Source organism: Pseudomonas sp. FP1740 (assembly GCF_030687165.1).
In the GTDB taxonomy this organism is placed as follows: Bacteria; Pseudomonadota; Gammaproteobacteria; order Pseudomonadales; family Pseudomonadaceae; genus Aquipseudomonas.
This window is the reverse complement of the sequence record NZ_CP117461.1, coordinates 284,838-339,478: the sequence shown is the minus strand read 5'-3', so window position 1 is coordinate 339,478 and position 54,641 is coordinate 284,838. Positions and strand designations below refer to the sequence as shown.

Annotated in this window: 61 protein-coding genes, 2 tRNA genes and 1 pseudogene (2 of these 64 cut by a window edge); 30 read left to right on the top strand and 34 right to left on the bottom strand. The window is 59.0% G+C overall.

From position 1 onward, the window contains the following. Positions 1-1,443 carry the 3' portion of a serine protease gene (locus PSH69_RS01540; protein WP_305410830.1) on the top strand. The gene continues 87 nt to the left of window position 1, outside the view, so only the last 1,443 of its 1,530 coding nucleotides appear in the window; the start codon falls outside the window, past its left edge; its stop codon occupies positions 1,441-1,443. A gap of 36 nt (positions 1,444-1,479) precedes the next feature. Here PSH69_RS01540 and hisF read toward each other — a convergent pair whose 3' ends face one another. The 6 genes from hisF to PSH69_RS01510 all read right to left on the bottom strand — a co-directional run bounded on the left by hisF (position 1,480) and on the right by PSH69_RS01510 (position 6,395). Then, positions 1,480-2,250, bottom strand: a complete 771-nt coding sequence (gene hisF, locus PSH69_RS01535; RefSeq protein WP_018929212.1) for an imidazole glycerol phosphate synthase subunit HisF — start codon at positions 2,248-2,250, stop codon at positions 1,480-1,482. Between the two features lie 9 nt (positions 2,251-2,259). Further along, the gene (gene hisA / locus PSH69_RS01530) at positions 2,260-2,997 is read right to left on the bottom strand and encodes a 1-(5-phosphoribosyl)-5-[(5-phosphoribosylamino)methylideneamino]imidazole-4-carboxamide isomerase (protein WP_305410829.1); all 738 of its coding nucleotides are present in this window, start codon (positions 2,995-2,997) and stop codon (positions 2,260-2,262) included. Positions 2,998-3,039: 42 nt separating this feature from the next. Continuing rightward, a complete protein-coding gene (locus PSH69_RS01525) occupies positions 3,040-3,297 on the bottom strand; it encodes a DUF2164 domain-containing protein (protein WP_018929213.1) in 258 nt (85 codons plus the stop codon). After that, entirely contained in the window at positions 3,298-3,936 is a 639-nt protein-coding gene (hisH, locus tag PSH69_RS01520) for an imidazole glycerol phosphate synthase subunit HisH (protein WP_105340648.1), read from the bottom strand. It abuts the gene before it with no gap. Beyond that, complete coding sequence (gene hisB, locus PSH69_RS01515) at positions 3,936-4,529, bottom strand: imidazoleglycerol-phosphate dehydratase HisB (protein ID WP_007939452.1); 594 nt, start codon at positions 4,527-4,529, stop codon at positions 3,936-3,938. Before hisB ends, hisH begins: the two co-directional genes overlap by 1 nt. A 204-nt stretch (positions 4,530-4,733) precedes the next feature. Continuing rightward, positions 4,734-6,395, bottom strand: a complete 1,662-nt coding sequence (locus tag PSH69_RS01510; protein ID WP_018929215.1) for an OFA family MFS transporter — start codon at positions 6,393-6,395, stop codon at positions 4,734-4,736. 264 nt (positions 6,396-6,659) lie between these two features. On the opposite strand from PSH69_RS01510, the gene PSH69_RS01505 reads away from it, so the two are divergent. From PSH69_RS01505 to PSH69_RS01485, 5 genes are all read left to right on the top strand, one after another. Next, on the top strand, positions 6,660-7,064 hold the full coding sequence (locus tag PSH69_RS01505) for an acetyl-CoA sensor PanZ family protein (protein ID WP_305410828.1): 405 nt from the start codon (positions 6,660-6,662) through the stop codon (positions 7,062-7,064). A 77-nt stretch (positions 7,065-7,141) separates the two neighbouring features. After that, positions 7,142-9,376 carry an AsmA family protein gene (locus PSH69_RS01500; RefSeq protein WP_305410827.1) on the top strand — a complete coding sequence of 745 codons (2,235 nt, stop codon included), beginning with the start codon at positions 7,142-7,144 and terminating at the stop codon, positions 9,374-9,376. Further along, positions 9,373-10,440, top strand: a complete 1,068-nt coding sequence (gene mutY / locus PSH69_RS01495; RefSeq protein ID WP_305410826.1) for an A/G-specific adenine glycosylase — start codon at positions 9,373-9,375, stop codon at positions 10,438-10,440. Before PSH69_RS01500 ends, mutY begins: the two co-directional genes overlap by 4 nt. After that, positions 10,437-10,709, top strand: coding sequence for an oxidative damage protection protein (locus PSH69_RS01490; RefSeq protein WP_018929219.1), 273 nt, complete (start codon positions 10,437-10,439; stop codon positions 10,707-10,709). The genes mutY and PSH69_RS01490 overlap by 4 nt, the downstream gene beginning before the upstream one ends. A 103-nt stretch (positions 10,710-10,812) precedes the next feature. Next, a tRNA-Phe gene (locus PSH69_RS01485) sits at positions 10,813-10,888 on the top strand. An 84-nt stretch (positions 10,889-10,972) separates the two neighbouring features. Here the strand turns inward: PSH69_RS01485 and PSH69_RS01480 are convergent. Then, entirely contained in the window at positions 10,973-11,422 is a 450-nt protein-coding gene (locus PSH69_RS01480) for a carboxypeptidase regulatory-like domain-containing protein (RefSeq protein ID WP_305410825.1), read from the bottom strand. Positions 11,423-11,685: 263 nt separating this feature from the next. Here PSH69_RS01480 and PSH69_RS01475 point away from each other — a divergent pair. The 6 genes and pseudogenes from PSH69_RS01475 to vapC form a co-directional block, all read left to right on the top strand. Further along, positions 11,686-12,276 (top strand): annotated as a pseudogene (locus PSH69_RS01475) (DUF1016 N-terminal domain-containing protein); the annotation flags it as partial. 151 nt (positions 12,277-12,427) lie between these two features. Then, complete coding sequence (locus PSH69_RS01470) at positions 12,428-13,402, top strand: alpha/beta fold hydrolase (RefSeq protein WP_305410824.1); 975 nt, start codon at positions 12,428-12,430, stop codon at positions 13,400-13,402. A 37-nt stretch (positions 13,403-13,439) separates the two neighbouring features. Then, positions 13,440-13,856, top strand: coding sequence for a hypothetical protein (locus PSH69_RS01465; RefSeq protein ID WP_305410823.1), 417 nt, complete (start codon positions 13,440-13,442; stop codon positions 13,854-13,856). 6 nt (positions 13,857-13,862) lie between these two features. Next, positions 13,863-14,315: a hypothetical protein gene (locus PSH69_RS01460; protein WP_305410821.1), complete on the top strand. Its 453-nt coding sequence runs from the start codon at positions 13,863-13,865 to the stop codon at positions 14,313-14,315. 177 nt (positions 14,316-14,492) lie between these two features. After that, positions 14,493-14,723, top strand: a complete 231-nt coding sequence (vapB, locus tag PSH69_RS01455) for a type II toxin-antitoxin system VapB family antitoxin (protein ID WP_305410820.1) — start codon at positions 14,493-14,495, stop codon at positions 14,721-14,723. After that, entirely contained in the window at positions 14,723-15,130 is a 408-nt protein-coding gene (gene vapC / locus PSH69_RS01450; RefSeq protein WP_305410819.1) for a tRNA(fMet)-specific endonuclease VapC, read from the top strand. Before vapB ends, vapC begins: the two co-directional genes overlap by 1 nt. Positions 15,131-15,206: 76 nt before the next feature. Here the strand turns inward: vapC and gabP are convergent, their stop codons facing one another. Further along, positions 15,207-16,598 carry a GABA permease gene (gene gabP / locus PSH69_RS01445; RefSeq protein WP_305410818.1) on the bottom strand — a complete coding sequence of 464 codons (1,392 nt, stop codon included), beginning with the start codon at positions 16,596-16,598 and terminating at the stop codon, positions 15,207-15,209. A gap of 215 nt (positions 16,599-16,813) precedes the next feature. Then, the gene (locus PSH69_RS01440) at positions 16,814-17,035 is read right to left on the bottom strand and encodes a hypothetical protein (RefSeq protein WP_156043987.1); all 222 of its coding nucleotides are present in this window, start codon (positions 17,033-17,035) and stop codon (positions 16,814-16,816) included. Between the two features lie 116 nt (positions 17,036-17,151). On the opposite strand from PSH69_RS01440, the gene PSH69_RS01435 reads away from it, so the two are divergent. From PSH69_RS01435 to PSH69_RS01405, 7 genes are all read left to right on the top strand, one after another. Next, positions 17,152-17,925, top strand: a complete 774-nt coding sequence (locus PSH69_RS01435; protein ID WP_018929226.1) for an ABC transporter ATP-binding protein — start codon at positions 17,152-17,154, stop codon at positions 17,923-17,925. 13 nt (positions 17,926-17,938) lie between these two features. After that, positions 17,939-18,685 (top strand): ABC transporter substrate-binding protein, encoded by a 747-nt coding sequence (locus PSH69_RS01430; protein WP_305410817.1) that lies wholly within the window; start codon positions 17,939-17,941, stop codon positions 18,683-18,685. Between the two features lie 78 nt (positions 18,686-18,763). After that, on the top strand, positions 18,764-19,459 hold the full coding sequence (locus PSH69_RS01425) for an ABC transporter permease (protein ID WP_019651467.1): 696 nt from the start codon (positions 18,764-18,766) through the stop codon (positions 19,457-19,459). After that, positions 19,456-20,145 (top strand): ABC transporter permease, encoded by a 690-nt coding sequence (locus PSH69_RS01420; RefSeq protein WP_305410816.1) that lies wholly within the window; start codon positions 19,456-19,458, stop codon positions 20,143-20,145. Before PSH69_RS01425 ends, PSH69_RS01420 begins: the two co-directional genes overlap by 4 nt. Beyond that, positions 20,126-21,355: a methyltransferase gene (locus tag PSH69_RS01415; RefSeq protein WP_305410815.1), complete on the top strand. Its 1,230-nt coding sequence runs from the start codon at positions 20,126-20,128 to the stop codon at positions 21,353-21,355. The genes PSH69_RS01420 and PSH69_RS01415 overlap by 20 nt, the downstream gene beginning before the upstream one ends. Positions 21,356-21,698: 343 nt before the next feature. Continuing rightward, positions 21,699-22,523: an FkbM family methyltransferase gene (locus tag PSH69_RS01410; RefSeq protein ID WP_305410814.1), complete on the top strand. Its 825-nt coding sequence runs from the start codon at positions 21,699-21,701 to the stop codon at positions 22,521-22,523. A gap of 78 nt (positions 22,524-22,601) precedes the next feature. Continuing rightward, positions 22,602-22,677, top strand: a tRNA-Thr gene (locus tag PSH69_RS01405). A 139-nt stretch (positions 22,678-22,816) separates the two neighbouring features. Here the strand turns inward: PSH69_RS01405 and PSH69_RS01400 are convergent. From PSH69_RS01400 to PSH69_RS01365, 8 genes are all read right to left on the bottom strand, one after another. Then, positions 22,817-23,566, bottom strand: a complete 750-nt coding sequence (locus PSH69_RS01400; RefSeq protein WP_305412770.1) for a hydroxypyruvate isomerase family protein — start codon at positions 23,564-23,566, stop codon at positions 22,817-22,819. A gap of 175 nt (positions 23,567-23,741) precedes the next feature. Beyond that, complete coding sequence (locus PSH69_RS01395; protein ID WP_225602989.1) at positions 23,742-24,098, bottom strand: hypothetical protein; 357 nt, start codon at positions 24,096-24,098, stop codon at positions 23,742-23,744. Then, positions 24,064-24,462 carry a carboxymuconolactone decarboxylase family protein gene (locus PSH69_RS01390; protein ID WP_007939479.1) on the bottom strand — a complete coding sequence of 133 codons (399 nt, stop codon included), beginning with the start codon at positions 24,460-24,462 and terminating at the stop codon, positions 24,064-24,066. The genes PSH69_RS01395 and PSH69_RS01390 overlap by 35 nt, the downstream gene beginning before the upstream one ends. Positions 24,463-24,776: 314 nt before the next feature. Next, positions 24,777-25,487, bottom strand: coding sequence for an SDR family NAD(P)-dependent oxidoreductase (locus PSH69_RS01385; RefSeq protein ID WP_305410813.1), 711 nt, complete (start codon positions 25,485-25,487; stop codon positions 24,777-24,779). Between the two features lie 43 nt (positions 25,488-25,530). After that, on the bottom strand, positions 25,531-26,187 hold the full coding sequence (locus PSH69_RS01380) for a DsbA family oxidoreductase (protein WP_305410812.1): 657 nt from the start codon (positions 26,185-26,187) through the stop codon (positions 25,531-25,533). Then, positions 26,184-26,405, bottom strand: coding sequence for a 4-oxalocrotonate tautomerase family protein (locus PSH69_RS01375; RefSeq protein ID WP_305410811.1), 222 nt, complete (start codon positions 26,403-26,405; stop codon positions 26,184-26,186). The genes PSH69_RS01380 and PSH69_RS01375 overlap by 4 nt, the downstream gene beginning before the upstream one ends. 208 nt (positions 26,406-26,613) lie before the next feature. Then, positions 26,614-27,291 (bottom strand): RES family NAD+ phosphorylase, encoded by a 678-nt coding sequence (locus PSH69_RS01370; RefSeq protein WP_305410810.1) that lies wholly within the window; start codon positions 27,289-27,291, stop codon positions 26,614-26,616. Next, the gene (locus PSH69_RS01365) at positions 27,291-27,701 is read right to left on the bottom strand and encodes an MbcA/ParS/Xre antitoxin family protein (RefSeq protein WP_007939490.1); all 411 of its coding nucleotides are present in this window, start codon (positions 27,699-27,701) and stop codon (positions 27,291-27,293) included. Before PSH69_RS01365 ends, PSH69_RS01370 begins: the two co-directional genes overlap by 1 nt. Before the next feature lie 258 nt (positions 27,702-27,959). Between PSH69_RS01365 and PSH69_RS01360 the strand changes: the two genes are divergently transcribed. Both PSH69_RS01360 and PSH69_RS01355 read left to right on the top strand, forming a co-directional pair. Beyond that, positions 27,960-28,142 carry a hypothetical protein gene (locus PSH69_RS01360; protein ID WP_305410808.1) on the top strand — a complete coding sequence of 61 codons (183 nt, stop codon included), beginning with the start codon at positions 27,960-27,962 and terminating at the stop codon, positions 28,140-28,142. Between the two features lie 191 nt (positions 28,143-28,333). Further along, on the top strand, positions 28,334-29,260 hold the full coding sequence (locus tag PSH69_RS01355; RefSeq protein WP_305410807.1) for a LysR family transcriptional regulator: 927 nt from the start codon (positions 28,334-28,336) through the stop codon (positions 29,258-29,260). On the opposite strand, the gene PSH69_RS01350 is transcribed toward PSH69_RS01355, so the two are convergent. The 11 genes from PSH69_RS01350 to PSH69_RS01300 form a co-directional block, all read right to left on the bottom strand. After that, on the bottom strand, positions 29,177-29,494 hold the full coding sequence (locus PSH69_RS01350; protein WP_007939492.1) for an AzlD domain-containing protein: 318 nt from the start codon (positions 29,492-29,494) through the stop codon (positions 29,177-29,179). The two genes, PSH69_RS01355 and PSH69_RS01350, sit on opposite strands and share 84 nt — an antisense overlap. Then, complete coding sequence (locus PSH69_RS01345; RefSeq protein WP_018929283.1) at positions 29,473-30,189, bottom strand: AzlC family ABC transporter permease; 717 nt, start codon at positions 30,187-30,189, stop codon at positions 29,473-29,475. Before PSH69_RS01345 ends, PSH69_RS01350 begins: the two co-directional genes overlap by 22 nt. Then, positions 30,186-30,599 (bottom strand): GNAT family N-acetyltransferase, encoded by a 414-nt coding sequence (locus PSH69_RS01340; RefSeq protein WP_305412768.1) that lies wholly within the window; start codon positions 30,597-30,599, stop codon positions 30,186-30,188. The genes PSH69_RS01345 and PSH69_RS01340 overlap by 4 nt, the downstream gene beginning before the upstream one ends. Before the next feature lie 46 nt (positions 30,600-30,645). Next, positions 30,646-31,392, bottom strand: coding sequence for a 2OG-Fe dioxygenase family protein (locus PSH69_RS01335; RefSeq protein WP_086944148.1), 747 nt, complete (start codon positions 31,390-31,392; stop codon positions 30,646-30,648). Between the two features lie 230 nt (positions 31,393-31,622). Then, a complete protein-coding gene (locus PSH69_RS01330; protein WP_018929286.1) occupies positions 31,623-32,909 on the bottom strand; it encodes an OprD family porin in 1,287 nt (428 codons plus the stop codon). 237 nt (positions 32,910-33,146) lie between these two features. Further along, a complete protein-coding gene (locus PSH69_RS01325) occupies positions 33,147-33,542 on the bottom strand; it encodes a nuclear transport factor 2 family protein (RefSeq protein ID WP_305410806.1) in 396 nt (131 codons plus the stop codon). Between the two features lie 17 nt (positions 33,543-33,559). Next, on the bottom strand, positions 33,560-34,231 hold the full coding sequence (locus tag PSH69_RS01320) for a DsbA family protein (RefSeq protein WP_305410805.1): 672 nt from the start codon (positions 34,229-34,231) through the stop codon (positions 33,560-33,562). A gap of 202 nt (positions 34,232-34,433) precedes the next feature. Continuing rightward, complete coding sequence (locus PSH69_RS01315) at positions 34,434-34,646, bottom strand: hypothetical protein (protein WP_018929289.1); 213 nt, start codon at positions 34,644-34,646, stop codon at positions 34,434-34,436. Between the two features lie 245 nt (positions 34,647-34,891). Continuing rightward, positions 34,892-35,998, bottom strand: a complete 1,107-nt coding sequence (aguA, locus tag PSH69_RS01310; protein ID WP_305410804.1) for an agmatine deiminase — start codon at positions 35,996-35,998, stop codon at positions 34,892-34,894. 4 nt (positions 35,999-36,002) lie between these two features. Further along, positions 36,003-36,881 (bottom strand): N-carbamoylputrescine amidase, encoded by an 879-nt coding sequence (gene aguB, locus PSH69_RS01305; RefSeq protein WP_008068730.1) that lies wholly within the window; start codon positions 36,879-36,881, stop codon positions 36,003-36,005. A gap of 208 nt (positions 36,882-37,089) precedes the next feature. Further along, complete coding sequence (locus PSH69_RS01300; RefSeq protein ID WP_305410803.1) at positions 37,090-40,002, bottom strand: aminotransferase; 2,913 nt, start codon at positions 40,000-40,002, stop codon at positions 37,090-37,092. Positions 40,003-40,183: 181 nt separating this feature from the next. On the opposite strand from PSH69_RS01300, the gene rfbC reads away from it, so the two are divergent. The 4 genes from rfbC (at position 40,184) to PSH69_RS01280 (ending at position 44,531) form a co-directional block, all read left to right on the top strand. Then, positions 40,184-40,729: a dTDP-4-dehydrorhamnose 3,5-epimerase gene (gene rfbC, locus PSH69_RS01295; RefSeq protein WP_305410802.1), complete on the top strand. Its 546-nt coding sequence runs from the start codon at positions 40,184-40,186 to the stop codon at positions 40,727-40,729. Between the two features lie 106 nt (positions 40,730-40,835). Beyond that, entirely contained in the window at positions 40,836-42,644 is a 1,809-nt protein-coding gene (locus PSH69_RS01290) for an ATP-binding protein (RefSeq protein ID WP_305410801.1), read from the top strand. Beyond that, positions 42,641-44,035 (top strand): sigma-54 dependent transcriptional regulator, encoded by a 1,395-nt coding sequence (locus tag PSH69_RS01285; protein WP_305410800.1) that lies wholly within the window; start codon positions 42,641-42,643, stop codon positions 44,033-44,035. Before PSH69_RS01290 ends, PSH69_RS01285 begins: the two co-directional genes overlap by 4 nt. Positions 44,036-44,075: 40 nt before the next feature. Beyond that, the gene (locus tag PSH69_RS01280) at positions 44,076-44,531 is read left to right on the top strand and encodes a thioesterase domain-containing protein (protein ID WP_305410799.1); all 456 of its coding nucleotides are present in this window, start codon (positions 44,076-44,078) and stop codon (positions 44,529-44,531) included. 99 nt (positions 44,532-44,630) lie between these two features. Here the strand turns inward: PSH69_RS01280 and cysQ are convergent, their stop codons facing one another. Together cysQ and nudE are read right to left on the bottom strand one after the other, a co-directional pair. Continuing rightward, positions 44,631-45,458: a 3'(2'),5'-bisphosphate nucleotidase CysQ gene (gene cysQ / locus PSH69_RS01275; protein WP_305410798.1), complete on the bottom strand. Its 828-nt coding sequence runs from the start codon at positions 45,456-45,458 to the stop codon at positions 44,631-44,633. Positions 45,459-45,469: 11 nt separating this feature from the next. Continuing rightward, positions 45,470-46,036, bottom strand: coding sequence for an ADP compounds hydrolase NudE (gene nudE, locus PSH69_RS01270; protein WP_111453961.1), 567 nt, complete (start codon positions 46,034-46,036; stop codon positions 45,470-45,472). A 247-nt stretch (positions 46,037-46,283) separates the two neighbouring features. On the opposite strand from nudE, the gene yrfG reads away from it, so the two are divergent. Further along, the gene (yrfG, locus tag PSH69_RS01265) at positions 46,284-46,946 is read left to right on the top strand and encodes a GMP/IMP nucleotidase (protein WP_111453962.1); all 663 of its coding nucleotides are present in this window, start codon (positions 46,284-46,286) and stop codon (positions 46,944-46,946) included. Positions 46,947-47,001: 55 nt separating this feature from the next. Here the strand turns inward: yrfG and lysM are convergent, their stop codons facing one another. Further along, complete coding sequence (gene lysM / locus PSH69_RS01260) at positions 47,002-47,442, bottom strand: peptidoglycan-binding protein LysM (RefSeq protein ID WP_305410797.1); 441 nt, start codon at positions 47,440-47,442, stop codon at positions 47,002-47,004. A 138-nt stretch (positions 47,443-47,580) separates the two neighbouring features. Here lysM and PSH69_RS01255 point away from each other — a divergent pair, with 138 nt between their 5' ends. The 4 genes from PSH69_RS01255 (at position 47,581) to PSH69_RS01240 (ending at position 52,491) form a co-directional block, all read left to right on the top strand. After that, entirely contained in the window at positions 47,581-48,468 is an 888-nt protein-coding gene (locus PSH69_RS01255; protein ID WP_086944154.1) for a LysR family transcriptional regulator, read from the top strand. A gap of 94 nt (positions 48,469-48,562) precedes the next feature. Further along, entirely contained in the window at positions 48,563-49,402 is an 840-nt protein-coding gene (gene fdhD, locus PSH69_RS01250; protein WP_064615849.1) for a formate dehydrogenase accessory sulfurtransferase FdhD, read from the top strand. Further along, the gene (locus PSH69_RS01245) at positions 49,399-51,747 is read left to right on the top strand and encodes an FdhF/YdeP family oxidoreductase (RefSeq protein ID WP_138866631.1); all 2,349 of its coding nucleotides are present in this window, start codon (positions 49,399-49,401) and stop codon (positions 51,745-51,747) included. The genes fdhD and PSH69_RS01245 overlap by 4 nt, the downstream gene beginning before the upstream one ends. Before the next feature lie 249 nt (positions 51,748-51,996). Beyond that, the gene (locus PSH69_RS01240; protein ID WP_018929304.1) at positions 51,997-52,491 is read left to right on the top strand and encodes a glycine zipper domain-containing protein; all 495 of its coding nucleotides are present in this window, start codon (positions 51,997-51,999) and stop codon (positions 52,489-52,491) included. Between the two features lie 68 nt (positions 52,492-52,559). Here PSH69_RS01240 and PSH69_RS01235 read toward each other — a convergent pair whose 3' ends face one another. From PSH69_RS01235 to PSH69_RS01225, 3 genes are all read right to left on the bottom strand, one after another. Continuing rightward, on the bottom strand, positions 52,560-52,991 hold the full coding sequence (locus PSH69_RS01235) for a thioesterase family protein (protein WP_018929305.1): 432 nt from the start codon (positions 52,989-52,991) through the stop codon (positions 52,560-52,562). Between the two features lie 74 nt (positions 52,992-53,065). Continuing rightward, positions 53,066-54,292, bottom strand: a complete 1,227-nt coding sequence (locus PSH69_RS01230) for a 3-hydroxyacyl-CoA dehydrogenase (protein ID WP_305410796.1) — start codon at positions 54,290-54,292, stop codon at positions 53,066-53,068. 123 nt (positions 54,293-54,415) lie between these two features. Then, positions 54,416-54,641: the 3' end of an ATP-dependent DNA helicase RecQ gene (locus PSH69_RS01225; RefSeq protein ID WP_305410795.1), read on the bottom strand. It continues 1,703 nt past the right edge of the window; 226 of the gene's 1,929 nt are visible here — the last part of the coding sequence; its start codon lies off the right edge, out of view — the gene reads right to left on this strand; the stop codon is at positions 54,416-54,418.

Genomic DNA, 54,641 nt, shown 5'->3' with positions numbered 1-54,641 from the left:
CTGCAGAACCTGGCCCCTTCCAAAATCCTTGAAAATACCGACGGCTCCCGCGACCACTGGCAAGGTATCGGGCGCCTGGCGATCAATCACGGGAGCTGTACCGCGGCCCTTCTGGATACACGCGATGAAATCGAGTTGCCGGAAACGCCCGCTTACGTACTTACTGCGGGACACTGCATTGAATTGACCAATGGCAACATCATGACCGACAGCCCGGTCAGCGGCACCATCACATTCAATTATTTCACCGACACCTCCAAGTTCAAGGCCTATCCGCTGAAGACCACGATATGGCGGAGCATGCAAGGCGTTGATATGGCTATAGTTGAATTGGATGTCAGCCTTCAAAAGCTCATTGCGGATGGCATACAACCGTTGAAACTGGCGAGTGAGACACCAACGAATGGCACCGATGTCTTGATCGTGGGGGCACCAACAGGTTTCGACCAAATCACATTGCGCATGGCGGCTTGTACTTTGCAGCCCACCCTGGACCTTGTTGAAGGTCCATGGGTGTGGCGGAACACCTTTATGACTCGCTGCAAGGACATTCGAGGCGGCAGCTCCGGAAGCCCCGTGCTGGATCGCTATTCAAACGAGATCGTAGGGGTAGTGGGAACAGGAAATTTCGAGGTGGATGTTGTCCCATGCCGCGATCATGCGCCCTGCACGCGCGTTGGAAATGACTATGTGGCAGTACACGAAAATGTGTATGGCAACCCCACGGCGCTTCTCAACGGGTGTTTCTCACAAGGCCGTATCGCTCCAAATCCGCCATCGTCCTGCCAACTCTACCCGGCGTTTACCGTTGACGGTGGCGCAGCCGAGCTGGACAGATACAAGAGAGTTAAACAGCTCAATAATGGTTCCATAGTCATCCCGACCTGGAACTATCGATTTTCAATCAGTACTCCCTTCTACCGTCATAAAACCGTTTCCTCCGCAATGAAATGCGAGGAAACCGAAAATTACAGCGATCCAATAAGTTCAACAGATGCACAAATCAATTCTGAGATAGGTACGAAACCTGGATTCTATTTTCTATGCATTTTAGGTCTGGAATCAGCTGAACAGCACGCCTCAAGAGGCCTCTTGAAAAACGCGTTGTCTTTACCCGTAGAGATATTGGATAACACACCAACCGCGCAGGCCAACTTGTCCATTGAAAGCAACGTGTTTGTAACACTGGCGAAAGCAGAAGAGCCGTATCGGACCTACTCCATCAAGTTTGGTCCTGTAGAAACAACGGACTGTCATCAACCCGAAAAATACATTGAAAACATGACAATGGACTTCTTTATTCCGAGCGAGAAACTTCCGGGAAAGCTTTGCGTCATTGCCTACGACAAGTCGGGACAGGCGTCCGAACCGAGGATCGACTTACTGAGCCCGGTGACTGGAACTCATAAGGCTGCGTCATCCAACGCTCAAGTTGCCCCATAACATCGGCCCGGAGCGTTTTCTCCGGGCCGCGGGCCTTCATCGCATCACGATTCCGCGATGGGCCATGTAGGCCTTGGCTTCCTGAACGGTGTATTCGCCGAAGTGGAAAATACTTGCCGCCAATACCGCACTGGCGTGGCCTTCGAGAATACCGTCGGCCAAATGCTGCAGGTTGCCGACGCCACCGGAGGCGATTACCGGAATCCCCAGCGCATCGCTGATAGCGCGGGTGACACCAAGGTCGAAGCCGTTTTTCATGCCGTCCTGATCCATGCTGGTCAGCAGGATTTCGCCGGCACCGAGGCCTTCCATCTTCTTCGCCCACTCAACGGCATCGAGGCCGGTTGGTTTGCGACCACCGTGGGTGAAGATTTCCCAGCGCGGGGGTTCGCCCGGGCCGGAAACTTTCTTGGCGTCGATCGCGACGACAATGCACTGCGAGCCGAAATGCTGCGCCGCTTCGCCGACGAATTCCGGGTTGAACACTGCCGCGGTGTTGATCGAGACCTTGTCCGCGCCGGCATTCAGCAGATTGCGAATGTCCTGCACGGTGCGCACGCCGCCGCCCACGGTCAGCGGGATGAACACCTGGCTGGCCATGCGCTCAACGGTGTGCAGCGTGGTGTCGCGGCCGTCGACGCTGGCAGTGATGTCGAGAAAGGTAATCTCGTCGGCACCCTGCTCGTCGTAGCGACGGGCGATTTCCACCGGGTCGCCGGCGTCGCGAATGTTCTCGAACTTGACGCCCTTGACCACCCGGCCGTTATCCACGTCCAGGCAAGGGATGATGCGTTTGGCCAGCGCCATGGTGAGTCCTCAGCCTTTGTACGAATCGCAGAAAGCTTGCGCTTCAGCAACGTCGAGGGTGCCTTCGTAGATCGCCCGGCCGGTGATGGCGCCGATGATGCCTGGTGCCTTGGCGTCGAGCAGCGACTTGATGTCACCCAGATTGTGGATACCGCCGGATGCAATGACCGGGATCTTCGTCGCAGCAGCCAAAGCAGCGGTGTAAGAGACGTTGCAGCCCTGCATCATGCCGTCTTTGGCGATGTCGGTATAAACGATCGCGGACACGCCGTCGGCTTCGAAACGCTTGGCCAGGTCAATGACCTGCACGGTGCTGACTTCGGCCCAACCATCGGTGGCGACAAAACCGTCTTTGGCATCCAGACCGACGATCACTTTACCCGGGAACGCGCGGCAGGCTTCAGCAACGAAAGCCGGATCTTTCACGGCCTTGGTGCCGATGATCACGTAGCTCACACCCGCTTTCACGTAGTGTTCGATGGTTTCCAGGGAACGGATACCGCCGCCGATCTGAATCGGCAGGTTCGGGTAGCGCTTGGCGATGGCGGTGACCACTTCGCCGTTGACCGGCTGGCCTTCGAACGCACCGTTCAGGTCGACCAGATGCAGACGACGGCAACCGCCCTCCACCCACTTGGCAGCCATGCTCACCGGGTCATCGGAGAACACTGTGGAATCTTCCATGCGGCCCTGGCGCAGACGAACACAGGCACCGTCTTTGAGATCGATAGCGGGAATAATCAGCATCTGGCAAACCTTCAAATTCGAGTATTCAGCTTCGCTCGGAAATCAGTTTTTCTCGAGCGCCCACAGGTCGCTTTCGATGCTTTCGAACCTCTCTTTGAGGTGCGTCTGCACATCGAAAATCGCCCTGTTGTAATAGTGCGGAGCAATTTCGCGGGTAAACAGCTCAAGGATTTCAGCCGCTTCGAACGAACCCAGGTCCAGTTCGAAGCGGTCCTCCATGAAGCGCTTGATCTTGTGATTGGCCTCGCTCTCCTGCTCGGGAGTGAGGGTCAGGATCGGCGGCTTCTTCTTGGCAGCCATTTACCAGCGGCCATCCCACGCGGCGAAGTTCTGCAGCAATTGCAGGCCATGGGTATGGCTCTTCTCCGGGTGGAACTGCACGGCGAAACGCGAGCCATCGGCCAGCGCGGCGGCGAAATCGACCCCGTAATGACCGCTACCGACCACCTGCCGCGCATTGCCGGCAGCGATGTAGTAGCTGTGCACGAAGTAGAAGCGCGCCAGGTCCGGAATGTTGTGCCACAGCGGGTGAATCACCGTCTGCTTTACTTCGTTCCAGCCCATGTGCGGGACTTTCAGGTGTTCGCCGTCTTCGTGCAGATCCTTGCCGAAGAACTTCACCTGGCCTGGAAACAGGCCGATGCAATCGACGCCGTCGTTTTCTTCGCTGCGGTCGAGCAAGGCTTGCATGCCCACGCAGATGCCGAGGAACGGACGGTCCTGGCTGACTTCACGCACCAGCGAATCGAAGCCCAGGCGACGGATCTCCGCCATGCAATCGCGAATCGCGCCAACCCCGGGGAATACCACCCGGTCGGCTTCGCGAATCACATCGGCATCGCTGGTGATCAGCACCTTGCCGGCACCGACATGCTCGAGGGCCTTGGCCACCGAGTGCAGGTTGCCCATGCCGTAATCGATAACCGCGACCGTCTGCATTACAGAACGCCTTTGGTCGACGGCATCTGACCGGCCATGCGGTCATCCAGCTCCACGGCCATGCGCAGGGCGCGACCGAAAGCCTTGAACACGGTCTCGATCTGGTGATGGGTGTTGTGCCCACGCAGATTGTCGATGTGCAGGGTGACGTTGGCGTGGTTGACGAAGCCCTGGAAAAATTCCTGGAACAGGTCAACGTCGAAACCGCCGACGGTAGCGCGGGTATACGGAACATGCATCTGCAGGCCAGGACGGCCGGAGAAGTCGATCACCACACGCGACAGCGCTTCATCGAGCGGCACGTAGGCGTGGCCGTAGCGACGGATGCCTTTCTTGTCGCCGATGGCTTTGGTGAAGGCCTGACCCAGGGTGATACCGACGTCTTCCACCGTGTGGTGGTCGTCGATATGCAGGTCGCCCTTGCTGACAATATCCAGGTCGATCAGCCCGTGACGGGCGATCTGGTCCAGCATGTGCTCAAGAAAAGGCACACCGATATCAAATCGGGCCTTTCCGGTGCCATCCAGGTTGATCGAGGCTTTGATCTGGGTTTCCAGAGTGTCGCGCTCGACAGACGCCATACGTTCGGCCATCACCAGCTCCGCAAAAAATCATTGGGGCGAAAAAGGCAGCCATTATAGGGTCGCGGGCGCTAAACAGAAACACGGGAGGTGATATCACTGACGGAGTGAACCCCGTGCTGTCGGGGATAGACATGTCCGTACAAGCATCTCAGGACCACTGATCGCTCACACGCAGAGCGTGTGAGCGATCAGCTACAGGGGTGATGCGTCTACTTAATGGAAGAGGACAGCCGTTTTCTGCAGCGTCACCCAAACACCCCACGCCAACGGAATCCCTACCACCAGCCACGCAGCCACCGCCAACGGTTTGGTGCCCGCATCCGCTTTCCACTCCAGCACGGTGCTGGCGTCAGCACCCTTGTCGTGGCCCAGCGCCTGTTCGGCGGCCAGTTCGGCATCGGTCATGAAGTACTTGTCCGCCACCGGGCGCACCAGCAGGTTGCAGATGAAACCCAGCACCAGCAGGCCCGCGAGGATGTACAAGGTGATGTCGTACGCCGCGGCACGTTCAACACCGATGCTCAGCTGATATTCACGCAGGTAGTTCACCAACACCGGCCCCAACACACCCGCCGCCGCCCAGGCTGTCAGCAGACGACCGTGGATCGCGCCGACCATTTGCGTACCGAACAAGTCCGCCAGATAGGCAGGAACAGTCGCAAAACCACCGCCGTACATCGACAGGATGATGCAGAACGCCGCCACGAACAGCGCAACGCTGCCCAGGTGACCGAGGTTCGGGATCAGCGCGTACAGGGCGAAACCCAGGGCGAAGAACACAAAATAGGTGTTTTTGCGACCCAGGTAGTCCGAGAACGAAGCCCAGAAAAACCGGCCACCGATGTTGAACAGGCTCAGCAGACCGGTGAAACCGGCAGCAATGGCGGCGATCGAGGCCAGTTGCGAAGCGTCCAGTTGACCGAACGTCAGGTCGTTGCCAAGCAATTTACCGGCGAACACTTCCTGCAACAGCGGCGAAGCCATGCCGAGGATGCCGATACCCGCCGAAACGTTCAGGCACAGCACCAGCCATACCAGACGGAACTGCGGGGTCTTCCACGCCACATTCACATGCACATGACGGTGCGTGATCATCGCGTTCGAAGCTTTTTTCGCCGGAGCCGTCCAGCCTTCAGGCTTCCAGCCCGTTGGCGGAACGCGGTAGGACAGTGCGCCACCGATCATGAACACGAAGTAGATCGCGGCCATCACCAGGAAGCTCTGCCACACACCGACGCTGGTTGGCGAAGCAAAGTGGCCCATCAGGGCCGCAGCCAGTGGAGCGCCGACCATCGCGCCGCCACCGAACCCCATGATTGCCATGCCGGTCGCCATGCCGCGCTTGTCCGGGAACCACTTGATCAGGGTCGAGACCGGTGAGATGTAGCCCAGCCCCAGGCCGATACCGCCAATGACCCCGGAGCCGATCCACATCAGCCAGATCTGGTGGGTATAGACCCCCAGCGCCGAAATCAGCAGACCGCCACACCAGCACAGTGCCGATACAACACCTGCCTTGCGTGGGCCTGCGTGTTCGAGCCAGCCGCCCCAGATCGCCGCCGAGCAACCCAGGAAGATGAAGAACAGGGTGTAGATCCAGCCGAGCATCGAGATCGGCCAGTCGCATTGCGACGAAAATACCTGAGCGATGAAGCTCATGTCCGGCGCGCAAGCCACGGCTTTGGTGACGCCCAGGGCCTTGGACAGCGGCAGCCAGAACACCGAAAAGCCGTAGGCCATGCCGATGCAGAGGTGGATGGCCAGAGCGGCCGGTGGTACAAGCCAACGGTTAAAACCGGGCTTGGCGATGATGCGTTCCTTGGACAGGAACGCGGGCCGGTCGGCAAAGCCGTCCGCCGTGATGCTCGTAGTCATGGTGTTTCCCCCAATTATTAGTAGGGTTCGCCAGCCGCTCCTCACCCCCAGCCTTTATGCACGCAGACATGACTGTTTTTAGGTGAAGCTTCATTTTGGTGCGACATCACGTCGCAGAAGGACGGACGAACGGGCAGAGGTTACCATTTGCACGTGACAGAAAAACCAAACTGATATCACCTTTTGTACGTCATCTGATCTCGTACCACTGGATGAGCGTGTTTTCCGGCCACCGGGCCGGATTAATTTTTCAAAGGAGGCGTCATGCCGATCATTGTCGAACTGCTGAAGGAAGCCACTTATCAGGATCAGCAAGATCTGCAGAAGATTTACCGCGACGCCCCGGACTGGCTGTTTGCGCCCTTCACAGGGGATGCTGAGCTGATCGAAAGCTGCTTGCGGGACGGCTCGCTGGTCGCCGGACGCTTCAACGATCGGTTGCTGGGCGCAGCACGTCTGCAACGGCACCATGACACCTGGCATTTGTCCCATTTATGCGTACGAAAAATCACCCGCCGCCGTGGTGTTGCCGAGCGCCTGGTAAGCGAAGCGCAGAAAATGGCGGTGCAATCGGGCGCAACATTGCGCCTGCTGGCGCCCGCCGGGCACCTAGAAGCCCAGGCGCTGGCGGCTAAGCTGAAAGTGCCGCTGGATGTGCTCCCGACATGATCGCTGACCGGGCGGCCACTTCGGGGCGCTATACTCCCCGGCTAAATTTCGAATTCGACTAATACAAGGACTCGCCCATGAAAGCGTTCGGCAAAATCCTGGGTCTGGTACTTCTCGGGCTGTTGCTGATCATTGTGGCGCTGGGCTTTGCCCTGACCCACTTCTTCGATCCCAACGACTACAAAGACGAGATTCGCCAGATTGCCCGCGACAAGGCCCACATCGAGCTGACGCTCAATGGCGATATCGGCTGGAGCCTGTTCCCCTGGCTGGGCCTGGAATTGCACGAAGCCAGTGTCGCGACCCTGGCCAAGCCCACCGAGCCGTTTGCTGACCTGCAGATGCTCGGTCTGTCGGTCCGTGTGATTCCGCTGCTGCGCCGTGAAGTGCAGATGAGCGATGTGCGCGTCGAAGGCCTGAACCTGCGCCTGAACCGTGACAAGGACGGCCATGGCAACTGGGAAGACATCGGCAAGGTGCCGGCACCTGCGGCTGCGACAACCTCGACCACAACGCCCGCCACCACCGGCGAACCCGCGCCAACGACCGTCGCCCAGGCCGAAAAACCGGCTCAGCCGGTCCGCCTGGACATCGACAGCCTGACCGTCAACAACGCCCGCGTTGAGTACAACGACGAGAAAACCGGCAAGCAGTTCAGCGCCGAAAGCATCCAGCTGAGTACCGGCCCGGTCCATGACTCAACCAACATCCCGGTCAAACTCACGGCGTTCCTGGGTACCAACCAACCAGTTCTGCGGGTGCGGACCGAGCTGGCTGGCGAGCTGCGCTTCGAGCGGGCGCTGCAACGCTACAAGTTCGAAGACATGAAACTCTCCGGCGAAGTCGCTGGCGATCCGCTGCAAGGCAAGACCATGACCTTCGCCGCTCAAGGTCAGTTGCTGCTGGACAAGGCCGCCAACGTCGCCGAATGGACTGGCATCAAGATCTCCGCCAACCAGTTGCGCGCCTTGGGTGAACTGAAAGCCAACGACCTCGACAAGACCCCGCAAATCAGCGGTGGCCTGTCGATTGCCCAATTCGATCTGGCGAAATTCGTCGACAGCATCGGCCAGAAACTCCCGGCGATGGCCGAAGGTAGCCTGAGCAAAGTTGAACTGGTCAGCCAGGTTGCCGGCACGCCGACCAGCCTGTCGCTCGATAACATCAACCTGAAACTTGACGACAGCAACTTCAGCGGCCGCATCGCCATTGAAGACTTCGCCAAGCAATCGCTGCGGGCAACCCTCAAGGCTGACACCTTCAACGTCGACCGTTACCTGCCGCCGAAATCCGCCGAAGCCAACAGCGCAACTCAGGTACGCAAGGCCGAAGTGGCCAGCACCGAAGCCGATGCCCTGGCCGGCCCTGGCAGCACACCGCTGCCGCCATCACCGACCAAAGGCCCGTGGAGCAGCGACCGCTTGTTCCCGGTGGAGCGCCTGAGCAAACTCGACGTGGACGCCGACCTGACCTTCGGCCAACTGACCCTCGACAAACTGCCAATTCAGAACGCGACGCTCAAAGCCAACGGCCAAGGCGGCCTGCTGACCCTGGAGAACCTGCGCGGCGATCTGTACGACGGCAACTTCGAAGCCAAGGGCACCCTGGATGTGCGCCAGCAAGTGCCGGCGCTGAACATGCAGACGCGCATCAACAACGTGCCGGTGGAGAAAATCCTCGAGGGCCAGGGGAAAAATCCACCGGTCAAAGGCCAGGTCACGCTCAACAGCACCCTGACCGGCAGTGGCAATAGCGAGAGCGCGCTGATCGACAGTCTCAACGGCAACGCCAGCTTCGTCATCAATAACGGCATGCTGCTCAATGCCAACCTTGAGCAGCAACTGTGCAAAGGCATCGCCACCCTGAATCGCAAAACCCTCAGTGGTGAACCACGGGGCAAGGACACGCCCTTCGAGGAGCTCAAGGGCAACCTGACTTTGCGCAACGGCGTGGCCAATAACCCGGACCTGAAAGTGCGCGTCCCGGGCATGACTGTAAACGGTAACGGCGACATCGACCTGCGGGTGCTGGGCATGGATTACCGCCTGGGCATCATCGTCGAAGGCGACAAGAGCGATATGCCGGACCCGGCCTGTCAGGTCGGCGAGAAATACGTCGGCATTGAATGGCCGCTGCGCTGCCGTGGCCCGCTGGAGCTGGGTGCCAAGGCTTGCCGCCTCGACAGCGAACGCATGAGCCAGGTCGCCAGCAAGCTGGCCGGCGAGCGCATCAGCGAAAAAATCGACGAGAAGCTTGGCGATAAAGTCAGCCCGGAACTGAAAAACGCGCTCAAGGGGCTGTTCAAGCGATGAGAGCCGAGCAGTTTTCAACGGCCGTACTGGACTGGTACGACCGCCACGGTCGCCATGACTTGCCGTGGCAACAGGGCATCACCCCTTACCGGGTGTGGGTCTCGGAAATCATGTTGCAGCAGACCCAGGTCAGCACGGTGCTGAACTACTTCGACCGGTTCATGGCCTCGTTGCCAACCGTCGAAGCCCTGGCCGCCGCGCCGGAAGACGAAGTGCTGCACCTGTGGACCGGCCTCGGTTATTACACCCGGGCGCGCAACCTGCAAAAGACCGCGAAGATTGTGGTCGCCGAATATGGCGGCGAGTTTCCCCCTGATGTGGAAAAACTCACCGAGCTGCCGGGTATCGGTCTGTCCACCGCCGGGGCGATTGCCAGCCTGAGCATGGGCATCCGCGCGCCGATCCTCGACGGCAACGTCAAACGGGTGCTGGCGCGTTTTACCGCGCAAGAGGGTTATCCCGGCGAGCCGAAGGTCGCCAAACAGCTGTGGGCGAACGCTGAGCGCTTCACGCCGCATGATCGGGTCAATGCCTACACCCAGGCGATGATGGATCTGGGCGCCACGCTCTGCACCCGCAGCAAACCGAGCTGCCTGCTCTGCCCGCTGGAAAAGGGCTGCGAAGCACACATGCTCGGCCTGGAAACCCGCTACCCGATCCCCAAGCCACGCAAAGCCGTGCCACAGAAGCGCACGCTGATGCCGATGCTCGCCAACGGCGATGGCGCGATTCTGCTTTACCGACGCCCTTCCACGGGCCTGTGGGGCGGTCTCTGGAGCCTGCCGGAACTCGATGACCTCGACGACCTGCAACATCTGGCTTCGCAGCACTCGCTGGAACTGGGCAGCCAGCAGGCACTGCCGAGCCTGGTGCACACCTTCAGCCACTTTCAGTTATCCATCGAACCCTGGCTGGTGCAGGTCCAGGAGGCCGGCCATCACGTGGCCGAGGCCGACTGGCTCTGGTATAACCTCGCCACCCCGCCGCGCCTGGGCCTTGCCGCCCCGGTCAAAACCTTGCTCGAGCGCGCGGCCGCCGTATTGAACGCAGGAGAGTCGTCATGACCCGCACCATCATGTGCCGCAAGTACAAAGAAGAACTGCCCGCCCTGGAGCGCGCTCCATTCCCGGGTGCAAAAGGTCAGGACATTTTTGACCACGTCTCGGCCAAGGCCTGGGCCGACTGGCAGAAACACCAGACCCTGCTGATCAACGAAAAACGCCTGAACATGATGAACGCCGAAGACCGCAAATACCTTCAGGGTGAGATGGACAAATACTTTTCCGGCGAGGAATACGCCAAGGCTGAAGGCTACGTTCCACCTGCTCAATAATTGATCAAAATTCGGGGTCGGCACGTAAGCGACGGTAATAATTAAATATTTTTTGAAAACTTGCTTGACGACCCCCTGAAAAACCCGTTTAATGCGCCCCGTTGCCCAGATAGCTCAGTCGGTAGAGCAGGGGATTGAAAATCCCCGTGTCGGCGGTTCGATTCCGTCTCTGGGCACCAAATACCGAAAACCCTGAATCGCAAGATTCAGGGTTTTTTTATGCCTGCGATTTAATCGAACATCACGCAAGCCACTTCTCCTGACTAGTTTTGACCGCCCCAGTGGAAAACCAGATTGCGAGCGGCACCACTGCCCACATCCGCTGTATCACGCCGCACCTCACCTTTATGCGTGGCGATAACGGTGTACTTGCCGGCAGGCAGCTGAACGTAAACCAACGGTCCAGCCTCACTCAGTGTCAGCACGGTCTGCCCTGCGGCTTTCTGAATAACCAGATCCACATCGGGAACGTATTCGTCCTGAGGCCCGGTGGAGAATGTCATGTGCAGGTTGTAGCCCTTGGTTTGCTGAATGGCTTTAGCCTCGTCCTCTCCAATCCCCCCGGACAGGTAGGTAATCCCGTTTTGTTGTTGCTGCTGGACTTGCACGGCCGAGCTGTCAATTGGCTCAAGGCTGGCGGCGTTAAGCGCGACGGGCAACAGCAGTACGCCGACAGCGGCGATGGGCAGCATGAGTGAATGGACGTACTTCATGATGGCGACTCCCGGGTTACGTAGAACCCACTCGTTACTCCTTTTAGATTTATCGCCGAATACTCAAGTTTTAGATCGATTCGGAATTGGGTTCACTGCGAATCGGACTACACGATTTGCTCCTCAAGTACGAGCTGTAGTCGATGGTGTCCTGCAAGACGAATCCGGTAATTCCTTCCGACTTATCAGCAGCGCCCGGCATCGTCGACTATCACTCTCCTGCCATCCTCTTGCGCCTGTTCCCTCCAGCTGCGGAAGATGTCATGAGCCACCTCAAACCCGATAACACTCAAGATCCACAAATGGTTTCACTGCTCGGCAGTCTGGGCGAGCTGATCCGTGACACGCGCCAAAAGGTGCTGCGAGCGGTCGATACCGTTCAGGTGCAAACCTGTTGGCAGATCGGCCGGCATATCGTGGAGTTCGAGCAGGAAGGGGCTCGGCGGGCGGCTTATGGCAAGCAGCTGCTCTCGACACTGGCCAAAGTCCTGACTTCCGAGTTTGGAAAAGGTTTTGACGAACGCAACCTGCGATACATGCGGGATTTTTATCAGACCTTTCCAATCTGGAACGCAGTGCGTTCCGAATTGAGCTGGCCCCACTACCGCAGGCTGCTGCGAGTCGACAACGACAACGCTCGCCACTGGTACATGAACGAATCAGCGCTCCAGAACTGGTCAAGTCGCGCTCTCGAGCGTCAGATCAACACCCTCTACTACGAACGCCTGCTGGCGAGTCGCGACCGGTCTGCCGTCAAACAGGAAGCCGCCATCAACATCCAGCAAATGAACGCCAGCCCTCGGGATTTCATCCGGGACCCCGTGCTACTGGAGTTTCTCGGCCTGCCCAATGCAGTCCTGAGCAAGGAGGAACCTCATGCAGAACCGGATAGGGAACGGGATGCTTGAGGAACGGTTACTCAAACGCCCCCGATAAGCGCGGGCAGATTGTTCATAAACGGCATGACGACTATGGTGAGTAACTCGCCGCAAAGGTTCAAAGCCGATGAACTTGCAGGACATGCCCTCACTGGCCCCGACTCAACTCGAGTTACCGTTACCCACCCGCACACCCGGCGAATCCTTCAGGGAGCCCGCCGCCGATGGCTTCCTCCTTGGCGGCTTCACCTGGCGACACCCCCATCAAGACCCAACTCGCCCGGTGGTTATCGTCAACGCTGCCACCTCTGTCCGTTGCCGACACTATTCGCGCTTCGCCGATTACCTGTTCGCCAACGGCTTTGACGTGATCTCTTATGACTACCGTGGCATCGGCGAGTCGCGTCCCGCATCGCTGAAAGGGCTCGAGGCCTCATGGTCCGACTGGGGCGCGCTGGATTTCGAGGCGATGCTGCAAAGAGCGCAACGCGAATTTACGGAACAACCCATCAATGTCGTCGGCCACAGCTTCGGCGGCTGTGCTGCGGGGCTGGGGGCCTCCGGGCATTTGATCCGACGCTTGGTGGCAGTGGGCGCGCAGTTCGCTTACTGGCGCGACTACGCCCCCGCTCATCGCTGTCGGATGTTCGCCAAGTGGCACGTGGTGATGCCGTTGATGACGACGCTTTGCGGCTACTTCCCCGGCAAACGCCTGGGTTGGCTCGAAGACACCCCCGCCGGCGTGGTTCGCGACTGGAGCACGCCCAGCGACCGATATGAGAAACGCCCCAGCGGTCGTCTCATCCACGCCAGAACCGGTCGACTGCCCTTCGCCAACGTCAGCGCACAAACCCTGGCCATCAGCCTCAGCGACGATCCCTACGGCACGATTCCAGCCATAGAACGCCTGCTTGGCTACTTCACCGGCAGTACAAATACCCACCTGAGAATCACACCTGGGGACATCGGCGAAGAAGAAGTCGGACATTTCGCCTTTTTTCGCAGCGCATACCAAGCCACACTATGGCCCATTGCATTGTCCTGGCTGCAGACCGGCGAGCTGGCCCCCGATACACCCGGGCGGCGAGTGCCCCGCAACTGATTGATGCGCCCTCTCAACGAATTACGGAATGACGCCCATGGCCTCCGCCAACAAGCAGAACAAACGCGCCTCCCGCGCCAAAGCCAAGGCCAAGCAGAACCGCACCCAGCGGGTCGCCGCGCCGGTCGAGCTGGACCCGAACGACGATCGCATCGACTTCGAATCGGTGGACCTGACCGAATTGTTCAAAAAAATGATCGACGCCGAAAAGTCCAGCCAGCAGGCAATGTGCACAGCCTTCCTTGAAGACCCGCTGCTGGAGCTGGTGTACGAACAGGAAGGCGAAGAAGGCGCGATGGACTTCATCCTCGCGGCGCTGATCGAATACCGCCAATGGTCCACCGAGACCGACGAGGCCGGTGCACTGGCGTGGATCGAATCGCCGGCCTTCCAGGCTGATTACGTGGCGGCGTCCGACGCCATCGCGGCCCAAACCCAACAGAAAACCCACTGAGTTCCCATGGCATCCCTGAATAAGCAACAGAAACGCGCCAAACGCGCAAAAGCCAAAGCCAAACAAATCCGCATGGTCGGCAGAAAGCCTGCCGATCTGAATGATGACCTGGGTGAGATCGGCGAGCCGATCCCGGAATACACCCTGGCGATGTTCAGCAAAATGCGTGACGCCGAAGCCACCAGCCGCAACGACATGCTGCTGACCCTGCTGTCGAACCTTGCCGGGATCATCAGCGACCATCCAGAACTGCTGGACATGGAAAACGCCGACAACGAAGCCATGGCCGCCACACACCTGGCCGCCGACATGCTGATCGACTACCGCATGTGGGCCGATGGCATGGACCGCGATACCGCCCAGGCCTGGCTGACCGATCCGCAATTCATCACTGACTTTGGTGATGCGCTGGACAGTTATCGTCAGTCGCTGGACCTGCCGGTCGAAAAGACCAAGTAACGCTACCCCGCAAGAAAAAAACGGCCGCGTGTCATCACTGACAGCGGCCGTTTTTTTGTAACCATAAATCTGTCGTGACTACCCACCCTTCGTCAGTCGCGACGTATATCCCATTGACATATCCCGCCGAAATTCTATTCTTTGACTTCAAGCACCAGCAAAGCGCAGGAGGCCACCATGGAACAAACCACCCTTTTTATGAGCAATCGAAGCCAGGCCGTCCGCCTGCCCAAAGCCGTCGCAATGCCCAGTGATGTGAAACGAGTCGATGTGATCGCTATCGGCAGGGCTCGCCTCATCACCCCGGCAGGAGAAGCCTGGGACAGCTGGTTCGATGGTGAAGGCGTGAGCGCAGACTTCATGGCCGACCGTGAACAGCCAGCCGATCAGGAGCGTGAGTCGTTCTGATGATCAAATACATGCTTGATACCAATATCTGCATCTTCACCATCAAGAACAAACCGCTGGCTGTTCGCGAAGCCTTCAATCGTCATCACGGCCAGCTGTGCATCAGCGCCATCACCTTGATGGAGCTGATCTACGGCGCCGAAAAATCTGCCTCACCGGAAAAAAACCTCGCTGTCATTGAAGGTTTTGCTGCCCGTCTTGAGATCTTGCCTTTTGACTATGAAGCAGCCGCGCACACCGGAATGATTCGCTCGGAACTGGCTAAAGCAGGGACGCCAATAGGCCCTTATGACCACATGATTGCCGGCCACGCACGCTCACGAGGATTCACCATCGTGACGAATAACCTTCGGGAATTTGAGCGTGTATCCGGTTTACGGGTTGAAGACTGGGTTCACCCCGATTGAACCAGGCACAACAGACAAAACAAAAACGGCCGCGTGTCATCACTGACAGCGGCCGTTTTGCGTTACGCGGTACGGATCAGCTCAGCACCACCGCGCCCAGTTTCTGCAGCTTGCGACGACGCGCCACAAACAGACCGGCAGCCACCACCAACACGCTCAGCAGACCCGTCGCGAGGATCTCCACGCGATGCGCTTCCTGGAACAGCATGATGGTCAGGGCGGCGATGATGAATACGATCACCGCGTAGGTCAGACCTGGGAACAGCCACATGCTGAAGGCGATTTTTTCACCGCGAGCCATGCGCTGTTTGCGCATACGCAGTTGCGAAAACGCGATCACCAGGTACACCAGCAACGCGATGGCGCCGGAGCTGGCCAGCAGGAATTCGAACACGGCAGCCGGGGCCACGTAGTTGGCGAAGACTGCAAGGAATGCCGCAGCGGTCGACAGCATCACAGCCCAATAAGGCGTGCCGCTGCTATTGGTGCGCTGGGAAACGGCCGGCGCGTCGCCGCGCTTGCCCAGCGAGAACATCATCCGCGAAGCGGTGTAGAGCGCGGAGTTCAGGCAGCTGGTGACCGCAACCAGAACCACGATATCAACGATCAGCTTGGCATTCGGGATCCCCATGCGCTCCAGCACGGTCTGGTAGGAACCGACGCTGGCCAGAATCGGGTCGTTCCACGGCACCAAGGCCACAACGATGAAAATGGAGACGAGGTAGAACAAGCCAATCCGCCAGATGACCGAGTTGGTGGCCTTGGAGATCTGCTGGCCTGGGTTCTTCGATTCCGCGGCCGCGATGGTCACGATCTCGGTGCCCATGAAGGAAAACATGGTGGTCAGAATGGCGCCGAGCACTGCGCCCATACCGTTTGGCAGGAAGCCTTGAGTGTCAAACAGGTGCGACACGCCGCTGACCTGGCTGGTGGGCAGGAGGCCGAAGATCGCCAGAAGGCCCAGACCGATAAAGCCGATGATCGCCACGACTTTGACCAGGGCGAACCAGAACTCGAACTCGCCGTAGTTCTTCACGCTGAACAGGTTGGTCACCGTCAGCAGTAACGTGATGACCAAGGTGAAGGCCCAGATCGCCACGTTCGGGAACCAGGCATGCAGAATGGTCGCCGCAGCGTTAGCTTCCAGCGGGATGACCAAAACCCAGAACCACCAGTAGAGCCAGCCGATGGTGAAACCGGCCCAGTGACCGATCGCACGATCGGCATACGTCGAGAAGGAGCCTGTATCTGGCGATGCAACGGCCATCTCGCCGAGCATGCGCATGACCAGAACCACCAGCGCACCGGCGGCAGCGTAGGCCAACAGCACGGCCGGGCCTGCAGCGGCGATGGCGTGGCCGGAGCCGACGAACAGGCCGGCACCGATAACCCCGGCGATCGACAACATGGTCACATGACGCGGTTTGAGCCCCTGTTCGAGGCCATTGGAGCTTTGCGTACTGCTCATTGAAACTACCTTTGCCTGGAAATCGATTCAGTCCACCCCGCCTGAAAATCCCTTCTCGTAAAAAGAATCCAACAGAGTGTTCCTTATTCTGCACGCAATAATTGCGCCAAAATGTTTCACGCCCCCGGTATACGCGGCCTGTGCGCCGATGGAGCGCTTATCGCAAGTCATTGAGATTAATGGCATTTAGCCAGAGCGTTACCTTGCCACCCACTTCAGGAACGAATCCATGCACCGGAAACACACCCAAAAAGGCAGGCGCGCACAATAAAAGTGCAGATCAGGAACGTTTGGCCGGTTAGCGCTTCCAACACCCCGCCAAAGCTGGCAACATCGCGCCTTTTTTTACGGGACAGCCGGACCACATCGGGTTCAAACGGCTGTTCGGTTGATAGCAGCGCGACAGTCTGCTGTACCGATGCGACAACCTGCCACATGCCATCCGTTTACCGTCCCGAGCGCTGTTGGCTGCCATTCGAACGCTATGCTAGCTTGGCCGCCTCGCCAGGAAGGCGACCAACAGCAGGAGCGCAACACACTATGAGGAACGCACATGGCTGAGGCCACGCCCGCGCTTGAAATCCGCAACTTGCACAAACGCTACGGACAGCTTGAGGTGCTCAAAGGCATCTCGCTGACCGCCCGCGACGGCGACGTGATCTCGATCCTGGGCTCCTCCGGTTCCGGCAAGTCCACGTTCCTGCGTTGCATCAACCTGCTGGAAAACCCGCACCAGGGCCAGATCCTGGTGGCCGGCGAAGAACTCAAGCTCAAGTCCGCCAAGAACGGCGAACTGGTCGCTGCCGACGGCAAACAGATCAATCGCCTGCGCAGCGAGATCGGTTTTGTATTTCAAAACTTTAATCTCTGGCCGCACATGACCGTGCTCGACAACATCATCGAGGCCCCGCGCCGCGTACTCGGTCAGAGCAAGGCCGAGGCCATCGAAGTCGCCGAAGCCCTGCTGGCCAAGGTCGGCATCGCTGACAAGCGCCACGCCTACCCCGCACAACTCTCCGGCGGCCAGCAGCAACGTGCAGCCATCGCCCGCACTTTGGCGATGCAACCCAAGGTGATCCTGTTCGACGAACCCACCTCCGCCCTTGACCCGGAAATGGTCCAGGAAGTACTTAATGTCATCCGCGCACTGGCCGAAGAAGGCCGCACCATGCTGCTCGTGACCCATGAAATGGGCTTCGCCCGTCAGGTTTCCAGCGAAGTGGTGTTCCTCCACCAAGGCTTGGTAGAAGAACAAGGATCGCCGCAGCAGGTGTTCGAAAACCCGCTTTCGGCGCGCTGCAAACAATTCATGTCCAGCAACCGCTAACGGAGCTACCCGCATGCAGAACTTCAAAAAGATCTTCCTGGCTGCGGCCGTCACCCTGGCCTTCAGCGCCGGTGCCGCCGCCGAGACCTTGAAGATGGGGATCGAAGCGGCCTACCCGCCGTTCAACAACAAAGATGCCAGTGGCAATGTCGTCGGCTTCGACAAAGACATCGGCGATGCCTTGTGCGCCAAGATGAAAGTCGAATGCACCGTGGTCACCTCCGATTGGGACGGCATCATCCCGGCCCTGAACGCCAAGAAGTTCGACTTCCTGATCTCCTCGATGTCGATCACCGATGAGCGCAAGCAAGCGGTGGACTTCACCGCCCCGTACTACTCCAACAAGCTGCAGTTCATTGCCAAAAAAGATGTCGACTTCAAGACCGACAAGGCTTCGCTGCAAGGCAAGGTGATCGGCGCCCAACGCGCGACCCTGGCCGGCACCTGGCTGGAAGACAACATGGAAGGTGTCGAAGTCAAACTCTACGACACCCAGGAAAACGCTTACCTGGACCTGACTTCCGGTCGTCTGGACGGCATCCTGGCCGACAAGTACGTCAACTATGAATGGCTGAAAAGCGACGCAGGCCGCGCTTACGAATTCAAGGGCGACCCGGTAGAAGAAAGCGACAAGATCGGTATCGCCGTTCGCAAGAACGACCCGATCCGCGAAAAGCTGAACGCTGCGCTGAAAGAAATCGTCGCTGACGGCACCTACAAAAAGATCAACGACAAGTACTTCCCGTTCAGCATCTATTGATTCTGACCTGCCTGACCGGCGCCGTTCGCTGACGGCGCCAGTCCTTGGCATTGCCTGCCGCGATTTGAAAAGAAATCCATGATTATCGACCTCTACGGATTCGGCCCGGCGCTCGCCGCTGGCGCACTGATGACTGTGAAACTGGCACTCTCGGCCTTGTGCCTGGGGCTGGTGCTCGGTCTGCTCGGCGCCTTGGCCAAGACTTCCCCGTACAAGCCGCTGCAATGGCTTGGCGGCACTTATTCAACGCTGGTTCGCGGCATCCCGGAATTGCTCTGGGTGCTGTTGATCTACTTCGGCACGGTCAATCTGATGCGTGCGCTGGGTGAGTTCTTCGGCAATCCCGAGCTCGAACTCAACGCCTTTGCCGCCGGCGTGATTGCGCTGGGGCTGTGTTTCGGCGCCTATGCCACGGAAGTGTTTCGCGGGGCGATTCTGGCGATTCCCAAAGGTCACCGTGAAGCCGGTGTGGCCCTGGGCCTGTCGAAATTCCGCATCTTCACCAAGTTGATCATGCCGCAGATGTGGCGCATCGCCCTACCGGGCCTGGGCAATCTGTTCATGATTCTGATGAAAGACACTGCGCTAGTATCGGTCATCGGCCTTGAAGAAATCATGCGTCACGCGCAAATCGGCGTGACCGTGTCCAAGCAACCGTTCACCTTCTATATGGTGGCCGCCTTCATGTACCTGAGCCTGACCATTCTGGCCATGACCGGCATGCACTTTATGGAACGACGTGCCGCTCGCGGCTTCGCGAGGAGCACCCAATGAATTGGGAAGTCATCATCAAGTGGCTGCCAAAACTGGCTCAGGGCGCGACGCTGACCCTGGAACTGGTGGCCATCGCCGTGATTGCCGGGTTGCTGCTGGCAATTCCGCTGGGCATCGCTCGCTCATCGCGACTCTGGTATGTGCGGGCATTCCCCTACGGCTACATCTTCTTTTTCCGTGGCACTCCGTTGCTGGTTCAACTGTTCCTGGTCTACTACGGCCTGGCGCAGTTCGACGTGGTGCGTAACAGCTCGATGTGGCCATACCTGCGCGATCCGTTCTGGTGCGCCACCGCGACCATGACCTTGCACACCGCGGCCTACATCGCCGAGATCCTGCGTGGCGCGATCCAGGCGATTCCACCGGGCGAGATCGAAGCGGCGCGGGCGCTGGGCATGTCCCGGGCCAAGGCGTTGTTCTACATCATGCTGCCACGTGCTGCGCGTATCGGCCTGCCGGCGTACAGCAACGAAGTGATCCTGATGCTCAAGGCCAGTGCCCTGGCCAGTACCGTGACCCTGCTGGAGCTGACCGGCATGGCCCGCACCATCATTGCTCGCACCTACCTGCCGGTTGAGATCTTCTTCGCCGCGGGCATGTTCTATCTGCTGATGGCTTACGTGCTGGTGCGCGGCTTCAAGCTGCTGGAGCGCTGGTTGCGCGTCGATGCCTGCCAAGGGCGTTGATGCCTGCGTGCTGACGGGCGAGACCCTGCTCGCCCGCTTCACTGCGCTGGATGCTTTTCTGATCGAGCATCAAGCACTGTGGAAGCCCCGACCGTTTACCCATCTGCAACTACCCTGGGAAGCGTCCTACCCAGAGTTGGCGTTGTGGCTACGCGGGCGGTCGCTGGAAGATGCGGAAAACAGTCATAACCAGCCTGGCTGGCTCGATGCGCCGGAGCCGTTTGCTTCATTGGCAGCGATGTCTCTTGAGCTGAGTGCGGTGGGTGAATTGCCGGCTCGTGCACTCGAAGCGGCGGGCCATCGACTGAATGTCGATGTACCGGGGCGCAAGTGGCAACAGATTGAAGCGTTCGCCGGCTGCTTGCAGTTTGCCCGTGCACCGACGCATTGGCTGGACTGGTGTTCGGGCAAGGGCCATTTGGGGCGACGCCTGCTGCAAACCGGTCAACAATTGACCTGCCTGGAATACGACCCGGCGCTGGTCGCCAGCGGCCAGGCACTCAGCCAGCGTCATCAAATGCATGCGCTGCATGTCGAACAGGATGTACTCGCGCCTGGCGCAGCCTCATTATTGAATGCCGATCACACGCCCGTAGCGCTGCACGCCTGCGGGGATCTGCATGTGCGACTGATCCAGCTCGCCAGCGCCGCCGGGTGCAAACAACTGGCCATCGCACCGTGCTGCTACAACCGGATCAGTCTGAACACCTATCGGCCACTTTCCTGTGTGGCAGAGCGCTCCGACCTACACCTTTCCCTCGATGATCTTGCGCTGCCGATGAGCGAAACCGTCACCGCCGGCGCGCGCGTCCGACGCCAGCGCGACACCTCCATGGCCCGGCGCCTGGGGTTCGACCTGCTGCAACGGCAGCTGCGCGGTGTCGACGAATACCTGCCCACCCCTTCCCTGCCCAGCGCCTGGCTGGACAAACCCTTCGCCGATTACTGCCGCGATCTGGCCGCACTCAAAGACTTATCCACAGTCGGCACGCCAGATTGGACCGAACTGGAAGCCGCCGGTTGGCAGCGACTGGCCGAAGTGCGCAACCTGGAGCTGCTGCGAGGCCTTTTCCGACGGCCTCTGGAGCTGTGGCTGGTACTCGATCGGGCACTTTTCCTCATCGAGCAGGGTTATGTCGTTCGTCTCGGCACCTTCTGCGAATCCCCGCTCACACCGCGCAATTTCCTGCTCCTGGCAGAGCCCCCTTAAACAGTCGCAACCTGTGGATAACTCTGTTGATGGAATTCTCGTGGATCCAATATCCACGCTGTTTGACGCCTAAAACACTACTGGTCATTTTTTGTTCATAAAAATAAAAAACCCATAAAACAGGCATTTGCGGACAAATGAGAACGAGTCCACAAAAGCGCAATGAACCAGCAGATTCCGCCAGCCGGTTGTGCATAAGCATTCAATCAAAATGACATAACCGTCGAATTCCGGACATCACGGGTGGAAAATTGCGCCTTGCAATGCCTCTTGCTATACACGCATACGAGGGCGCCGACAGTGCGGCCATGAACAAGAAAAATCTGACCGACAGGATGCGACCGTGACGTTCATTTCTTACGCACAGAATTTCGAAGACATCCGCCTGTGGCGCGCCCTCAAATACGTCGAAAATGGCTTTTATATCGACATCGGGGCCAACGACCCCACTCAGGACTCCGTCACCAAAGCTTTCTACGACCGCGGTTGGACCGGTATCAATGTCGAACCCATGCCGAACTACTACGACGCCCTGTGCCAGCAGCGCCCCAACGACATCAACCTGCAATGCGTGGCCGGTGAAAGCGCCGATAACCTGACCTTCTACGGCATCGCCGGCACTGGTCTCTCGACTCTCGACCCAACCATCGCGCAGCAACACAAAGATGCCGGCCTGGACGTGCGCAACCAGACCGTCAAATCCCGCACCCTGGCGTCTATCTGCGAACAACACGTCCGCAACCGCCCGATCCACTTCCTGAAAATCGACGTCGAAGGTCACGAAGAAACCGTCCTGCGCGGCATGGACTTCACCCAATGGCGGCCATGGATCATCCTCATCGAAACCCCGTGGGAACGCGACCAGACCTGGGAAAGCCTCGTCACCGGCGCCGGTTACCAGCCCATCCTGTTCGACGGCATCAACACCTACTACCTGGCCGAAGAACTCCTGGCCCTCAAACCCGCCTTCGACATCCCGCCGTGCAACCTGGACGACTTCCAGTTCTGCAAAGGCCATAAATTCAGCCACCCCATCACCGACGCCGAAAACCACCTCGCCGCCGCCCTGCAACGCGCTGAACACGCCGAAGCGCAACTGCGGGCGATGCAAAACAGTCGAGCCTGGCGCACCCTGCTGAAACTCAAGAAAGTACTGCACCGCGCCTGACCGAAAGCCTGCGCAAAAATAGTCTGAATTCAGGGGTTTACAGAACCAACCCAATCGCTATAATCGTCGCCCTGACACGCCGGTATAGCTCAGATGGTAGAGCAACTGACTTGTAATCAGTAGGTCCCGGGTTCGATTCCTGGTGCCGGCACCATACAAAACAAAGCCCTCGTAGAAATACGAGGGCTTTGTTGTTTCTGGCATCTAGAAAAACAACCCTTGTAGATACCGTCTTAATCCTCCCCTGCGCCAAATCTACCTGCACACCGCCCCATCACAATTTCACTTCAGCGCTAAGCACTTAACTGCCTAATCCAGTCAAGACTCGCCACCGTAGAGCCGGAAGGCCGGTATTCACACCCGATCCATCCTGTGTAGCCACGCTGCTCCAGTGCCGCGAACAAGGCTGCAAAGTCGATGCTCCCCGTTCCCGGCTCGTGACGCCCCGGGCAGTCGGCAATTTGCACATGAACTGTTCTGTCGTAAAACCGAGCCAGAACATCTGCTGCGTCTCCAGTCAGAATCTGGGCATGGTAAAGATCGAGGATCAGCCCGACACTCGGGAAGGTTTCCAGCACTTGTTGCGCCTTGCTGAAGTCAGCCATGTAATAGCCCGGCATCTCCTGTGCACAAATTACTTCGATAAGCGGCCGCAACCCCTGATCCTCGAAGTACTTGACGGCATACTCCAGGTTGCTCCCGAAGACACGCCCTGCGTCATCCTGCGTCGTAACGCCAGACATAATGTGGACATCCGAACATGCCAGCGCCTTTGCATAGCTGGCGGCCCGGAGCAAACCGTTGCGAAACTCTTCTTCCTTGCCCTGCAAGGCAGCGATGCCTTTGGTAACGCCAGCCGGTGCAGCGAATTGAATCAACGGCAGACTGTATTGAGCCAGATGGTCGGCCAAGAGACTCGCGTCGAACTCGTAGGGTGATGGAAACTCCACCGCCCGAAAGCCAGCTGCGGCGGCTGCGTCGATGCGTTGCAGAAAAGGCAATTCATTGAATTGGAAGCCGAGATGAGCATTGAACTTGAGCATTGGGTAAATATCCATCCTGGGAAGAAAATCATCAGCCTGGAGCATCCTTTGCAACTCCAGCACAGCACTATAGGTTGACGTTGTCAGCAAGCTCAAATCGTGCGGGACTTTTTTGCTCAAACCAGGGATACGACGATTTCCATTTGGGAAAATAACGTTGCCCCTTTTCCACTTCTCAGAGGCCATCGTTCCCGGATGCCGCTCCTGGCTGGGGCTCTTTGCCAATAAAAGGGGCGGTTTCCACTTCCAACATCAGCAACACCATTTCCGTCAACTCGGCGTCGGACTTCTGTCCCGCATAGAGGTCATGGAGTGCTTTGGCAAAGGGGATGCGCAGGTCCTGGTTTTCTTCGCGGGCGGTATCGCTGGATTGCATGAGTTCGCTGATGGCTCGCAGCACAGCCGCTTGCCACCGAGCGGTGGTCCTGGGACCACCGCTGGTGATTGCAATCAACTTATCCTTCGTCAACTGGCGAAGGGCAGGTTCTCGCAACGGCTTATGCGGCTTTGGGTTGCGAGTGATCTTTGACATACCGGACGATACTCAGCGTTTCCTGCCGGAACTGCTCGTAGTCGATCTGCTGGGCGTTAATAAAGGTGCTGCCCATCATGGTCAGCGAGCCCATAAAGCTGGCTTCGGAAATTTCCTCGTCGCTCGCGCCAAACAAGCGCGCGGCTTCGGTATGGAACAGAGCGCAATACTTGCAACGGGTCGCCCCGGATACCGCCAGACCTATCAACTCCTTGTACTTATTAGGAATCTTGGTATCTGCCAGCCAAAAATCCCGGGCTACGCCCCAGAATCCGATCGCTCCGCCTTCCGGCATCTGCTTGATCCACTCCGGTACCAGACCCAGGGTCTGTTCAATTTCCTGATAGGTATCACGAATGGCCATTTGACACCTCCTTACCTCTGTAGAGACATCTTCTATAGAGATATAACTAGTTTAGTTCGCTGGGGGCCATGCCAGAGCCGGCTGCAGCACGACTTCAGCAAATGAACTCTTAAACATCGTAGAAACAACAGGATGGATTTAGACTTTTCGGGCGCAATGACGTACCGCTCAGTACCTGGAGTTATCAGACTTGGCGGGTTGGCTAAGAGACGATCTTCGGATGATGCACGTGCTGGTAAAGCGTGCACCATACAAAACAAAGCCCTCGCAAAAACGCGAGGGCTTTGTTGTTTCTGATGTTTAGAAAACAGGTCTTAGTGACCCGCACTCTGCCCGCCATCAACGTGCAGGATTTCCCCGGTGACAAAGTTGGCGCTGTCCAGATACACAACAGCCTGAGCAATATCGCTGATCTCGCCCATGTGCCCAACCGGATGCAAACTCCCCAGCGCTTCATGGGTTTCCTCTCCGTGCATCGGCGTTTTGATGATGCCGGGGCTAACCGCATTCACTCGAATCCCGCGCTTGGCGTACTCGATGGCCAGGGATTTGGTCGCCGCGTTCAAGCCACCTTTGGTCAACGAAGCCAGTACCGACGGCACACCGTCAATCGCATGGTCCACCAGGCTGGTGGTGATGTTAACAACGTGGCCTTTACCCTGTTTTTCCATCTCTGCGATCGCGAGTTGGGTGATGTAGAAGAAACCATTCAGGTTCACCGACAGCACCGCGGCATAGTCTTCAGGGGTGTAGGCAGTGAACGGCTTGGCAACGAAGATCCCGGCGTTGTTGACCAGGGTGTCGATGCGGCCAAAACGTGCGATCGCTTCACGAATGACTTGCCGAGCAACCGCCGGGTCGCCGATGTCGCCCGCCACGGTGAGGATGTCCGGGTCGGTGGACGGTTTGATCGAACGCGAGGTGGCGACAACCTTGTAATCGAGATCACGGAAAGCCTTGACCATGCCTGCGCCGAGCCCTTGGGATGCGCCAGTAATTACGATGACTTTTTTCGAATTGCTCATGGTGAACCTCTACTCATAAATGATGGTTTGAAAAAGTGATTAATCAGGCTTCAACAGGCGCCTGTGCCATTTGTCTCAACATCTGTTCGTAGTACTCGACCGATTGCGAACCGGACACCAGGTGACGGCCGTTCAGCACCATGGCCGGTACCGAATTAATGCCGCGCTCGCGGTAAAACACTTCAAGCTCACGCACTTCCTGGGCAAACGCTCCGGACACCAACACCTCACGCGCACTCGCCGCATCCAACCCCACTTGCGCTGCCAGTCGAACCAGCGTCTCGCGATCGTTCGGGTTCTGGCCGTCGGTGAAATAAGCACGCAGCAAGGCTTTCTTGAGTGCGAGCTGCCGCCCCTCCTGCAACGCCCACAACAGCAATCGGTGAGCATCGAAGGTGTTATGGAAGTGGGTGCGCTTCTCCAGATCGAACTTGAACCCGATGGCCTCGCCCCGAGCGATCTGCATCGCTTTGCCGGCGGCGACGTCCTCGGCGCTGCGCCCGTACTTGCGCATCAAGTGCGCAACCGCGTTCTCGCCTTCGGCCGGCATGTCGGGGTTCAGTTCGAAAGGCTTGAAAGTCAGCTCGACCGAGACCTCACCCGCCACGTTCTCGATCGCTTGCTCCAGCGCCGTCGCACCCAAGGCGCACCACGGGCACACCACATCGGAAATGAAATCGATGGTGACGGCCGCTGTCATGACTGCCTCTCCGCCTCAGCCAGTTGCTTGCGGTACTGGGTGGTGGTGATACCGGCATAGCCCCAGTTATCGGTGTCGACTTCCTCTATCACGATGTGGGTCAGGTCCGGGCGTTTGTTGAGGACGCGCTCCAGGGTTTCAGTGATTTCGGCGATCACCTGAGCTTTCTGCTCTGAGGTAACACCATCGCGGGTAATGCGTACGCTGACAAAAGGCATGATGAGTCTCCAGTGACCTGCCCTTCGGGATGATGGGTAGGTGGGTGGAGCTCAATGTAGGAGGTTGGTTTGGGGGGATAAAGGTGGGGGCGGGAACATCATTAGTGACATGGTGTAATGAGTTCAGGTGGAACGTATCGCTATTTTCTGAAATATCGCGCATAAAAAAGCCCCGAATCAATCGAGGCTTTTTGCGTTTCGCCGTGCTTCACATCTCACTGACTTCAAACACAAACGAAATCCTGCGACTGCTCGCACTCCATACATACCGAATGTGCTTCCCCTGCTTCGGAATGGACACGGCCGGCGGCCGAAACGCGGCCACACATTCATGTCCAGGCAATCGAACGCTGTTGTAGAGCAATCCCCAGGACAACGTTTCGCGCAGTTGCCGGGCAAAGGCCTGGGCCGGACCGTAGGCGTTGGGATCCGGGTCGTGCAGGTGTGGGTAGTCGGCGCGGATGTCGTGCAGAGGTTTGACCACACGGTTGACGTAGGTACGCATGGTCAACTCAAGATCCGGTTCGTTGGTCGCGGCGAGGAAGCGTTCCTGGTGATAGCTCGTCTCGGCGATGGCCGCTGCCTGGCTGCTGGCGGCGTAGTAGACGCCGAAGGTGCCGTCGGTGAAGCGGCTGGTTTTGCCGATGTGGGTAAACGCCGCCATCACCGGTGTGGAGCCGGGGCCGGAGATGCGGTCTTCGGGACGCACTCGGGTGAGCACGCCGGCTTCTTCCATCAGCCGATCGTTGGTCAAGGCTTCCAACGCGTAGGCAGTGGGCAGGTCTTCGGGGTCGAGGACGTCTTCGAACAACGAGATCGGCGGGAAGCAACTGTTGACGATCCGATAGGCCCGCGGCCACTGCGGGTCGGCCAGTTCCGGCGCCATCAACCGCGTACCCCGTCGAGATAGCGGCGTACGTCAGCGATGTCGACCACGCGACCGGCCAGCATGTAGCTCAATGCCGATTGACCATTGAACGGTGCGGCGGTGTTGGGGCTGCTGACCCATGTGTAGGCACGTTCGCGACTGTTGCTGAAGATGATACTCAGCGCTTTGTGGATGCCCATCAAATACGAGATGCGCTCCAGGGTGTCGTGGGGCAGGCGCACGTTGGGTGGCAGGTGTTTGTATTTGTAGAAAGTCGTATTACCGACTTTGCCCAGGAGTGTGCGTTGTTGCTCGGCGGTACAGCCCCAGCGTTCCATGAGGTTGAAGAAAAACTTCAGCGCGACTCGACCGGCTTCGGGGGAGTCGAGTTGTTGCTGTGGGCTGAGGACAGTGGATGAGGCAGGCATGGGAATAGCCTCCTTGGGTATGATGTCTTGATTTCAGACTAGTACAGATACGGACAAAAATGAATTTTTAATTCACAAACGTATTGATCTGCTCCCTCTTCGAAAGAGCATTCACACCCGCTTTTCCGCAGCCTGAAAAGACGCCGACATACGGTCCGACACACACGTTGACACCCACACTATAGGGGCAGAGAATTAAATCGAGAGCGCGAAACCGACTGCCTCCAAGTGGCAATAGTCGGCGGAGGGACCTCGTTGATGACTTGGAAATCGACGCCTGGTGAGACCTCTTCTCCCCTGCTTGAGGGAGCACAATATCAAGCACCTTTTCATGAAAGCAGCCTGATCAGGCTGCTTTTTTTTGCCTTGGGAAAAGGTTTCGTTGATAAAAACAAGCAGCCAAAAAACGCCCACACCTCCCCATCCGGGCCATTTTCTTGACCCCGATCACCTCCCCTCCAACAAAAATCTCGATCCTGTGCAAGCCTCCAGCCATCGGACGCAGAACCATTTCGCTACTAAACTCGGGACAAGCATGCTCTGGTGCAGGATCATAGCCAGCACGCGACCCACGCCCACCGGGCGGCAAGGTACACAACAATAGCCAGCCCACTTTAGAGGGCATTACCCAAATGGATAGCAGAACCTTACGCAACCTCATGCGCATCGTGCAGACCGGCTCGTTGTCGGCGGCGGCAGAGCATTCCTTTTTGACCGTGCAAGCATTGGCCGCGCAGTTGAACAAGGTCGAAGAGCAGTTCGGTTTTCGGTTGTTTCGTCGCTCCAACAAGGGGCTGACCCTGACAACACAGGGCACGGAGCTCACGCCCTACATGGACAAAGTGTTGGTCGCCACGCGGCAGCTGGAAGAGAAAGTCGCCGCGCTCAAGGTGCCCGGGCAGCGCACGCTCAAGGTTGCGCTTAACACCACGCTCTCGGCCGACTTCAACCGGCGAATGATCGGACGCCTCATCGAGGTGTTTCCTGATTATCAGCTGGAATTCAGCTACGCCGAGTCGATGGAAAACCTCAGCAAGTTGAAGAATGAGGACTTCGACCTGGCCGTGCTGATCGGGCCGCAACAGCCGGGGTTGCCCAGCATTGCCCTGCCCGATGTGCAGGTGCAGGTGGTCGGTGCTCATTGCGGTCAGGAAAACGACCCGCTGGTGCTGCTTGGCAATAAATTTCAGGTTCGGCCGGCCGACGACTGTCCGTATTCCCACAGCTTCTTGCGCTTTCTCGACGCAGGCCTTGGCAACTACGAGTCAGGCAAGCGGATGATCTATTCCTGCAGTGAAACCCTGACCCTATCGTTGATCACGCAAATGGACGGCCTGGGCATGGTTTCCCGTGAGGCGGCCCTGCGTAACGGCCTGACCATTTTCCCGGGGTTCGAGGATTCCCTCGAAGTGCGGCTGGCGATCAATAATCCCGAGTTGTCGGGTCAGGCCTTGAATGACGTGGTCGATCTGCCGTTACATGAACGAGCCGAGCGCAATGTACGCAGCCGTTCCCACCGCAACGGAGAGAAAGAGGTTTTTGCTGAAATACGCACATAACAACGTCGGAATGGCTGCATAAAATTCCGGGCGATCGAGCTGCACATGCTGATCCTTGATCAACAGGGGCGTGAGGCTGATGGCAGCCACGATCGCCACCGGCAGGTATTCCAGCGCCCGGGCGACCAGAGGTGGCCAATGATCGGTGTTCACCTGCAGCGGCAACGCGCGTGGCAGGAATGTCACGGCCATCATCAGCGCGACGACCAGGATCAGGAACGTTTGGTCAGGCATACACCCACTCCGCAGCCCACGAATGTGGCGATGAATACGTTGAAGGGTGAGTTGCCAATCAGGCTCAGTGCACCCATGCAAGCGACCGCAGCCAGTGCGGCGATCAGTTTGTTGCGGGTGTTGCAGAGCGATACCAGCACGTAGAGCATCATCGCGGTCAGTGCATAGTCGAGCTGATATTTGATCAGGTGCGCCGCATACTGCGCGCAGATCGCCCCCAGCAAACCGCCGAGTACCCACGAGGTGTGGCAATACAGATTGAAGCCGATCAGGTAACGCACATTGACCGGCGAGCCCTTGCCCAGTTTGACGCTGTGGAAGGCGAACGATTCATCGGTCAGCCCACCGGCATAACACCAGCGCTCCAGACGACTGAGCCCCAGCGCTTGCAGGGCCTTGGCCATGTAGACCGACATCAGCATGTGCCGCGCATTGATCAGAAACGTGGTAAGGATAATGGTGGTCAGCGACGCACCGCTGGAGATCAACGCCAGGGCGGCGAACTGCGAGGCACCGGCGTAGACGAACAGGCACATCGCGACCGGCAGCCACACGGGCATCCCGGCATTGACGGCCATCAGACCGAACACAAACGACACCGTGAAGTAGCCCGCAACCACCGGGCTGGCTTCAGCAAACGTGCGCGAGGGCTGGGGCTCGACCATCAGCGGCTGGCTGCTGGACGTCTCATTCATAGGTCCCTCTCAAAGGTCGTTTCGCCGCGCGGCTCACAAAAGCCCTGGGCACTCCAAAAACGTTTGCCGGCAAGGTTAGCATCGTCGACGAACAGGAACATCCGCAGCACCCCCACCCGTTTCATGTCCGCCGAGGCCGCTTCCACCAGACGTTGACCGACGCCCTGGCTGCGATACAACGGGCTCACCGCCAGGTGATTGATGGTGCCACGGCTGCCAAGCATGCCGCCCAACACCGCGCCGACCACTTCGCCACTGACATCGAGTGCGAGGAACGCGGTGGTGGTCTTCTGCTCCAGCACACCGCGCAGGCATTTGGCGTCCTGCCATTCACAGAACGACACTTCTTCGAATTGCCGAAAGAAGCGCTCCAGGCGTTGGGCATCCTTGGCCGTCGCGCGTCGCAGCATCACCGGTGCAGAGCACTCGGTGATGTTCATCATGGGGTCGAACTGTTCAGCGAACAATGTCGAAAGCGGTCCCGGGCCGCGAGAAGGAAATGGCCAGAATCTGCCGATAGGCCATTTCGTGAGCATGAGTGTTGCGTGCCGGTGTCACGTAGTGACGCATCTCGCGATCGAGGAAGTAGGTGGTGTCGAGGATTTCCATATAAGTCGTCGCCGCCAGCTGTTCCTCTTGGGCCGAATACAAACGGCTCTCCGCCCCGTCCACATTGTTGCGACCCCAGAAATGCACACCGCTGAACGGATAACCGTCGCAATGAATACCTTCCGGGGTGATTTCCAGTTGCTTGCCCGGCTTGATCTCGATGCGGATCTGATGAATCTGGCATTGCCAGATTGCGTCGTGCAGTTCCGGCGGCAATACGTGTTTGTACACCTCGAAATCCGTATCGATGAGGCTGCGCATCACCGGCGAATTAATGACCTCATTAGAGAAGTCCTGGAAGTGCCGCTCCAGTCCACCGACGTAGCTGTTGTTGGCCTTCGATTGCACGTAGGCGCGGTGTTCCAATTGCTTCAAGTCACGGGTGACCGGGTTGTATTCAAAATCGCTGTAGCGACGAAAACGCATGCCCGCATCGGCTTGGCCGTAATAACTGTCCGGCTCCATGTTTTCCCAACTTTTGGTCAGTCTGACGAAGTCGGAAAAATGACCGAAGAGATTGAAGTCGGCTCCCTGGACGTTGACATACTTGTCGCGCCGTAGCGATTCGCCAACTTCTCTGTTCAACACGATCATTACTAGGTCTCCGCTGCATTAAGCGGCCTAATCTAGTAGGTGCCGGATTGACGGCCCATGAGAAAGAATTTCAGGCATATCAAGCGTTGCTTGAAACGCAGGATGAAGTTGCTTCAATTCGACTTTTTACGATCGAAAACAGCCGTTTTCGGTGTTTTTATACGGTTATGAGGCAAAAAAACCCCGAACCAGTCAGGGTTTTTATCGAGTCTGAACAACTCAGCCGATCATCAGAAGATGTTGATCGGGTAATCCACGAATACGCGCAGTTCGTTGCCACTGACGTTGTACTCGCTGGATTTCTGCGACACACGCAGGATCGAGCTGCGCACTTTCACGCTCAGGTCTTTGGCCGGGCCACTTTGCACGACGTATTTGAACTGGTTGAAGATCTCGCGCTCGGTGCCGCCTTCACTGGTGGAAGTGGTGATGTTGTCACCGCGCACGTAGGCCACGTTATAGCTCAGGCCCGGAACGCCGAAGGCGCCGAAGTCCAGACCGTAACCCAGCTGCCAGCTGCGTTCGTCTTCGGCGTTGAAGTCGGACCAGTAGGAGTTCGCCAGGTAAATGGTGTTGCCGCCGTCGCCGACACGGTTCTGGCCGCGCTGATAGCCACCGTAGGCATAACCCAGGTTGCTGTCGCCGGTGCTGCGCTGGTGGGCGAGGGTGAACGAGTGCGGGCCGGTGGCGAAGGTCGCTGCCAGGCTCCAGATTTTATTGTCGTCGCCGGTGACACCGTTTTCCCGGACGTAGGAGTTGTCCAGCTTGGTGCGATAGCCGTTGAAGTCCAGGGTCAGGGACTGATCCTTGGCGATCGGGAACACGTAGTTGGCGTTCACGTATTGTTTCTTCAGCACATCTTCAACGTCGGAAGCGTACAGCGCAGCCTTGAACTGTTCGGTGAACTGGTAGCTACCGCCCAATACGTTGATCGACTTCAAGCCACCGCTGTCACGGCCTTCAGCGCTTTTGCGCGATTCGGCGGTGAAGCGACCGGCGTTCAGCTCCAGGCCTTTGATCTCTTTGGAGGTGATCAAGGTGCCGGTATAGCTTTCCGGCAGCAGGCGGGAGTTGTCGTAGTTAAGCACCGGCAGGGCCGGCATCTGGTCGCCGTAGGTCAGGACAGTGCTGGAGATACGGAATTTGACCGCGCCACCGAACTTGGACAGGTCATCCGCTGCGTTACCGCTGTCGCCCTGCTTGAAGAAATCGATACCACCGGCGCCGCTGCGGCCTTTGCCGCCGTCCAGACGCAGCGCGTACAGACCGAAGGCATCCACACCCACACCGACGGTGCCTTGGGTGAAACCGGATGAGTAAGTACCGATGGCCGCTTGGCCCCATTCGGCTTTGTCCGGGTTGCCGTCTTTATAGTCACGATTGATGTAGGCGTTGCGCAGCAGCACTTTGAGGCTGCTGTCTTCAACAAAACCCTTGGATTCGGCCTGGTCGTTAGCCATGGCCTGTGTGGCGCTCAACATCCCCAGTGCGATCAGGCTGATTCGCTTGTTCAACATGTTATTTTCCTTATTACGGGTTGATACGCTCTGTGCCGAACAGCTGAAACGGCGCTATCGCGCTCTTTTTTCACCGCAAAAACAAAAAGGCCCGCCCACGAAAATTCGCGGCGGGCCTTTTATTGTTTTGTCAGTCGTGGCGGTTAGCCACAGGCGTTGGGGCGCATCCTATCTGCGCCCTTAATGATGTGTCAATTTCGTGAATCTTCTGTAAATAGGCGAAAATCGTCTAAGAAATCACTTGTCAGCGATAGCCAATTGCACGACATGGCTGTCGACGAATTGTTCGAAATGGGTGACTTTTCCGTCGGCCAGAGTCCACAAGTGCGCGACTCGGGCATTCATCGCACGACCGGTAGCTTTATAGACGCCGCTGTAATTGCCGTAGGCAAATACCTTGTCGCCCTGAGCGACGTAGTTCTCGACCTTGAACTGAAAATCTTCCCACTCAGTGGCCAGGCGCTTGAAGACATTTTCGACGATCGCGTCGAAACCGACGTAGGTCCCGGCATACGGAAAACCTGCGGCTTCGGTCCAGCGGGCGTCATCGGTCAGCGCAGCGGCGGTGTTGCGCGCATTCTCCTGGGAGTTGACGCCTTCGTAGGTGCTTTTGATCAGGCTCAGGTTATCCATGGTGACTCCAGGTGAGTTCAATGGGCGCAGCCGTCGAGGCCACAGGTTTGAAACGCGGATGAAGACTCTGTTGCCGCAAGCGACTGGCTCAACCATTGGGCGAAGGCTTGCGGCTTGCCGAGCCAAGGGCCGATATCGACCAGGGTGAACTGGCCATCCTGTTCCAGCGCGAAGGTCGGGAAGCCCTGACCGCCGACACGGGCCAAGAGTGCGCGGCTGTCCTTGATATGGCGATCGGTATCGGCTGCACTAAATGCCTGCTGGAAAGCCTCGGGGTCAAGACCTGTCTGTGCGGCGAGTTCAAGCAAAACAGCCTCGTCAGCGATGCGTCGACCGTCCACGTAATGAGCTGTCTGCAAACGCCCCAGCAACTCCAGTCCGCGCCCGGCGATCTGCTCGGCTGCCAGCACGGCGGCAATCGGCGGCGTGGAATCGAATACCGCCGTCCCATCACGCAACAACCCCTCGAAATACGCCTCGCCAAACGGCTGGCCGGTGTACTCGGCGATGCGTCGGTCGTGGGGCATGACGTAATTGCGCAGTTGTGGCGAAACGGTTTGGCGATTGGCACCACTCATCATGCCGCCACCGTGGCCGATCACCGGCAACACGGTTTGGGCAGCTTGCACCAAGGGTTTGGCGCCGTAGCACCAACCGCACAATGGGTCGTAAATGTAGTGAAGGGTCATGGGAAGACTCCGGCAACAAAGTAGGAAAACTCAATGCCGGCAGACTAATACTCAGATCGTTTTGGAAAAACGCCGGAATCGATTTCAGTCTGTTTCAAGAATCGGTCGAATGACCCTCATCTTGCAGGCGCGCACTTTTGCGACGGGCATAAAAAAGCGCCGCCTTCCCGGCAGCGCTTTTATCAATCCGTTGTTTTTCTTCTTATCCTTCCATCACATCCCACAATGCTTCCAGTTCCGCCTCGCTGAATAAACCAGCGGGATAGCGCTCGATCATCATCCGGCGCGGATCAGGTTCTCTGATCTGACGCGTTCCATTGGACTTCAACCACTGTGCCAGGACTTGAAGCGATTCGCTGTTAACTGCCAGGGGATGCAGTGCCCGCTCGCCCACTACGTTCATTTCGGCGTTCATCTCAGCGCTCTCTCCTGGTTTGTGAGCGGCTAACTTATCCAAGGTTTATGACAGAACATCGAAGTTCTCTCCCTCCCCGTGTTGCGCCTTCGAAGATACAAGAGCTATGCCAATGTTTTCGAAGTGTCGATAAGTGGATACAAAAAAGCCCGCAGTCCTGATGGGCTGCGGGCTTTGTGCAAAACGAAGAGGCTAAACCGTTGCTCAATCGATTTTTCAATCAACTCAAGCTGTTACGACCTCACTCACTCTTTGTGCGGAGCGGGCTGTTGTTGGGTAAGGCAATGAATGTTACCGCCCCCAAGTAACAGTTCGCGACCCGGCACCATGACGACTTCGTGCTGCGGGAACAGGTTCTGCAAAATCTCTTTGGCCGGCCCGTCCAGTGGGTCATCGAAGCTTGGCGCGATGATGCCGCCGTTGACGATCAGGAAGTTCACATAAGAGCCGGCCAGACGCACGGTCGGATTGCGCTCCTGAGTGCCGTCCACCGGGTCCACACCGGCGCACTCTTCTTCGGTCGCATACAGTGGCCCCGGAATCGGCATTTTGTGCACCGTGAACGAGCGCCCCTTGGCATCGGTGCTGTTTTGCAGCACGTTCATGGCCGCCTGGCAGCGCGGGTAGTTCGGGTCCTGCGGGTCGTCGGTCCAGGCCAGCAGCACTTCACCCGGACGCACATAGCAGCAGAAGTTATCCACATGGCCGTCGGTTTCGTCGTTGAACAAGCCGTCCGGCAGCCAGATGATCTTATCCACAGCCAGGTTTGCGCCGAGCACCGCTTCGATTTGCTCACGGCTCATGTGCGGATTGCGATTGCGGTTGAGCAGGCACTCTTCGGTGGTGATCAGGGTGCCTTCGCCATCGACATGAATCGAGCCGCCTTCGAGCACAAAACCCTCGGTGCGGTAGCGCGGGCTGCGCTCGATTTCGAGGATCTTGCCCGCCACCTGCGAGTCACGGTTCCACGGCGAATACAAACCACCGTCGAAGCCGCCCCAGGCATTGAAGTCCCAGTCCACGCCACGGACTTCGCCGCAGTTATTGATGACGAACGTCGGGCCGGTATCCCGGACCCAGGCGTCATCGCTGGACATCTCCACCACACGAATATTCGGCACGTCGAGACGGGCGCGGGCATTTTCGTACTGGCCAGCGGAGACCGCCACGGTCACCGGTTCGAAACGCGCGATGGCCTTGGCCACTGCGACGTGCGCGGCTTGCGCCGGTTTGCCACCCAGGCGCCAGTTGTCCGGGCGCTCGGGCCAGACCATCCAGGTCTGGGTTTGGGGTGCCCACTCGGCAGGCATGTAAAAGCCGTCGGCGCGAGGGGTGCTGTTCAAAGTGGTCATGGCTTCAGGACTCCAGGGAACCGTCGAGGGTTTTGATCGCGCCGTACAGGTTCGGACGACGGTCGCGGAACGAACCCCAGGCGCTGCGAATGTGCTCCAGCTCATCGAGGTCGAAGCTGTGAACCAGAATGCCTTCTTCGGTTTCGTTCAGCTCTTGGACCTTCTCGCCAAACTGGTTGGCGATGAACGACGAGCCGTAGAAGGTAATGTCGTAGCCGTCCTGCTCTTCATTGCCGATGCGGTTGCTGGCGATCAGCGGCATCAGGTTGGCACCGGCATGGCCCTGTTGCACGCGCTGCCAGTGGTCGCGGGACGAAATGGTCTTGTCGTGCGGCTCGCTGCCGATGGCAGTCGGGTAGAACAGGATTTCCGCGCCTTGCAGCGCCATGCTGCGGGCGCACTCAGGGAACCACTGATCCCAGCAGATGCCCACTCCGATTTTCGCGTAACGGGTATTCCACACTTTAAAACCGGTATCGCCAGGGTTGAAGTAGTACTTTTCGTGGTAGCCAGGGCCATCCGGGATGTGGCTTTTACGATAAATCCCGAGGTTGCTGCCGTCGGCATCGATGATCGCGATGCTGTTGAAACGCGCGCGACCGGCCAATTCGTAGAAGCTGATCGGCAGCACCACTTGCAGTTCCTTGGCGACTTTCTGGAAGTGCTTGATGGCAACGTTGTCTTCTACCGTCGTGGCCAGTTGCAGGTAGTCCGGGTTCGGCTTCTGGCAGAAGTACGGAGCCTCGAACAGTTCCTGGATCAGGATGATTTGCGCACCTTTGGCCGCTGCCTCACGGACCAGCTTCTCAGCGGTCTCGATGTTGGCTTCAAGGTCCCAGGAACAGGCCATCTGGGTGGCGGCGACGGTAACGATACGACTCATGAATCATCTCCTGGGCAAGTGCTTGAGGGTCAGTGTGGCATCGACCGATGACAGAACGGGAATCACCGGGCGTGGTTCGTCCACACCGTGGGCAGTGGCGACTTTATAGCCGATAAAAATCGGCTTTAAAAGCGATAAATACTCACCACGCTGAAATATTCTCAAAAATTCCCGATAACAATCGATATTCTCAACCTCTACGAGCTGCCTACAACCCTTCGCCCAGCACCTTCGACAGCATGTCCACAAAGAAGTCCACGCTCTGCCGCGACGTGACCATCGGTGGTTTGATCTTGAGGATGTTCAAGTAATCACCCGTCGGCTGCATGAAAATCCCCAACTCACGAAGGCGATCGCACAATGCCGTGGTTTCTTCGGTCGCCGGTTCAAGGGTTTCGCGATTGCGGACCAACTCCACCCCCAGATAGAAACCGGAACCATGCACCGCCCCCACCAACGGATGCCGGTCGATCAAGGCTTCAAGACGTTCCTTGAAGTACCCGCCCACGACCTGGGCATTTTCCCAGAGTTTTTCTTCTTCCATCACATCCAGCACCGCCATGCCGATCCGGCAACTGACCGGGCTGCCGCCAGCGGACGAGAAGAAATAACCCTCGGCCTCTAGCGCTTCAGCAATCTCCCGACGGGTAATGACGGCGCCCAACGGCTGGCCGTTACCCATGCCTTTGGCCATGGTGATGATGTCCGGCACCACGCCCTGCTCTTCGAAGCCCCAGAAGAATTTGCCCATGCGGCCGTAACCGACCTGCACCTCATCGGCGATGCACACCCCGCCCTGCGCCCGCACTAATGCATAGACTTGCTTCAAATAGCCCGGCGGCAGCGAGATGCCGCCGGCATTGCCGTACACCGGCTCGCAGATGAAACCGGCCAACTGGCGTTTCTGCCCGGCGATTTTCGCCAGGTTGCGTTCGACGCTGCGCACATAGTCCGGCGCGCTGTCCGGGCCACGGAATTCGCCGCGATAGGTATTCGGCGCGGTCACCGGATGCACCCAATCGGGACGGCTGCTCAAGGCCTTGGGGTTGTCGGCAATCGAGGTCGAGACCGCATCCGCCGCCACTGACCAGCCGTGATACGCCTCCAGCACACTGAGCATGTCGCGACCGCCGCTGTAGGCCCAGGCCAGGCGAATCGCCAGGTCATTGGCCTCGGTGCCGCTGTTGACCAGGAATACCCGGTCCATGTTGTCCGGTGCCAGCTTCAGCAAGCGCTCGGAAAACTCGGCAATCGCTGCGTAGTGAAAACGCGAGTTGGTGTTGAGCAACGACCACTGACGGCCGGCGACAGCGGCCATGCGCGGATGACCGTGCCCCAACACCGCAACGTTATTGAGCATGTCGAGGTAGGAGCGGCCCTGCATGTCGATCAGGTGATTGCGCCAGCCCCGCTCGATGCGCGGCGGGTCGACGTAATAATGCTTCTGGGATCGGGCAAAACTGGCATCGCGGCGGGCCAGCAACGTCTGCGGGTCAAGTTCTTCTTCTGCATCGCAGGCCAGGCCCAGCAACGCCGCCGGCGACGGGCACAAAGCCTGCCAGGCTGCGGCGCGCGAAGGTGTGCAAAATAACGGTGCGTCGAGCTGAGCGCCTCGACACAATTGCACGATCAACGGCCCGCTGACCGAACCCAGCACCTGACCTTTGACCAAGGCTGCGCCCGCGTGCAACGACGGCGTCACACCCCACAGCCGTAAACTCAGGTGCGGACCATCCAGTTGCAGCACACCCACTGCCGGCTGGTGAACCGTTCCGGCAAACGGCGATTCGACCGCCGTGCCATGGGACACTCGCAGCTCTACATGCAGTGGGCAAGTGGCCGGTTCAGTGGCGCTGTCCGGTTGGGTGCGAGACAGACGATATTGCCCATAACGACTGGCCGCCAGACCGTGGGCCGCGGCGGCCTCGGTCAGCAGGCGCTGGTCGATCCCCTCCTGTTCCCAGTTACCCGCTTCGAAGTGCGGGCTGAGCACGCCCAGATCGATCAAGGCAAACTCACGCCCCACCAGACTCGGCAACAAGGGCGCAAAGCCTTCGCTGCCGATGCTCGGCAGGCCTTGACCAACCGCGGCCAGAATCGCCGCCTCCATCAACGCCAGCGGCACCGATGTGGCCACGCGGAAAATTTCCCGCTCGTGGCTCAGGTTGTCGCGACTGTACTCATTGCCCGGATCAATGCTGACCTGCTGTTCGCCACTCAGCACCAACACCGCCGAGCGGGTCACGATCAGCGGCCAGAGCGCCAGCAGTTCTTCATGCTGCAGCGGATTGATCGCGTGATAGGCCCGAACCGCCGGCAAAATGTAGAACGGATCACCATCGGCATGGTGCAGCAGCGCGGCGCAGGTCACCGACAGATCGGTGATCCGCCAGGTTCGGACCAGGTCGCCAAAATCGATGACACCCTGCAACTGCCATTGGCGCTGCGCATCTCGCTGCCAGACTACGTTGTCGTCGGTAATGTCCATATGAATCGCCTGCACCGGCAGTTTATCCACCAGGGGCTGCAAATGGCGCTCGGCCTGCTCGGCCGCTTCAGCAATCAGCTTGCGTTGCTGATCATCCTTGATCACCGGCAGCAAATGCGCGATCAACGCGTTGGCGTGGCGGGCGTCCCATTGAAGGGTGCGCTCAAGGCCAGGATGGTCGAAACCGGCCAGCGCCAGGTCCATCTCGCCGCAGAGCCGACCGAAACCGGCGACCACGGCCTGGCTCAGATGGTCGAGGTGCGTCAGGGACTGGCCGTCAATGTAATCGAGCAGACGTACATGCACCGCTTGACCACCGACATCGAGAGAGAGCAAATCTGCGCCGTTTATGGCCGGGATCACTCGCGGCACCGGCACGTCGGCGTGTTCAGCCAGATGCTTGAGCCCGGCGTGTTGGGATTGCAGTTCCAGCACCGAGTAATCGCCACGGCAGATTTTCAGAACGAAACGTCCCTGATCGCTGTCGACCCGGTAGTTGAGATCCTGCTGGCTGCCCAGGGCCTGCAACCGCCCGCTCACCCCGTAATGTTCTTCCAACAGCTCTAGCGCTTGCGCCACAGACACCTGCGGGCTGGGCAGACTGGCGCGGTGAATCAACGTGGCGAGCGGCATACAATGACCCCTGAAATTTTATTAGGCGCTTATATCGCCACTGCCAGGGGCGATACGCAACCCCCCTTCCCTGGTTGGCCCGAATCAAATGCGTGAGCAACTCTCTTCACCGCCCCACTCGCGCCTGCCGGCACTTTGCGTAAGAATGTCGGCCATCAACGCCTATTGCTGGAGAAACACCATGAATGTAGTCACCACCGACCTGCCCGGTGTTCTGATCATCGAGCCCAAGGTATTTGGTGATGAGCGCGGCTTCTTCTATGAAAGCTTCAACGCCAAGGCTTTCGAAGAAGCAACCGGCCTGAACACCCGATTCGTGCAGGACAACCATTCCCGCTCGCAAAAAGGCGTACTGCGCGGCTTGCACTACCAGCTGGAAAACACTCAGGGCAAACTGGTCCGCGTCACCGTCGGTGAAGTACTGGACGTGGCCGTGGACATTCGCCGCAGCTCGCCGCATTTCGGCAAATGGGTCGCGGTGCGCCTGTCCGCCGACAACCATCGCCAGCTCTGGGTACCGGAAGGTTTTGCCCATGGTTTCGTGGTGCTGAGCGATTTCGCTGAATTCCTCTACAAAACCACCGACTACTACACCCCGTCGGCTGAACGCAGCATTCGCTGGGACGACCCGGACTTGGGCATCGACTGGCAGCTGGACGAGGCACCGCAGCTGTCCGCCAAGGATCAGGCCGCCGCGTTCTTCAAGGACGCTGAAGTCTTTTCCTGAATTGCTGTCTGAATTTTCACCGCCAGTGCGCACTTGATCCCAAGTGCGCAGACTGCGCCCTCAAGCCTAGGCATAATGCTTCTGTACCCACAGACGCTTGATGCTCATGACACCGACCCTCCCCCGCAGACCCCGCTGGCGCAGCCTGGCACTCCTTGCGTTGTGCCTGGCCCCCTTGCTGTGGCCGCTGGAGCATCTGGCCGAGCGTTATTACCGCAGCGAGCTGGCGGGGCAAAACCGTCAGACCCTCGACCTCTACGTCGCCAACCTGCTGGGTACCCTGCACCGCTATGAAGTGCTGCCGCAGATTCTCGGCGACCTGCCCGCCCTGCGTGCGACGTTGGGCGCACCCGACGAGGGCGTGATTCAAGGCAATGCCAATCGTCTGTTGAAACACATCAGTGCCCAGACCGGCGCCGAAGTCATGTACCTGATGGACACCACCGGCAAGACACTGGCGGCCTCCAACTGGGACAAACACGACAGCTTCGTCGGCCGCAATTTCTCTTTCCGTCCTTATTTCAGTGAAGCCATGGCCGGGCGCCTGGGGCGCTTCTTTGGCCTGGGCACCACCTCGGCCAAGCGCGGTTACTTCTTCGCCGCGGCGGTACACGATCGCGAAAAAATCATCGGCGTGTTGGTGGTCAAGGTCGACCTCGATCACACCGAAAGCCTCTGGGGCAAAACCCCGGAACAACTGCTGGTCACCGACCACAACGGTGTGGTCATCCTCACGTCGCGGCCAGAATGGCGTTTCCGCTCGACCCGTCCATTAAGTGATGAAGAGAACAAGGCCGTCGCCGCGATTCAACCCTATCCGACCCGCGATCCAAAGCCGTTGAGTCTCGACCCCAATGCCTGGCTGACCCAAACCCGGCAGATCGAAGAAACCGGCTGGAGCGTCAGTATCCTTGCACCGCGCACCCTGATCGACCGCCCCGTGCGCACGGTCGTGGCCATCGGCGGCGCAACACTGCTGGTATTAATGCTGCTGCTCGGCCTGATGATGCAACGCCGACGCCATTACCTGGACCGGATTGCCTTCGAAGCCAAGGCCCGCCAGGAACTGGAAGGCCGGGTCGCCGAACGGACCAGCGACCTCGAGGGCCTCAACCGTCGACTGAAACAGGAAGTGCTGGAGCGCGAACACGCCCAGCAAGAACTGGTACGCGCTCAGGATGATCTGGTACAGGCCGGCAAGCTCTCGGCGCTGGGAACAATGTCGGCGAGTATCAGCCATGAACTCAACCAACCGCTGGCGGCAATCCGCAGCTACGCGGAAAACGCCGAAGTGCTGCTCGATCATCAGCGCACCGAGGATGCTCGCGGCAACCTCAAGCTGATCAGCGAACTGACCGGGCGCATGGCGTCGATCATCGCCCACCTGCGCGCCTTCGCCCGACGTGATCGCCACGCCCCGGAAAGCGTGGCCCTGCAACCGGCGCTGGACGACGCCCTGGCGTTACTGGCCAAGCGTCGGCGCAGCATGGAAGTCGAGCTGATCCGCGACCTGCCGGCCGCCACCCTGTGGGTCGAGGCCGGAGAAACCCGTCTGCGCCAGGTACTCGGCAATCTGCTGGCCAATGCGCTCGATGCGCTGACGGAAAAAGGCCCGCCGCGTAAACTCTGGTTGAGTGCCCAATCCACCGCCGACGGCGTCACTCTGTACATTCGCGACAACGGCCCCGGGTTCTGCCTGGAAGCGCTGGGTCGTGCCGGCGAGCCCTTCTACACCACCAAGACCCGCACTCAGGGACTTGGGCTGGGGCTGGCGATCTGCGACACCCTGATGCGCGCCTTCGGTGGTGAACTGTCGTTCTCCAACCATAAGGAAGGCGGCGCCCTGATTACCCTGAAGCTGCGCGCAGGCGCGCCGGGTGTGAGCCTGCAACCGTCCGAGGACCGAAGTGCATGACCATCGACAACCGCATCCAGGTCGTGTTGATCGACGATGATCCCCACCTGCGCCAGGCCCTGAGCCAGACCCTGGACCTGGCCGGCCTGAAGATCCTGCCGCTCGCTGAAGCCAAGGGCCTGGCCGGGCAACTGGAACGCGACTGGCCAGGCGTGGTGGTCAGTGACATCCGCATGCCGGGCATGGACGGCCTCGAACTGCTGACCGAACTCCACGCCCAGGATCCGGAGCTGCCCGTGCTGCTGATCACCGGCCACGGCGATGTACCCCTGGCGGTGCAAGCCATGCGCGCCGGGGCTTATGACTTTCTGGAAAAACCTTTCGCCAGCGACGCCCTGCTCGACAGCGTACGTCGCGCCCTGGCCCTGCGCCGTCTGGTGCTGGACAACCGCAGCCTGCGGCTGGCCCTGAGCGATCGCAACGAACTGAGCGCCCGACTGGTCGGGCAATCGACGCCAATGCTGCGCTTGCGCGAGCAGATCGGGGCACTGGCAGCGACCAAGGCTGACGTGCTGATCCTCGGTGAAACCGGTGCGGGCAAAGAAGTGGTGGCCCGCGCGCTGCACGACTTGTCGAGTCGGCGTAACGGCCCGTTCGTGGCAATCAACGCCGGGGCTTTGGCCGAGTCGGTGGTGGAAAGCGAGCTGTTCGGTCACGAACCCGGCGCGTTTACCGGCGCGCAGAAGCGCCGCATCGGCAAGTTCGAATTCGCCAACGGTGGCACGTTGTTCCTCGATGAAATCGAAAGCATGAGCCTGGACGTGCAGGTGAAATTGCTGCGCTTGCTGCAAGAACGGGTCGTCGAACGCCTGGGCGGCAATCAGTTGATCCCGCTGGACATCCGCATCATCGCCGCGACCAAGGAAGACCTGCGGCAATCCGCCGATCAGGGGCGCTTCCGTGCCGACTTGTATTACCGCCTGAACGTTGCGCCGTTGCGCATTCCGCCACTGCGCGAACGGGGCGAAGATGCGCTGGTGCTGTTCCAGCATTTCGCCGACGAAGCCAGCGCCCGCCACGGCTTGCCGCCCCACGAACTGCTACCGGGGCAACGGGCGCTGCTGCTGCGTCACAGCTGGCCAGGTAACGTGCGGGAACTGCAGAACGCCGCCGAGCGCTTTGCCCTGGGCCTGGAGCTGGCACTGGACAACAGCGCACCGGATGGCGGTGTCGGCACCACGGTTGAAGTGGTCAGCGGCGGCTTGAGCGAGCAAGTCGAGAACTTCGAGAAGAGCCTGATTGCCGCCGAACTGGCGCGCTCGCACAGCTCCGTGCGCAGCCTCGCCGAAGCGCTCGGCATTCCGCGCAAAACCCTGCACGACAAGCTGCGCAAGCATGGCCTGAACTTCGCCGATGGCGGCACCAGCAGCCATACCGACGACCTCGATTGAGCTACCGTAAAATCATCCTCATCAAACAAAAGGCCCGCGAATGAACCGCGACAGTCGTCACCTGGAATCGATCCTCTATCGCGACATCCCCCTCACGCGGGACATGGGCCTCAAAGTGCTCGACTGGCATGACCAACAACTGCGCCTGCATCTGCCGCTGGAGCCCAACGTCAATCACAAGAGCACCATGTTCGGTGGCAGCCTGTATTGCGGCGCGGTGCTGGCCGGCTGGGGCTGGCTGCATTTGCGTTTGCGCGAAGAAGGTATCGAAGACGGGCACATCGTGATTCAGGAAGGGCAGATCAACTACCCGCTGCCGGTCACCATGGACGCGACGGCGATTTGCCAGGCGCCGAATGCAGCAGTGTGGAGGAAATTCCTGGCGACGTATCGACGCTATGGGCGGGCGCGGTTGACGCTGCATTCGCGGATCGTGAATGCCGGGAGTGAAGAGGATGCGGTGAGGTTTACCGGGCAGTACGTCCTTCACCGATAAAGCAAAAGATCGCAGCCTCGTTTCACTCGACAGCTCCTACAGAGAAGCGCGCCCCCTGTAGAAGCTGTCGAGTGAAACGAGGCTGCGATCTCTTGATCTTTACGCCCGAGCGAGCGCCAATAGTTTCTCCCGCCATGCCGCTTTAGCCGGCAACGCCAGGAAAAACTCATTCAACAACGATTCCCGCGCCGGATAACAGAACGGCGCGCCGCTCAAATCCAGCACCTCACCGCCGGCGCCTTCCAGCACACCTTGAGCCGCGGCCGTGTCCCACTGCGAAGTCGGCGCCAATCGCGGATAACAATCCGCCGCCCCTTCCGCCAGCAGGCAAAACTTCAGTGAGCTGCCGATATTCGCCAGGTGCAGCTCGCCCAGACTGTCACTCAACCCCGCCAGTAAGCGCTCCTGCTCAGGGCTTGAATGCCGACGACTGGCGACCACCGTGAAGGCTTCACCCGCAGCCGGCACCTCGCGAACATGAATTGGCAACGGCTCGGCGCCTTTATCGCCACGCCAGGCTCCCAACCCGGCACCGCCAACATAAAAACGCCCGCTGGTCGGCATCGATACCACGCCGAACACCACACGCCCTCGCTCGATCAGCGCAATGTTCACGGTGAACTCTTCGCTGCCGGAGATGAACTCCTTGGTCCCGTCCAACGGATCGACCAGCCACCAGCGTTGCCAGCCAGCGCGCACACTCTGGGGGATACCGGCGTCCTCTTCGGACAGCACAGGAATAGTCGGGTCCAGCGCCATCAACCCGGCCAGGATCACATGGTGAGCGGCCATGTCGGCAGCTGTGACCGGAGAATCATCGGACTTTGCAGTCACGGCAACGTTGCCGCGCCAGAATGGCAGGATCGCCTCGCCAGCCTTCAATGCCAGCTCGACCACCGGCGCCATCAACGGATGGGGAAAATTCATGAACGTCTCACTCATAATTGAAAAATACCGCGCTGGATCAACAAGTCCCGGGCCAGATACAGCGCCGCCAAGGCACGGCCCTCGGTGAATCGCGGGTTCTGCGCCAACGCCGACAATTCCCGCAGGTTGATCTTGTCCATTCCCATCGGCTCGGGCTCGTCACCCTCCAGGCGTTCTTCGTACAAATCGGTGGCCAGCACCACTTGGATCTTCTGGCTCATGTAGCCAGGTGACAACGACAACTCGGTCAGATGCTCCAGTTGCCGCGCGCCATACCCGGCCTCTTCCTTGAGCTCCCGCTCGGCCGCCGCCAGCACGTCTTCGCCCGGCTCGATCAAGCCTTTGGGCAGGGACAATTCGTAGGCATCGGTGCCACCGCAGTATTCCTCCACCAATACTGCGTGGTCCGCGTCGAGCATCGCCACGATCATCACCGCACCATAACCAGCGCCTTTGCCGACCAATCGCTCGTATGTACGTTCCACGCCATTGGAAAAGCGCAATTTCAGCTCTTCGACACAGAATAATCGGCTGGTGGCGACGATCTCGCGGGCGAGTATGGTGGGTTTCTGGCGCATAGACGGCTCCTTGGCGTAAGCGGGTTACTATACAGGCTGTTTGAAAGCTGCTGCGCTCGAGATTGCTGCGTCAAAAACAGGCTCGGACGGGTCATTTACAACTCGTAAAGTCGAACGCGACCCCGGCCCGTCCTCGCCTGTTTTTTCCTTGCACTCCCTTCGCTCGCGACGCTTTCAAGCCAGCCTGTACCCGGCCTATCCTGATTGTTTACCTCGGATATCTTTTTTACCGCTGGAGAAGTTTTTTATGTCCCTGCTGCCCTGGCGCGACATCGATACCGTTCTGCTGGATATGGACGGCACGCTGCTGGACCTGCACTACGACAACCATTTCTGGCTGGAACACCTGCCAAAACGTTATGCCGAGTTGCACGGGGTGAGCCTGGCCATGGCGGAGCTGGAATTGCAGCCACTGTTCGAGCGCCATGCCGGTCAGTTGCAGTGGTATTGCCTGGACTTCTGGAGCGCCGAACTGAAGTTGTCGGTGCGCGAACTGAAACTGGAAACCGCGCACCTGATCGCCTTGCGTCCGGATGCGGACACTTTTCTGGCAGCGATCAAACAGGCCGGCAAGCGCGTGGTACTGATCACCAACGCCCACCGCGACTCGTTGTCATTGAAACTGGAAAGAATTGAACTGGCGCCGTATTTCGAGCGCTTGATCAGCTCTCACGATTACGGTTTCGCCAAAGAAGACCCGCAGTTCTGGGATGCCTTGCAGGCCGATATCGGCTTCGACCCGGCACGCTGTCTGTTCATCGACGACACCCTGCCGATCCTGCGCAGCGCACGCAATTTTGGGGTGGCGCACCTGCTGGCCGTGAGCGAGCCGGATAGCCGCAAAGGGCCGAAGGACACGGCAGAGTTTGCGGCCGTTGGGGATTATCGGGACTTGATTGCAGGGCTCTAGAGTCTGACGTGGTCGTTGTGGCGAGGGAGCAAGCTCCCTCGCCACAGGTTTTGTGTTATTCAGGAATCCGCAACACCTGCCCCGGATAGATCTTGTCCGGGTGCGAAAGCATTGGTTTGTTGGCTTCAAAGATTTTGTTGTACTTGTTCGCGTCGCCGTACGCCGCCTTGGAAATCGCGCTGAGGGTGTCGCCCTTTTTAACAGTGACGAACTGCGCTGCCTTGGCAACCGGCCCCGTTACAGTGATCTGGTCATCAACGCTGCCAACACCGGCAATATTGCCCACGGCCAGCAGAATCTTTTCCTTCTCTTCCTGGCTCGCCACGTCACCGGTGACGATGACTTTATCGCCCTCGATGGTCGCCTGAACATTTGGATTACCCAGGCCGACCTTGCTGATGTGTTCCTTCAACTGCTCGCTGGCGTTGGCATTGCCAGGTGTCAGCAGATCAATAATTTTTTCACCTGCTTCTTTCACAAAGCTAAAAATACTCATGGTGCACGCTCCTTGGGATTTGGGTTCCAGACGCCCAAGACTAGACCAGCCTTGCGAAGACCGGTTCCCAGCCGACCAATGACCCCAACCCCGCGCAGGCGGTAGAATCGCAAACCTTGCCAGCGCCCTGGAGCGAAGATGGACATCAAGCAGCTTAAATTCCTCATCGCTCTCGACGAAACCCGACACTTCGGCCAGGCCGCCGCGCGCTGTCACATCACTCAGCCGACCTTGTCCATGCGCCTGCGCAGCCTTGAGGAAGAACTCGAGCTGCCGCTGGTCAATCGCGGCCAACGCTTCGAAGGTTTCACTGCGCCGGGTGAGCGCGTGCTGGCATGGGCGCGTACGGTGCTGGCGGCCTACGACGGTTTGCAGGCCGAAGCGGCGGCCTGTCGCGGCAACCTCGTGGGTACGTTGCGTCTGGGGGTGGTGCCGCTGTCGAGTTTCGACCCGGTGCCGCTGATGCAACGCCTGCACGCCGCACACCCGAACCTGCGGTTCGAACTCTCGGCCCTGAGTTCCGAACAGATCCTTGAACAACTGGCGAATAACCGTCTCGACCTCGGCGTATCGTACCTGGAGCATCTGGACGGCGAGCGCTTCGACTCCCTGGCGTTCAGCGAAACCCGCATGGGCCTGCTCTACGATCAACGCTTCTTCAGTTTCGGCGAGGCGCCGCTGAGCTGGGAGTCGCTGATCGAACTGCCCATGGGCATGCTCACCAGCGGCATGCATTTTCGCCAGTCCATCGACCATAACTTCCACAGCCGTGGCCTGACCCCACAGCCGTTGCTGCAAACCGATGCAGTCCACCAATTGTTACAAGCGGTACACGGTGGCCTGTGCTGCGCGGTGATGCCGCTGAACAGCGGCCTCGAAAACCTCACCGATCACTTGCGCCTGCAACCCATCGAAAGCGCCCAGACCCTCGCCCGGCTGGGGCTGATCATGCGTCGCAGCGCCCCGCGCTCGGCCTTGGCAGAAGCCTGTTTTGCGATCTATCAGAAATCACTGACAGACACTTGATCGACGCCATCTATCGGTAGATCAGTAATAGCGATTAGACGTGACATGTTGACGCGCCTAGGCTTAAAGCTGACCAACCCGTCGGTGATGCCTAATGAACGCCAAGCGCCCCGGCTGCGCGGCGCCTGCTCTCGAAACGCCCGCGCCCGCCGCAAGCCAGACATACAGTTACTGCAACCTTGAATACTCCGAATCATCCAGCACCGCGCTGGCTGAGGAAGTCGCGTTGGCGATCGCCTACAACGGCATCAGCCAGGCCGTCATGTTGGTGACGCCGACGGACCTTGAAGACTTCATCGTCGGCTTCAGCCTCGGCAGTGGCATCATCGAAGACGCTTCAGACATCTATGACCTGCAACTCAGCGGCTCGGGTTCGGCGCAATACGCGCAAGTGACCATCGCCAACCGCGCCTTCTGGAACCTCAAGCAGCAGCGCCGGCAACTGGCCGGCACCAGTGGTTGCGGGCTCTGTGGCGTGGAAGCGGTGGAACAAGCGCTGCCCGATCTCAAGGTGCTGCCCGGCGCCCCGCTGCCCCCGGCCGAATGGCTGGACGGCCTGCGCCATCGCATCGGCGAATTCCAGCCTTTGGGCCAGCATTGCGGCGCGGTGCATGCGGCGGTGTTCATGAATGGCAAAGGCGAATTGCTGCTGGGCCGTGAAGACATCGGCCGACACAACGCTCTCGACAAGCTGATTGGCGGGTTGATCCGCCAGAAAATCCCGACCACCGATGGTCTGGCGATTGTCACCAGCCGTTGCAGCCTCGAATTGATCCAGAAAGTTTTACGCGCCGGCATCCAGACCCTGGTCAGCCTGTCATCGCCCACGGGCCTGGCCGTGCAATGGGCCCGTCGACACAACCTCAATCTCATCCACCTACCTCAGAAAAGTGCACCAAGGGTCTACAGCCCTGCGTTGGAGAATCAAGCGTGAGTCAACACCAACAAGCCGACCAGAAACCTGTTCCACGTTACAAGCCCTATAAGGGTGCGGCCGGTGGCTGGGGCGCGCTGGCCAGCGTCGCCCGGGCCTGGCTGACCAGCGACAACGCGTTGAAAAATCTGCGCATGATGCTCAAGACCAACAAGAACGGCGGGTTCGACTGCCCCGGTTGCGCCTGGGGCGATTCCCAGGAAGGCGGCATGGTGATGTTCTGCGAGAACGGCGCCAAAGCAGTGAACTGGGAAGCGACCAAACGGCGTGTCGATGGCGCGTTTTTCGCCAAGCACAGCGTTAGCTCGTTGCTGGAACAAAGTGATTATTGGCTCGAGTACCAGGGCCGTCTGACCGAGCCGCTGAGCTACGACGCCGAAACCGATCGTTACAAACCGATCAGCTGGGAAGCCGCATTCGCCCTGATCGGCAAACACCTGCAAGGGCTGTCGAGCCCGAATCAGGCCGAGTTCTACACCTCGGGCCGTGCCAGCAACGAAGCGGCGTTCCTCTATCAATTGTTCGTGCGCGCCTATGGCACCAACAATTTCCCCGACTGCTCGAACATGTGCCACGAAGCCAGCGGTGTGGCATTGGCCCAAAGCGTCGGAGTCGGCAAAGGCACGGTGACCTTCGACGATTTCGAACATGCAGATGCAATTTTTGTCTGGGGCCAAAACCCTGGCACCAACCACCCGCGGATGCTCGAGCCACTGCGCGAAGCGGTGAAACGCGGTGCGCAGGTGGTGTGCATCAACCCGCTGAAAGAGCGCGGCCTGGAACGCTTCCAGCACCCGCAACACCCGATCGAAATGCTCACCAACGGCGACAAACCGACCAACACCGCGTACTTCCGTCCGGCATTGGGCGGCGACATGGCGATCATGCGCGGCATGGCCAAGTTCCTGCTGCAATGGGAGCGCGATGCGCAGAAGGCGGGTGAGCCTGCGGTGTTCGACCACGACTTCCTCAATGAACACAGCGTCAATGTTCTGGAATACCTCGGCATCGTCGACGACACCCCGTGGGAGCAGATCGTCGAGCAATCCGGCCTGCCCCTGGTGGAAATCGAGCAAGCGGCGCGCATGTACGCCAAAGGCAAGAACGTGATCATGTGCTGGGCGATGGGCATCACCCAGCATCGCCATTCGGTGGCGACCATCCAGGAAATCGCCAACCTGATGCTGCTGCGCGGCAACATCGGCCGGCCGGGGGCCGGTCTGTGCCCGGTGCGCGGCCACAGTAACGTGCAGGGCGACCGGACAATGGGCATCAACGAACGTCCGCCGGCGGCGCTCCTCGACTCTCTGGAGCGGCGCTTCCAGTTCAAGGTCCCGCGCGAAAACGGCCACAACGTGGTCGAGGCGATTCACGCCATGGCCGAAGGCCGTTCGAAAGTTTTCATCGGCCTGGGCGGCAACTTCGCCCAAGCCACCCCGGACAGCCCACGGACCTTCCAGGCCCTGAGCAACTGCGACCTGACCGTGCAGATCAGCACCAAGCTCAACCGCAGCCATTTGATCCACGGTAAAGACGCGCTGATCCTGCCGTGCCTGGGCCGCACCGATATCGATATCCAGACCGAAGGCGCCCAAGCGGTGACCGTGGAAGACTCCTTCAGCATGGTCCACGCCTCCAACGGTCAGTTGCAACCGTTGTCGAACCTGATGCGCTCGGAGCCTGCAATCATCGCTGGTATCGCCGCCGCGACCCTGGGCAGCAAACCGGTGGACTGGAACTGGCTGGTGGCTGATTACAGCCGCATCCGCGACCTGATCGCCGACACCATCCCGGGCTTTCGGGACTTCAACGAGAAAGTCCAGAACCCCGGCGGTTTCTACCTGGGCAGCAGTGCCGGCGCACGTCGCTGGAATACCCCATCAGGTCGGGCCAATTTCCGTCCGAACATCCTGCCCAAAGACCTGGTGCACGAACGCACCCGCGCCACCGGCGTACTGCCGGACCTGATCATGCAGTCGATGCGCTCCCACGATCAGTACAACACCACCATTTATGGTCTTGATGATCGTTATCGCGGGGTGAAAGGTCAGCGGGATGTGTTGTTCGTCAATGAAGCCGACATCATTCGCCTGGGCTTCAAACCGGGGCAAAAGGCTGACATCGTATCGATCTGGGATGATGGCCGTGAGCGGCGGGTCAAGGGTTTTACCCTGCTGGCGTTTGATATTCCTGCCGGGCAAGCGGCCGCGTACTATCCGGAAGTGAACCCGCTGGTGCCGTTGGAAAGCACTGGGGATGGCAGCCATACGCCGACGTCGAAGTTTGTGGCGATCCGGCTGGAGGCGGCGAGTGAAACCGGGTTGATCATGGCCAAGTCAGCTTGACGCAGCGATGGCGGTAGCCCACTCAACAAATTTTTCCGATCCGTACTTTCCAATCGCCCACAAAAAAGGCCGTTTTCATATGAAAACGGCCTTTGAGAAGTAGCTAAAGACTGGCGAAAAACACTTAAGTTCCGCCCAAAAAACAGCAACTTATAGAAATGTGCTCAAGTCGTGTTATTCGTCGGATTTCTATTGTCACAACCATGACACAGCCTCAGGATCGCGCCGTCATCCCCTTGAGGTTCCTCTATGAAGTTCTCCTCGATTCTCTTGTTGTCCCTTGGCCTGGTCAGTGGCTTCGCGTCTGCTGGCGGCACCACCGAAGCAGGTGTGGGCGGCGCATTGGGCGGGGTTCTTGGCTCGGTCGTCGGTCAATCACTAGGCGGCAGTACAGGTTCAACCATTGGCGCGGCCCTGGGCGGCGCGGGTGGTAGCGCAGTTGGCGCAGACAGACGCAGCCGTGGCGAAGCCGCCATTGGCGGTGCGTTGGGCGCAGCTGGCGGTAACGTGGTCGGCCGCAGCATGGGCGGCACCACCGGTAGCCTGATCGGCTCCGCAGCAGGCGGCGGCCTCGGTGGCGCGCTGGGTAACCATATGGGCAACAGCAGCAATGACGACGATGATCGTCGTTCCTATCGTCGTGGTTATGACGATGATGATCGTCGCTACTACCGTGGTCACCCGGGTCGCGGCCATGCGTACGGGCATCGCAAGCATCACCATCGCTATCACGATGACGACTGAGGCTTGAATCGCCTCGTCGACCGTTAGATCCAAAAATCGCAGCCCTCGGGCTGCGATTTTTTTTGCCCTCAGATCGCCAGTCGCTCCAACGCCCCGCGCAACCCGGCAGGAATCGCCACCGGCTGATTCGACAGCCGATCGACGAATACATGCACGAAGCGCCCTGCCGCGCAGGCCTCATCTTCTCCAGCCTTGAACACCGCCAGCTCATACTGCACCGAACTGCTGCCCAACTTGCCGACCCGCAGGCCAATCTCGATCCGATCCGGGAAGGCGATAGACGCGAAGTAATCGCAGGCCGAACTCACCACAAAACCCACCACCTCACCGTCATGGATATCCAGGCCACCGACTTCGATCAGGTAGGTGTTCACCGCCGTATCGAAAAAACTGTAGTAGGTGACGTTATTGACATGACCGTAGGCGTCATTGTCATGCCAGCGGGTGGTGATGGGCTGGAAATGGGGGTAGTCGGTGCGATGGGGCATCGGGTTGGACATCAGCGTCGGTTCCTGGAGTTGGATGGCCAGTTTAAGGTGAAACTGCGAAGGCGCTGTCACAGGCACTACCTAAATCACATGTCGGTAAACCCTCTGCCCTGCGCCGCCAACTCCCCAATCAACCGTGCCGGGGCCCAGTGATCCCCCTGTTTGGTCTCAAGCTGCAACAACCGCAGATGAATATCGTCCAGCCCTTGCTGATCCGCCCAGGCCATCGGCCCGCCCTTGTCCGTCGGGAAACCATAACCGTTGAGGTACACCAGATCGATGTCGTGCGCCGACGCCGCAATGCCTTCCTGAAGGATCTTCGCCCCTTCATTGACCAGTGCCAGCAAGCTGCGCTCAAGAATCTCCTCTGACCCTATCTCACGCCGCTGAAACCCCAGCCCTTCGCTGATTTCCAGCACCAGCGCATCGACTTCCACATCATGCTCAGCCTGACGACTGCCCGGCTCGTAATGGTAATACCCGTCGCCGCTCTTCTGACCGAAACGCCCGAGCTCGCACAAACGATTGTCCACCTGAACCTCCGGCGCATCCTGGCCCTTGCCAGCCAGCTCCCGCGCGCGCCACTCCAGGTCAATGCCGACCACGTCATACATGCGGAACGGCCCCATGGCGAAACCAAAACCTTGCAGCGCCGCATCCACCTGATAAGGCAACGCCCCCTCCAGCAGCATCTTGCGCGCTTCGAGCACGTACGGATGCAGCATGCGGTTGCCGATGAAACCGTGACAGTTGCCCGAGACCACGCTGACCTTGCCCATGCGCTGGCCCAGTGCCAGGGCTGCATCAAGCACCGCCGGAGCGGTCTGGGCGCCGCGTACGATCTCCAGCAACTTCATGATGTGCGCCGGACTGAAGAAGTGCAGGCCCAGGACCTGCTGCGGGCGGCGAGTGGCGGCGGCTATGGCGTCGATATCCAGCGCCGAGGTATTGCTGGCCAGAATCGCTTCAGGTTTGAGCAGACCGTCGAGTTCGCGGAAGATCTTCTGCTTCAGCTCGAGGTTTTCGTAGACCGCTTCGATCACCAGATCAACATCGCGGATCGCTGCGTAATCGGCAGCCGCCGTCACCCGAGCAACGCACGCATCCGCCTCGGTCTGATCGATCCGCCCCTGACGCACGCTGTGGGCGTAAGTGTCAGCCACGCTGGTCAGCGCCTGCTCAAGCATCTGCGGATTGTTATCGACCCACTGCACCGGCACCCCGGCGTTGGCCAGGCACATAACAATGCCCCGGCCCATGGTGCCCGCGCCAATCACGGCGGCGCGCTGAATATCGAACGATGTCTGGCTCATGGTTGTTGTTCTCTTATTGGCGATCCAAAGACAGTCCTCACCATAGTCAGCCTATGGGTGTTTTTGAAGTTTATTCCCGTGATGGGTGACATTCAGCGGATGGATGCGTCCCGATCCCGCAGGTTAGAGGTTCGCCTCAGCCCACGTCCGGACCTCGGCGTACGGATAATCTTCCAGCGCCGCAAACCCAGGAATCGACCGAGCCTTGAGCTTGGTAAACAACGGAACGCTGATCCCGCACAAAAACCGCGTCACGCGCTCCGCCGATGGAGCACTCCCCGTGTGCTGCTGGTGCCTGTGGATAAAATCACCGCACAGCGCCTCGAAATTTTTATCCACAAGCGCCGGC

What these genes read in the sequence shown, in the direction of transcription:
- PSH69_RS01325 (WP_305410806.1), bottom strand. Translation starts at nt 33,542, where the DNA reads ATGGATAACCTGAGCCTGATCAAAAGCACCTACGAAGGCGTCAACTCC.
- PSH69_RS01335 (WP_086944148.1), bottom strand. Translation starts at nt 31,392, where the DNA reads ATGATCGTGTTGAACAGAGAAGTTGGCGAATCGCTACGGCGCGACAAG.
- lysM (WP_305410797.1), bottom strand. Translation starts at nt 47,442, where the DNA reads ATGAGTATTTTTAGCTTTGTGAAAGAAGCAGGTGAAAAAATTATTGAT.
- PSH69_RS01400 (WP_305412770.1), bottom strand. Translation starts at nt 23,566, where the DNA reads ATGCTCAAGTTCAATGCTCATCTCGGCTTCCAATTCAATGAATTGCCT.
- PSH69_RS01370 (WP_305410810.1), bottom strand. Translation starts at nt 27,291, where the DNA reads ATGGCGCCGGAACTGGCCGACCCGCAGTGGCCGCGGGCCTATCGGATC.
- aguB (WP_008068730.1), bottom strand. Translation starts at nt 36,881, where the DNA reads ATGAGTCGTATCGTTACCGTCGCCGCCACCCAGATGGCCTGTTCCTGG.
- PSH69_RS01465 (WP_305410823.1), top strand. Translation starts at nt 13,440, where the DNA reads ATGGCCTCCGCCAACAAGCAGAACAAACGCGCCTCCCGCGCCAAAGCC.
- PSH69_RS01380 (WP_305410812.1), bottom strand. Translation starts at nt 26,187, where the DNA reads ATGACAGCGGCCGTCACCATCGATTTCATTTCCGATGTGGTGTGCCCG.
- vapB (WP_305410820.1), top strand. Translation starts at nt 14,493, where the DNA reads ATGGAACAAACCACCCTTTTTATGAGCAATCGAAGCCAGGCCGTCCGC.
- PSH69_RS01460 (WP_305410821.1), top strand. Translation starts at nt 13,863, where the DNA reads ATGGCATCCCTGAATAAGCAACAGAAACGCGCCAAACGCGCAAAAGCC.
- PSH69_RS01470 (WP_305410824.1), top strand. Translation starts at nt 12,428, where the DNA reads ATGAACTTGCAGGACATGCCCTCACTGGCCCCGACTCAACTCGAGTTA.
- PSH69_RS01350 (WP_007939492.1), bottom strand. Translation starts at nt 29,494, where the DNA reads ATGCCTGACCAAACGTTCCTGATCCTGGTCGTCGCGCTGATGATGGCC.
- PSH69_RS01375 (WP_305410811.1), bottom strand. Translation starts at nt 26,405, where the DNA reads ATGCCTTTTGTCAGCGTACGCATTACCCGCGATGGTGTTACCTCAGAG.
- PSH69_RS01385 (WP_305410813.1), bottom strand. Translation starts at nt 25,487, where the DNA reads ATGAGCAATTCGAAAAAAGTCATCGTAATTACTGGCGCATCCCAAGGG.
- PSH69_RS01395 (WP_225602989.1), bottom strand. Translation starts at nt 24,098, where the DNA reads ATGTCAAAGATCACTCGCAACCCAAAGCCGCATAAGCCGTTGCGAGAA.
- PSH69_RS01420 (WP_305410816.1), top strand. Translation starts at nt 19,456, where the DNA reads ATGAATTGGGAAGTCATCATCAAGTGGCTGCCAAAACTGGCTCAGGGC.
- PSH69_RS01230 (WP_305410796.1), bottom strand. Translation starts at nt 54,292, where the DNA reads ATGAGCCAGACATCGTTCGATATTCAGCGCGCCGCCGTGATTGGCGCG.
- hisA (WP_305410829.1), bottom strand. Translation starts at nt 2,997, where the DNA reads ATGCTGATTATTCCCGCTATCGATCTCAAAGACGGTGCCTGTGTTCGT.
- PSH69_RS01480 (WP_305410825.1), bottom strand. Translation starts at nt 11,422, where the DNA reads ATGAAGTACGTCCATTCACTCATGCTGCCCATCGCCGCTGTCGGCGTA.
- PSH69_RS01330 (WP_018929286.1), bottom strand. Translation starts at nt 32,909, where the DNA reads ATGTTGAACAAGCGAATCAGCCTGATCGCACTGGGGATGTTGAGCGCC.
- PSH69_RS01240 (WP_018929304.1), top strand. Translation starts at nt 51,997, where the DNA reads ATGAAGTTCTCCTCGATTCTCTTGTTGTCCCTTGGCCTGGTCAGTGGC.
- PSH69_RS01525 (WP_018929213.1), bottom strand. Translation starts at nt 3,297, where the DNA reads ATGGCTGCCAAGAAGAAGCCGCCGATCCTGACCCTCACTCCCGAGCAG.
- PSH69_RS01235 (WP_018929305.1), bottom strand. Translation starts at nt 52,991, where the DNA reads ATGTCCAACCCGATGCCCCATCGCACCGACTACCCCCATTTCCAGCCC.
- fdhD (WP_064615849.1), top strand. Translation starts at nt 48,563, where the DNA reads ATGAACGCCAAGCGCCCCGGCTGCGCGGCGCCTGCTCTCGAAACGCCC.
- vapC (WP_305410819.1), top strand. Translation starts at nt 14,723, where the DNA reads ATGATCAAATACATGCTTGATACCAATATCTGCATCTTCACCATCAAG.
- PSH69_RS01320 (WP_305410805.1), bottom strand. Translation starts at nt 34,231, where the DNA reads ATGACCCTTCACTACATTTACGACCCATTGTGCGGTTGGTGCTACGGC.
- PSH69_RS01425 (WP_019651467.1), top strand. Translation starts at nt 18,764, where the DNA reads ATGATTATCGACCTCTACGGATTCGGCCCGGCGCTCGCCGCTGGCGCA.
- hisB (WP_007939452.1), bottom strand. Translation starts at nt 4,529, where the DNA reads ATGGCCGAACGTATGGCGTCTGTCGAGCGCGACACTCTGGAAACCCAG.
- PSH69_RS01285 (WP_305410800.1), top strand. Translation starts at nt 42,641, where the DNA reads ATGACCATCGACAACCGCATCCAGGTCGTGTTGATCGACGATGATCCC.
- nudE (WP_111453961.1), bottom strand. Translation starts at nt 46,036, where the DNA reads ATGCGCCAGAAACCCACCATACTCGCCCGCGAGATCGTCGCCACCAGC.
- hisF (WP_018929212.1), bottom strand. Translation starts at nt 2,250, where the DNA reads ATGGCGCTGGCCAAACGCATCATCCCTTGCCTGGACGTGGATAACGGC.
- PSH69_RS01340 (WP_305412768.1), bottom strand. Translation starts at nt 30,599, where the DNA reads ATGCTGCGACGCGCGACGGCCAAGGATGCCCAACGCCTGGAGCGCTTC.
- rfbC (WP_305410802.1), top strand. Translation starts at nt 40,184, where the DNA reads ATGAATGTAGTCACCACCGACCTGCCCGGTGTTCTGATCATCGAGCCC.
- PSH69_RS01345 (WP_018929283.1), bottom strand. Translation starts at nt 30,189, where the DNA reads ATGAATGAGACGTCCAGCAGCCAGCCGCTGATGGTCGAGCCCCAGCCC.
- PSH69_RS01355 (WP_305410807.1), top strand. Translation starts at nt 28,334, where the DNA reads ATGGATAGCAGAACCTTACGCAACCTCATGCGCATCGTGCAGACCGGC.
- hisH (WP_105340648.1), bottom strand. Translation starts at nt 3,936, where the DNA reads ATGCAGACGGTCGCGGTTATCGATTACGGCATGGGCAACCTGCACTCG.
- cysQ (WP_305410798.1), bottom strand. Translation starts at nt 45,458, where the DNA reads ATGAATTTTCCCCATCCGTTGATGGCGCCGGTGGTCGAGCTGGCATTG.
- PSH69_RS01365 (WP_007939490.1), bottom strand. Translation starts at nt 27,701, where the DNA reads ATGCCTGCCTCATCCACTGTCCTCAGCCCACAGCAACAACTCGACTCC.
- PSH69_RS01390 (WP_007939479.1), bottom strand. Translation starts at nt 24,462, where the DNA reads ATGGCCATTCGTGATACCTATCAGGAAATTGAACAGACCCTGGGTCTG.
- PSH69_RS01435 (WP_018929226.1), top strand. Translation starts at nt 17,152, where the DNA reads ATGGCTGAGGCCACGCCCGCGCTTGAAATCCGCAACTTGCACAAACGC.
- mutY (WP_305410826.1), top strand. Translation starts at nt 9,373, where the DNA reads ATGAGAGCCGAGCAGTTTTCAACGGCCGTACTGGACTGGTACGACCGC.
- aguA (WP_305410804.1), bottom strand. Translation starts at nt 35,998, where the DNA reads ATGACCACTTTGAACAGCACCCCTCGCGCCGACGGCTTTTACATGCCT.
- PSH69_RS01505 (WP_305410828.1), top strand. Translation starts at nt 6,660, where the DNA reads ATGCCGATCATTGTCGAACTGCTGAAGGAAGCCACTTATCAGGATCAG.
- PSH69_RS01430 (WP_305410817.1), top strand. Translation starts at nt 17,939, where the DNA reads ATGCAGAACTTCAAAAAGATCTTCCTGGCTGCGGCCGTCACCCTGGCC.
- PSH69_RS01255 (WP_086944154.1), top strand. Translation starts at nt 47,581, where the DNA reads ATGGACATCAAGCAGCTTAAATTCCTCATCGCTCTCGACGAAACCCGA.
- PSH69_RS01440 (WP_156043987.1), bottom strand. Translation starts at nt 17,035, where the DNA reads ATGTGGCAGGTTGTCGCATCGGTACAGCAGACTGTCGCGCTGCTATCA.
- PSH69_RS01300 (WP_305410803.1), bottom strand. Translation starts at nt 40,002, where the DNA reads ATGCCGCTCGCCACGTTGATTCACCGCGCCAGTCTGCCCAGCCCGCAG.
- PSH69_RS01290 (WP_305410801.1), top strand. Translation starts at nt 40,836, where the DNA reads ATGACACCGACCCTCCCCCGCAGACCCCGCTGGCGCAGCCTGGCACTC.
- PSH69_RS01510 (WP_018929215.1), bottom strand. Translation starts at nt 6,395, where the DNA reads ATGACTACGAGCATCACGGCGGACGGCTTTGCCGACCGGCCCGCGTTC.
- PSH69_RS01360 (WP_305410808.1), top strand. Translation starts at nt 27,960, where the DNA reads ATGACTTGGAAATCGACGCCTGGTGAGACCTCTTCTCCCCTGCTTGAG.
- PSH69_RS01315 (WP_018929289.1), bottom strand. Translation starts at nt 34,646, where the DNA reads ATGAACGCCGAAATGAACGTAGTGGGCGAGCGGGCACTGCATCCCCTG.
- yrfG (WP_111453962.1), top strand. Translation starts at nt 46,284, where the DNA reads ATGTCCCTGCTGCCCTGGCGCGACATCGATACCGTTCTGCTGGATATG.
- PSH69_RS01490 (WP_018929219.1), top strand. Translation starts at nt 10,437, where the DNA reads ATGACCCGCACCATCATGTGCCGCAAGTACAAAGAAGAACTGCCCGCC.
- PSH69_RS01415 (WP_305410815.1), top strand. Translation starts at nt 20,126, where the DNA reads ATGCCTGCCAAGGGCGTTGATGCCTGCGTGCTGACGGGCGAGACCCTG.
- PSH69_RS01500 (WP_305410827.1), top strand. Translation starts at nt 7,142, where the DNA reads ATGAAAGCGTTCGGCAAAATCCTGGGTCTGGTACTTCTCGGGCTGTTG.
- PSH69_RS01280 (WP_305410799.1), top strand. Translation starts at nt 44,076, where the DNA reads ATGAACCGCGACAGTCGTCACCTGGAATCGATCCTCTATCGCGACATC.
- gabP (WP_305410818.1), bottom strand. Translation starts at nt 16,598, where the DNA reads ATGAGCAGTACGCAAAGCTCCAATGGCCTCGAACAGGGGCTCAAACCG.